Source organism: Streptomyces sp. NPDC017890 (assembly GCF_044328675.1).
Lineage (GTDB): Bacteria > Actinomycetota > Actinomycetes > Streptomycetales > Streptomycetaceae > Streptomyces.
This window is the reverse complement of record NZ_JBIRHU010000002.1, coordinates 1-56,120: the sequence shown is the minus strand read 5'-3', so window position 1 is coordinate 56,120 and position 56,120 is coordinate 1. Positions and strand designations below refer to the sequence as shown.

At 71.2% G+C, this 56,120-nt stretch carries 52 protein-coding genes and 4 pseudogenes (1 of these 56 running past the window's edge); 21 read left to right on the top strand and 35 right to left on the bottom strand.

The genetic code is table 11. The features are described from left to right. On the bottom strand, window positions 1-528 hold the beginning of the coding sequence (locus tag ACH4F2_RS03100; RefSeq protein WP_398130947.1) for an AMP-dependent synthetase/ligase. Its footprint begins 1,443 nt before the window's first position; only the first 528 of its 1,971 coding nucleotides appear in the window; its start codon is at window positions 526-528; the stop codon falls past the left edge of the window. Window positions 529-1,081: 553 nt separating this feature from the next. Between ACH4F2_RS03100 and ACH4F2_RS03095 the strand changes: the two genes are divergently transcribed. Both ACH4F2_RS03095 and ACH4F2_RS03090 read left to right on the top strand, forming a co-directional pair. After that, complete coding sequence (locus ACH4F2_RS03095) at window positions 1,082-2,380, top strand: 3-oxoacyl-ACP reductase (protein WP_398130946.1); 1,299 nt, start codon at window positions 1,082-1,084, stop codon at window positions 2,378-2,380. Next, window positions 2,380-3,249, top strand: a complete 870-nt coding sequence (locus ACH4F2_RS03090; RefSeq protein WP_398130945.1) for a MaoC family dehydratase — start codon at window positions 2,380-2,382, stop codon at window positions 3,247-3,249. Before ACH4F2_RS03095 ends, ACH4F2_RS03090 begins: the two co-directional genes overlap by 1 nt. On the opposite strand, the gene ACH4F2_RS03085 is transcribed toward ACH4F2_RS03090, so the two are convergent. The 11 genes from ACH4F2_RS03085 to ACH4F2_RS03035 all read right to left on the bottom strand — a co-directional run bounded on the left by ACH4F2_RS03085 (window position 3,237) and on the right by ACH4F2_RS03035 (window position 12,527). Beyond that, on the bottom strand, window positions 3,237-3,911 hold the full coding sequence (locus tag ACH4F2_RS03085) for a TetR/AcrR family transcriptional regulator (RefSeq protein ID WP_398130944.1): 675 nt from the start codon (window positions 3,909-3,911) through the stop codon (window positions 3,237-3,239). The two genes, ACH4F2_RS03090 and ACH4F2_RS03085, sit on opposite strands and share 13 nt — an antisense overlap. A gap of 97 nt (window positions 3,912-4,008) precedes the next feature. Beyond that, complete coding sequence (locus ACH4F2_RS03080) at window positions 4,009-5,322, bottom strand: dicarboxylate/amino acid:cation symporter (RefSeq protein ID WP_398131260.1); 1,314 nt, start codon at window positions 5,320-5,322, stop codon at window positions 4,009-4,011. Window positions 5,323-5,395: 73 nt separating this feature from the next. Further along, the gene (locus ACH4F2_RS03075; RefSeq protein ID WP_328287003.1) at window positions 5,396-5,497 is read right to left on the bottom strand and encodes a putative leader peptide; all 102 of its coding nucleotides are present in this window, start codon (window positions 5,495-5,497) and stop codon (window positions 5,396-5,398) included. 140 nt (window positions 5,498-5,637) lie between these two features. Continuing rightward, window positions 5,638-5,937, bottom strand: coding sequence for a DUF4229 domain-containing protein (locus ACH4F2_RS03070; protein WP_398130943.1), 300 nt, complete (start codon window positions 5,935-5,937; stop codon window positions 5,638-5,640). A 114-nt stretch (window positions 5,938-6,051) separates the two neighbouring features. Beyond that, the gene (locus tag ACH4F2_RS03065; protein WP_398130942.1) at window positions 6,052-6,576 is read right to left on the bottom strand and encodes a GNAT family N-acetyltransferase; all 525 of its coding nucleotides are present in this window, start codon (window positions 6,574-6,576) and stop codon (window positions 6,052-6,054) included. A 34-nt stretch (window positions 6,577-6,610) separates the two neighbouring features. Further along, complete coding sequence (locus tag ACH4F2_RS03060) at window positions 6,611-7,261, bottom strand: UdgX family uracil-DNA binding protein (protein ID WP_398130941.1); 651 nt, start codon at window positions 7,259-7,261, stop codon at window positions 6,611-6,613. 220 nt (window positions 7,262-7,481) lie between these two features. Further along, window positions 7,482-8,645 (bottom strand): aminofutalosine synthase MqnE, encoded by a 1,164-nt coding sequence (mqnE, locus tag ACH4F2_RS03055; RefSeq protein WP_398130940.1) that lies wholly within the window; start codon window positions 8,643-8,645, stop codon window positions 7,482-7,484. A 48-nt stretch (window positions 8,646-8,693) separates the two neighbouring features. Then, window positions 8,694-9,149 carry an Lrp/AsnC family transcriptional regulator gene (locus ACH4F2_RS03050; protein ID WP_073725428.1) on the bottom strand — a complete coding sequence of 152 codons (456 nt, stop codon included), beginning with the start codon at window positions 9,147-9,149 and terminating at the stop codon, window positions 8,694-8,696. A 115-nt stretch (window positions 9,150-9,264) separates the two neighbouring features. Continuing rightward, window positions 9,265-9,954 carry a UbiX family flavin prenyltransferase gene (locus tag ACH4F2_RS03045; protein ID WP_398130939.1) on the bottom strand — a complete coding sequence of 230 codons (690 nt, stop codon included), beginning with the start codon at window positions 9,952-9,954 and terminating at the stop codon, window positions 9,265-9,267. A 213-nt stretch (window positions 9,955-10,167) separates the two neighbouring features. After that, window positions 10,168-11,073, bottom strand: coding sequence for a menaquinone biosynthesis prenyltransferase MqnP (mqnP, locus tag ACH4F2_RS03040; protein WP_398130938.1), 906 nt, complete (start codon window positions 11,071-11,073; stop codon window positions 10,168-10,170). Further along, window positions 11,070-12,527, bottom strand: a complete 1,458-nt coding sequence (locus ACH4F2_RS03035) for a menaquinone biosynthesis decarboxylase (RefSeq protein ID WP_398130937.1) — start codon at window positions 12,525-12,527, stop codon at window positions 11,070-11,072. The genes mqnP and ACH4F2_RS03035 overlap by 4 nt, the downstream gene beginning before the upstream one ends. 90 nt (window positions 12,528-12,617) lie before the next feature. Between ACH4F2_RS03035 and ACH4F2_RS03030 the strand changes: the two genes are divergently transcribed. Beyond that, on the top strand, window positions 12,618-12,998 hold the full coding sequence (locus ACH4F2_RS03030) for a PLD nuclease N-terminal domain-containing protein (protein ID WP_398130936.1): 381 nt from the start codon (window positions 12,618-12,620) through the stop codon (window positions 12,996-12,998). Between the two features lie 35 nt (window positions 12,999-13,033). On the opposite strand, the gene ACH4F2_RS03025 is transcribed toward ACH4F2_RS03030, so the two are convergent. The 3 genes from ACH4F2_RS03025 to ACH4F2_RS03015 form a co-directional block, all read right to left on the bottom strand. Beyond that, a complete protein-coding gene (locus tag ACH4F2_RS03025; RefSeq protein ID WP_398130935.1) occupies window positions 13,034-14,920 on the bottom strand; it encodes a protein kinase in 1,887 nt (628 codons plus the stop codon). A gap of 122 nt (window positions 14,921-15,042) precedes the next feature. Next, on the bottom strand, window positions 15,043-15,168 hold the full coding sequence (locus ACH4F2_RS03020; protein WP_398130934.1) for a hypothetical protein: 126 nt from the start codon (window positions 15,166-15,168) through the stop codon (window positions 15,043-15,045). A 16-nt stretch (window positions 15,169-15,184) separates the two neighbouring features. Beyond that, the gene (locus ACH4F2_RS03015) at window positions 15,185-15,592 is read right to left on the bottom strand and encodes a VOC family protein (RefSeq protein ID WP_398131259.1); all 408 of its coding nucleotides are present in this window, start codon (window positions 15,590-15,592) and stop codon (window positions 15,185-15,187) included. A 117-nt stretch (window positions 15,593-15,709) separates the two neighbouring features. On the opposite strand from ACH4F2_RS03015, the gene ACH4F2_RS03010 reads away from it, so the two are divergent. Beyond that, complete coding sequence (locus ACH4F2_RS03010; protein ID WP_398130933.1) at window positions 15,710-16,753, top strand: helix-turn-helix transcriptional regulator; 1,044 nt, start codon at window positions 15,710-15,712, stop codon at window positions 16,751-16,753. Between the two features lie 75 nt (window positions 16,754-16,828). Here ACH4F2_RS03010 and ACH4F2_RS03005 read toward each other — a convergent pair. Next, a pseudogene (locus tag ACH4F2_RS03005) lies at window positions 16,829-17,407 on the bottom strand (hypothetical protein); the annotation flags it as partial. Here ACH4F2_RS03005 and ACH4F2_RS03000 point away from each other — a divergent pair. Beyond that, window positions 17,366-17,560 (top strand): hypothetical protein, encoded by a 195-nt coding sequence (locus ACH4F2_RS03000; protein WP_398130932.1) that lies wholly within the window; start codon window positions 17,366-17,368, stop codon window positions 17,558-17,560. The pseudogene ACH4F2_RS03005 and the gene ACH4F2_RS03000 overlap by 42 nt on opposite strands. 205 nt (window positions 17,561-17,765) lie before the next feature. Here ACH4F2_RS03000 and ACH4F2_RS02995 read toward each other — a convergent pair whose 3' ends face one another. Further along, window positions 17,766-17,867, bottom strand: coding sequence for a DUF397 domain-containing protein (locus ACH4F2_RS02995; RefSeq protein WP_398131258.1), 102 nt, complete (start codon window positions 17,865-17,867; stop codon window positions 17,766-17,768). Beyond that, a pseudogene (locus ACH4F2_RS02990) lies at window positions 17,827-18,787 on the bottom strand (Scr1 family TA system antitoxin-like transcriptional regulator). The gene ACH4F2_RS02995 and the pseudogene ACH4F2_RS02990 overlap by 41 nt, the downstream one beginning before the upstream one ends. 107 nt (window positions 18,788-18,894) lie before the next feature. On the opposite strand from ACH4F2_RS02990, the gene ACH4F2_RS02985 reads away from it, so the two are divergent. Both ACH4F2_RS02985 and ACH4F2_RS02980 read left to right on the top strand, forming a co-directional pair. Continuing rightward, complete coding sequence (locus ACH4F2_RS02985) at window positions 18,895-19,503, top strand: hypothetical protein (RefSeq protein ID WP_398130931.1); 609 nt, start codon at window positions 18,895-18,897, stop codon at window positions 19,501-19,503. Window positions 19,504-19,762: 259 nt separating this feature from the next. Then, complete coding sequence (locus ACH4F2_RS02980) at window positions 19,763-21,307, top strand: MFS transporter (protein WP_398130930.1); 1,545 nt, start codon at window positions 19,763-19,765, stop codon at window positions 21,305-21,307. A gap of 73 nt (window positions 21,308-21,380) precedes the next feature. Here the strand turns inward: ACH4F2_RS02980 and ACH4F2_RS02975 are convergent, their stop codons facing one another. From ACH4F2_RS02975 to ACH4F2_RS02955, 5 genes are all read right to left on the bottom strand, one after another. Then, the gene (locus ACH4F2_RS02975; RefSeq protein WP_398130929.1) at window positions 21,381-22,430 is read right to left on the bottom strand and encodes a terpene synthase family protein; all 1,050 of its coding nucleotides are present in this window, start codon (window positions 22,428-22,430) and stop codon (window positions 21,381-21,383) included. 118 nt (window positions 22,431-22,548) lie between these two features. Then, window positions 22,549-23,367: a methyltransferase domain-containing protein gene (locus ACH4F2_RS02970; RefSeq protein WP_398130928.1), complete on the bottom strand. Its 819-nt coding sequence runs from the start codon at window positions 23,365-23,367 to the stop codon at window positions 22,549-22,551. 165 nt (window positions 23,368-23,532) lie between these two features. After that, entirely contained in the window at window positions 23,533-24,351 is an 819-nt protein-coding gene (locus ACH4F2_RS02965; protein ID WP_398130927.1) for an SAM-dependent methyltransferase, read from the bottom strand. Window positions 24,352-24,497: 146 nt separating this feature from the next. Then, entirely contained in the window at window positions 24,498-27,917 is a 3,420-nt protein-coding gene (locus tag ACH4F2_RS02960) for a ferritin-like domain-containing protein (protein WP_398130926.1), read from the bottom strand. Next, window positions 27,914-29,401: a flavin monoamine oxidase family protein gene (locus tag ACH4F2_RS02955; RefSeq protein WP_398130925.1), complete on the bottom strand. Its 1,488-nt coding sequence runs from the start codon at window positions 29,399-29,401 to the stop codon at window positions 27,914-27,916. Before ACH4F2_RS02955 ends, ACH4F2_RS02960 begins: the two co-directional genes overlap by 4 nt. On the opposite strand from ACH4F2_RS02955, the gene ACH4F2_RS02950 reads away from it, so the two are divergent. From ACH4F2_RS02950 to ACH4F2_RS02940, 3 genes are all read left to right on the top strand, one after another. After that, window positions 29,392-30,453, top strand: coding sequence for a class I SAM-dependent methyltransferase (locus tag ACH4F2_RS02950; RefSeq protein ID WP_398130924.1), 1,062 nt, complete (start codon window positions 29,392-29,394; stop codon window positions 30,451-30,453). The genes ACH4F2_RS02955 and ACH4F2_RS02950 overlap by 10 nt on opposite strands. Window positions 30,454-30,506: 53 nt before the next feature. Beyond that, on the top strand, window positions 30,507-31,235 hold the full coding sequence (locus ACH4F2_RS02945) for a TioE family transcriptional regulator (RefSeq protein WP_398130923.1): 729 nt from the start codon (window positions 30,507-30,509) through the stop codon (window positions 31,233-31,235). 175 nt (window positions 31,236-31,410) lie between these two features. Further along, complete coding sequence (locus ACH4F2_RS02940) at window positions 31,411-32,811, top strand: condensation domain-containing protein (protein WP_398130922.1); 1,401 nt, start codon at window positions 31,411-31,413, stop codon at window positions 32,809-32,811. Between the two features lie 389 nt (window positions 32,812-33,200). Here ACH4F2_RS02940 and ccsB read toward each other — a convergent pair whose 3' ends face one another. The 7 genes from ccsB to hemL form a co-directional block, all read right to left on the bottom strand. Beyond that, window positions 33,201-34,334 (bottom strand): c-type cytochrome biogenesis protein CcsB, encoded by a 1,134-nt coding sequence (gene ccsB / locus ACH4F2_RS02935; RefSeq protein ID WP_398130921.1) that lies wholly within the window; start codon window positions 34,332-34,334, stop codon window positions 33,201-33,203. Continuing rightward, entirely contained in the window at window positions 34,331-36,103 is a 1,773-nt protein-coding gene (locus tag ACH4F2_RS02930) for a cytochrome c biogenesis protein ResB (protein WP_398130920.1), read from the bottom strand. The genes ccsB and ACH4F2_RS02930 overlap by 4 nt, the downstream gene beginning before the upstream one ends. 3 nt (window positions 36,104-36,106) lie before the next feature. Further along, window positions 36,107-36,877: a cytochrome c biogenesis CcdA family protein gene (locus ACH4F2_RS02925; protein ID WP_398130919.1), complete on the bottom strand. Its 771-nt coding sequence runs from the start codon at window positions 36,875-36,877 to the stop codon at window positions 36,107-36,109. A 1-nt stretch (window position 36,878) separates the two neighbouring features. Then, window positions 36,879-37,553, bottom strand: a complete 675-nt coding sequence (locus ACH4F2_RS02920; RefSeq protein ID WP_398130918.1) for a TlpA family protein disulfide reductase — start codon at window positions 37,551-37,553, stop codon at window positions 36,879-36,881. A 66-nt stretch (window positions 37,554-37,619) separates the two neighbouring features. Next, a complete protein-coding gene (locus ACH4F2_RS02915) occupies window positions 37,620-38,918 on the bottom strand; it encodes a hypothetical protein (protein ID WP_398130917.1) in 1,299 nt (432 codons plus the stop codon). 241 nt (window positions 38,919-39,159) lie between these two features. Continuing rightward, entirely contained in the window at window positions 39,160-39,849 is a 690-nt protein-coding gene (locus ACH4F2_RS02910; RefSeq protein WP_398131257.1) for a histidine phosphatase family protein, read from the bottom strand. 23 nt (window positions 39,850-39,872) lie between these two features. Next, window positions 39,873-41,189 carry a glutamate-1-semialdehyde 2,1-aminomutase gene (gene hemL, locus ACH4F2_RS02905; protein ID WP_398130916.1) on the bottom strand — a complete coding sequence of 439 codons (1,317 nt, stop codon included), beginning with the start codon at window positions 41,187-41,189 and terminating at the stop codon, window positions 39,873-39,875. 570 nt (window positions 41,190-41,759) lie between these two features. Between hemL and ACH4F2_RS02900 the strand changes: the two genes are divergently transcribed. The 11 genes from ACH4F2_RS02900 to ACH4F2_RS02850 all read left to right on the top strand — a co-directional run bounded on the left by ACH4F2_RS02900 (window position 41,760) and on the right by ACH4F2_RS02850 (window position 52,803). Next, window positions 41,760-42,197, top strand: a complete 438-nt coding sequence (locus ACH4F2_RS02900) for a hypothetical protein (RefSeq protein WP_003974483.1) — start codon at window positions 41,760-41,762, stop codon at window positions 42,195-42,197. Between the two features lie 366 nt (window positions 42,198-42,563). Then, window positions 42,564-43,763, top strand: coding sequence for a hypothetical protein (locus tag ACH4F2_RS02895; protein ID WP_398130915.1), 1,200 nt, complete (start codon window positions 42,564-42,566; stop codon window positions 43,761-43,763). A gap of 10 nt (window positions 43,764-43,773) precedes the next feature. Continuing rightward, window positions 43,774-44,364, top strand: a complete 591-nt coding sequence (locus ACH4F2_RS02890) for a hemerythrin domain-containing protein (protein ID WP_398130914.1) — start codon at window positions 43,774-43,776, stop codon at window positions 44,362-44,364. Window positions 44,365-44,474: 110 nt separating this feature from the next. Further along, a complete protein-coding gene (locus ACH4F2_RS02885; protein ID WP_398130913.1) occupies window positions 44,475-45,383 on the top strand; it encodes a Rieske 2Fe-2S domain-containing protein in 909 nt (302 codons plus the stop codon). 270 nt (window positions 45,384-45,653) lie between these two features. Continuing rightward, a complete protein-coding gene (locus ACH4F2_RS02880; RefSeq protein WP_398130912.1) occupies window positions 45,654-46,316 on the top strand; it encodes an urease subunit gamma in 663 nt (220 codons plus the stop codon). Further along, entirely contained in the window at window positions 46,300-48,138 is a 1,839-nt protein-coding gene (locus ACH4F2_RS02875; RefSeq protein ID WP_398130911.1) for an urease subunit alpha, read from the top strand. The genes ACH4F2_RS02880 and ACH4F2_RS02875 overlap by 17 nt, the downstream gene beginning before the upstream one ends. 105 nt (window positions 48,139-48,243) lie before the next feature. Then, window positions 48,244-48,918: an urease accessory protein UreF gene (locus ACH4F2_RS02870; protein ID WP_398130910.1), complete on the top strand. Its 675-nt coding sequence runs from the start codon at window positions 48,244-48,246 to the stop codon at window positions 48,916-48,918. A 51-nt stretch (window positions 48,919-48,969) separates the two neighbouring features. Continuing rightward, the gene (gene ureG, locus ACH4F2_RS02865; protein ID WP_398130909.1) at window positions 48,970-49,668 is read left to right on the top strand and encodes an urease accessory protein UreG; all 699 of its coding nucleotides are present in this window, start codon (window positions 48,970-48,972) and stop codon (window positions 49,666-49,668) included. Continuing rightward, window positions 49,665-50,573 carry an urease accessory protein UreD gene (locus ACH4F2_RS02860; protein WP_398130908.1) on the top strand — a complete coding sequence of 303 codons (909 nt, stop codon included), beginning with the start codon at window positions 49,665-49,667 and terminating at the stop codon, window positions 50,571-50,573. Before ureG ends, ACH4F2_RS02860 begins: the two co-directional genes overlap by 4 nt. Before the next feature lie 253 nt (window positions 50,574-50,826). Continuing rightward, window positions 50,827-52,020, top strand: a complete 1,194-nt coding sequence (locus ACH4F2_RS02855; RefSeq protein WP_398131256.1) for a PP2C family protein-serine/threonine phosphatase — start codon at window positions 50,827-50,829, stop codon at window positions 52,018-52,020. A gap of 228 nt (window positions 52,021-52,248) precedes the next feature. After that, window positions 52,249-52,803 carry a DUF4396 domain-containing protein gene (locus tag ACH4F2_RS02850; protein ID WP_398130907.1) on the top strand — a complete coding sequence of 185 codons (555 nt, stop codon included), beginning with the start codon at window positions 52,249-52,251 and terminating at the stop codon, window positions 52,801-52,803. Between the two features lie 85 nt (window positions 52,804-52,888). Here the strand turns inward: ACH4F2_RS02850 and ACH4F2_RS02845 are convergent, their stop codons facing one another. From ACH4F2_RS02845 to ACH4F2_RS02825, 5 genes and pseudogenes are all read right to left on the bottom strand, one after another. Continuing rightward, the gene (locus tag ACH4F2_RS02845) at window positions 52,889-53,905 is read right to left on the bottom strand and encodes an NADPH:quinone oxidoreductase family protein (RefSeq protein ID WP_398130906.1); all 1,017 of its coding nucleotides are present in this window, start codon (window positions 53,903-53,905) and stop codon (window positions 52,889-52,891) included. 47 nt (window positions 53,906-53,952) lie between these two features. Next, window positions 53,953-54,324 carry a MerR family transcriptional regulator gene (locus tag ACH4F2_RS02840; protein ID WP_398130905.1) on the bottom strand — a complete coding sequence of 124 codons (372 nt, stop codon included), beginning with the start codon at window positions 54,322-54,324 and terminating at the stop codon, window positions 53,953-53,955. Between the two features lie 154 nt (window positions 54,325-54,478). Beyond that, window positions 54,479-54,955 (bottom strand): annotated as a pseudogene (locus ACH4F2_RS02835) (GtrA family protein); the annotation flags it as partial. Window positions 54,956-55,175: 220 nt separating this feature from the next. Further along, a complete protein-coding gene (locus tag ACH4F2_RS02830) occupies window positions 55,176-56,009 on the bottom strand; it encodes an ABC transporter permease (protein WP_398130904.1) in 834 nt (277 codons plus the stop codon). Next, window positions 56,006-56,120 (bottom strand): annotated as a pseudogene (locus ACH4F2_RS02825) (ABC transporter); the annotation flags it as partial. The gene ACH4F2_RS02830 and the pseudogene ACH4F2_RS02825, both read right to left, overlap by 4 nt.

Below are 56,120 nucleotides of genomic sequence, written 5' to 3'. Positions count from 1 at the left end.
GAGGTCGGGCATGCGGTCCAGCTCGGGGCCGAGGGCGGCGGCCTGCGCGGTGGTCTCGGTGACCAGAGTGACCGCGCCGCAGTCCTGGAGGATCCAGCGGGTCTGGACGAGGGAGGAGGTCGGGTAGACGGGGACGGTGACCAGGCCGGCCGCCCACGCCGCGAAGTCCAGCAGCGTCCACTCGTACGTCGTCCTGGCCATGATCGCGATGCGGTCGCCCGGCGTCAGGCCCTCGGCGATCATGCCCTTGGCCACCGCCAGTACCTGTCCGGCGAACTCCGCCGCCGTCACGTCGGACCAGTCGCCGTCCGGTGACCTGCGGCTGAGGACCACCTGGTCCGGCACCGCGGCCGCGTTGTCGAAGGGCAGGTCGGCGAGGGAGCCGCGCCGCACCGGCGGGGCGAACGGTGGTACGTACGCCTCCCGCACGGCCCCGTCCAGCCGCCGCGTCTCGGGCACCACCAGGGTGGGGCCGGGCGAGTCGGCGTAGGCGGCGGATGCGGCGAAGGAGGGAAGCGGGGTGGACACGGGCGGCTCCTGGGACGTGCAGCGGCGACACTGCTTCTGCTGTCGCTGCTCTGCTGTCACTTCTGTCACTTCGGTACTGCTACGACTGCTACGACTGCTACGACTGTTGCGACTGCTGCTGCCATTGCCGGCTGCTGCTGTTGCCGACTGCTGCTGTTGCCGGCTGCTGCTGTTGCTGCTGCTTCACATGCTGCGAACGCTCTGCTGCATGACGTACGTGCCTCGCGCGCCGAGGGGTTCATCGCCGGGCGCCGAGGCGTTCATCGCCGGGTTCCGCGGACATGGGTCACCGGCGGTCGGTCCGGGGATCGTACGGGCCACTCGTGGGGAGTTGGTGCGGGTTCCGGGACGGTCCCGCGTCGGAGGTGTGCAGCCTCGGGGGTTACCTGCCAGTAGGTCACGTTCGTTCCGGTATGCCCGCGCCACCTCGACCGACCGGCCGCCACCGAGGACCTCACTTCGACCCGCCCGCCATCCGCGACCTAGACTTACCATCGGTAACCTTACTTTAGGGTAAGGAATCCGGAGCATGTCACGGAGCTGGGAGTCACCCATGGCAGACCGCTATCTGAGCTTCACCGGCACCGCGCCCGGCCGTTTCCTCACCCGCCGCCTCGGCCTGCCGCAGCCCACGGCACTCGAACGCAGCTCATTCGGCGGCGGCGGCCTGCTGCACCTCACGGCGGGCAGGACGGACCTCGGCCTCGCCCCCGTACTGGCCCGTACGGGTCTCGGCCCGGACGGCACCGGCCACCCCGCCGCCGTCGTCCTCGACGCCACCGGTGTCCGGGACGTCGACTCGCTCGCCGAGGTGCACGCCGCGCTCCACCCCGTCGTACGGTCCGTCGCCGCGAGCGGCCGGGTGGTGGTGCTCGGTGCCCCGCTCGACCCCGCCGACCACCACCAGGCCGCCGCCCAGCAGGCGCTGGAGGGCTTCACCCGCTCGCTCGGCAAGGAGATCGGACGGGGCAGAACGGTCAACCTCGTCCGGCTCACCGACGCCGGTGCCGCCGAGTCCACCCTCCGCTTCCTCCTCTCCCCCGCATCCGCCTACGTCAGCGGCCAGGTGATCGAGGTCGCCCCCGCGCACTCCCCGGTCACCGCCCCCGACGACTGGGAACTGCCCCTCGCCGGGCGCACCGCCCTCGTCACCGGCGCCGCCCGGGGCATCGGCGCGGCGGTCGCCGAGACGCTCGCCGGGCACGGCGCCCACGTCGTCGTCCTCGACGTGCCGCGGGCCGAGGAGGAGGCACGCGGGGTCGCCGAGCGCATCGGCGGCCGGCCCCTCGCCCTCGACGTCACAGCCGCCGACGCGGGCGACCGCATCGCCGCCGCGCTGCCCGGCGGCCTCGACGTCCTGGTCCACAACGCGGGCGTCACCCGCGACCGGCGCCTGGTCAACATGCCCGCCGAACGCTGGAGTTCCGTCCTCGACGTCAACCTCGCGAGCGTCCTGCGCACCACGGACGCGCTGCTCGCGTCGGGCACGCTGCACCGGGGCGGCCGGATCGTCGCGACGGCCTCCATCGCGGGGATCGCGGGCAACGCGGGCCAGACCAACTACGCTGCCGGCAAGGCGGGCATCGTCGGCCTGGTCCGCTCCCTCGCGCCGCGCGCGCTCGCCGGGCACGGGGTGACGGTGAACGCGGTCGCACCCGGGTTCATCGAGACGCGGATGACCGCGGCGGTCCCGCTGTTCATCCGCGAGGCCGGCCGCCGTATGAACTCACTCGCGCAGGGCGGCCTGCCGGCCGACGTCGCCGAGACCACCGCCTGGCTCGCGCACCCGGCCTCGGGTGCCGTCAACGGCCAGGTCGTACGGGTCTGCGGCCAGAGCCTGCTGGGGGCCTGATGACCACCGCGTCCCCCACGACGTACACGCTGACCGTTGTTCCCGCCCTGCCGCCGCTCCTCGCGCGCGGTGCCCTGCTGTCGCCCCTCAGGCGGCCCCGCCCGGACGCGGACTTCCCCCGCACCCGGCTGGTGCTGCCCGGCCTGCGCGTGGACCTCGCGCGGCTGGCGGCGTACGAGAGGGTGTGCGGGTTCCCGACCGGGGCGGACGCGCTTCCGGTGACGTATCCGCACGTGCTGGCCTTCCCGATGGCCATGCGGCTGATGAGCGGCCGGGGCTTCCCGCTGCCCCTGCTCGGGCTGGTCCACACGTCGGTCGGCATCACCCGGCGGGCCGTCATGCCCGCGACCGCCGAGTACGAACTCACCACGTACGTCGAGGGCCTGGCCCCGCACCGCCGCGGCACCGAGGCCTCGGTCGTGACGGAGGTACGGGCCGGCGCGGAACCGGTGTGGGAGTCCCGCAGCACGTACCTGGCACGCCACCGGACGGACGGGCGGCCCGCCCCCGACGGCACGCCCGCCAAGAACCCGGAGCCCCTCCCCGCCCGCGCCGAATGGCACCTCCCCGGCGACACCGGACGGCGCTACGGTGCCGCCTCCGGTGACCGCAACCCGATCCACCTGCACCCGCTCACCGCCCGCCCGTTCGGCTTCCCGCGGGCCATCGCGCACGGCATGTGGACCGTGGCCCGCTGCCTCGCCGAGCACGGGACGCCGGACGCGGCGGTGGTGCGGGCGGAGTTCCGGGCGCCGGTGGCGCTGCCGGGGGCGGTGACGTACGGGGCCGGGGGCGGACGGTTCGAGCTGCGCGGCGGTGGGGGGCGGCGGCTGCACCTGTCCGGCGAGGTCGGGCCCTACCCGGCCTGAACCACCGGTGCCGGTTCGGCGTCCTCCGGCGGGGACCAGGGCCGTCCCGTCATCAGGTCGCCCAGGCCCGCCCAGGCGAAGTTCATCAGGGTCGCCGCCGCCTGCTTCGCGGTGACGCCCTCGGTGGCGCCCGCCCAGTCGGCGAGCGACTCGGCGGCGCCGACCAGCGCCTCGGCCAGCCCGGCGACCTCACCCGCCGGCAGATGCGGGTCCCGGTGCGCGTCCCGCGCCGCCGCGGCGATCAGCTGCGTCACGAACGCGACGATCTCCTCACGCATCACCGCCACCTCGGCCGCGAACCGCTCGCCGTGGGTACGGGCATGGAGGTGCAGCACCCGCCAGGCTTCGGGGTTGTGCGCGGTGTGGGTGAAGAACGCCCGCAGCCCCGACCAGAGTTGCCCGTCGGCGGGCAGACCCGGACGCACACCGGCCCGGACCGCCTCGGCGAGGGCCCGGGCCTCGCGCCGGATGCAGGCGATGAAAAGGTCGTCCTTGGAGTTCAGGTACAGATACACCAGCGGCTTCGAGACACCCGCCAGTTCGGCGATCTCGTCCATCGACGCCGCCATGTACCCGCGCTGCCCGAAGACGCGCACGGCTGCGTCCAGCATCTGCTGCTCACGGACCGCACGCGGCATCCGCTTGGTTTTCCCGGCACCCATGCGGATCAGCGTACGGTCCGTGCGGCGGTGTTCAGGACGTCGGCGCCGTCCGGACGCGAGGGTCGGGACGGCGCGGACGTGACGGACGGTACGACGGTCAGGCGGCGACCGGGACCGGCTCCGAGGCCTGCTTCTCCTGCTCCGGCTCGTCGATCGGCGAGCTGTGCGCCGAGTCGTAGGCCTTGCGGTCGAGCAGTCCCTCGCGGGCCGAGACGATCACCGGAACCAGCGCCTGACCTGCGACGTTCGTCGCCGTGCGCATCATATCCAGGATCGGGTCGATCGCGAGGAGGAGGCCGACGCCCTCCATGGGCAGGCCCAGCGTGGACAGGGTCAGCGTCAGCATGACCGTGGCGCCGGTGAGGCCGGCCGTGGCGGCGGAGCCGACCACCGAGACGAAGGCGATGAGCAGGTAGTCGCCGACGCCGAGCTGGATGTCGAAGATCTGCGCGACGAAGATCGCGGCGATCGCCGGGTAGATCGCGGCGCAGCCGTCCATCTTGGTCGTCGCGCCGAACGGCACGGCGAAGGACGCGTACTCCTTCGGCACGCCGAGGCGCTCGGTGACCTTCTGGGTCAGCGGCATGGTGCCGACGGAGGAGCGGGAGACGAAGGCGAGCTGGATCGCGGGCCAGGCACCCTTGAAGAACTGCAGCGGGCTGGCCTTGGCGACGGTGGCGAGCAGCACCGGGTAGACCACGAACATCACGATCGCGCAGCCGACGTAGATGTCGGCGGTGAAGGTGGCGTACTTGCCGATGAGGTCCCAGCCGTAGGTGGCGATGGCGTTGCCGATGAGGCCGACGGTGCCGAGCGGGGCGAGCCGGATGACCCACCACAGGGCCTTCTGGAGGAGTTCGAGGATCGACTCGCTCAGGTTCAGGATCGGCTGGGCCTTCTCGCCGAGCTGGAGGGCGGCGATTCCTGCGACGGCGGCCATGAAGACGATCTGGAGCACGTTCAGCTCGGTGAACGGCGTGATGACGTCGGTCGGCACGATGCCGGTCAGGAAGTCGATCCAGGAGCCGGTGTTCTCGGGCTTCGCGCCGTCGGCCGGCGTGAGGCCGGTACCGGCGCCGGGGTTGGTGACCAGGCCGATGACGAGGCCGATGGCCACCGCGATCAGCGACGTGATCATGAACCAGAGAAGGGTGCGGGACGCCAGGCGGGCCGCGTTGTTGACCTTCCGCAGGTTGGTGATCGAGACGAGGATCGCGAAGAAGACGAGCGGTGCGACGGCCAGCTTCAGCAGGCCGATGAAGGTGTCACCGACCTTCTCGAGGGTGGTGACCAGCCAGGATATGTCCTGGCTGCGGGCCAGCCAGCCCAGCAGGACACCGAGGACGAGGCCGGCGAGTATCTGGGCCCAGAAGGGCACCTTGAAGTACTTCGTGACGGAAGACACGGACAGGCTCCGTAAGGGGACGGGACGCGGGGACGGGCGCGCTGGGCTGACGTGGAGAACGGCGGGTGAGGGGGGAACGTCAGGGGCGACAGTTCGCGGACGCGCACCGACAGAGGTCCACGTGCAGGCGCGCCACGAGCGCGAGGCTCGGTGGTGTGTGGGGCGCGGCTGCGTGCTTCATGCACACGACTTTAACACCTGCGCTTTGAGACGCCCAAAGCCTCGCTTTGAGAGGTAGGGGGCGCGTACTGCCCGTAAAACGCAGAGCGCCCCGGTTTCCTGTGCATTGGGAAACCGGGGCGCGCGAGTGCGTGACGTACGTTACGAGGTCTGGCCCTGCGCCCGGGCCGTGTCGTCGGCGGTGTCCTCCTGGCCGCGGTTGGCCTCAAGGTTGGCCTTCATGCGCTCCACGCGGCCGGCGACCTGGACCGAGGCCCGGTCCCGTTCCTTGCGCAGCGCGATGTAGCTGATCGGGGCCGAGAGCAGCAGGGAGAGCAGGAGGATCCACATGCCGTTGGAGTCGCCGAGGCCGCGCGGGAACACGCCGGCGTAGACGAGCCCCCAGACGGCCACGAGGCAGCCCACGAAGATCCCGAGGCGCATCAGCGTGTAGCGGAGCATCTCAATCCACTCTTCCGTTTCTGGCACAAAGAGGCACTGTCCAGTGAAACATGCCGGGATGCCGCCCTTGCAGTGGGGTCGGGTCCTGTCCGGCGTCCGGCAGGCGTGCCGGGCTCAGGTCAGCGGGAGCAGCAGGAAGACGTCGTCGCGGTCGTCGCCCGCCGCCACCCGGATCGCGCCGGGCACCCGGCCGACCTCCTTGTAGCCGCAGGACTCGTAGAACCGCTCCAGGCCGAGGCCGCCCCGGCAGGTGAGCCGGATGGCCTCGATGCCGTCGACGGTGCGGGCCGCGTCCGCGGCGGCGGCCATCAGGTCCCGGCCGTAGCCCCGGCCCTGGTGGCGCGGGTGGACCATCACCGTGTAGAGCCACAGCCAGTGGGTCATCAGCCGGTGCGTGTTGAGGGTGAGGAACGCGGTGGCGGCCACCCTCCCCTCCTCGTCGTGGCCGACGAGGAGGCGGGTACGGCCCTCGGCCATGCCCACCATGTGTCTGACCAGTTCGGGGCGGATGTCCTCCCGCGTCACCGGCGGTACGAAGCCCACGGAGCCGCCCGCGCCGGAGACGTCGGTCCACAGGTCGAGTACGCCGTCGCGCAGGTCGGCGGTGACGGGCGGATCGAAAGTGAAAGTAAGGGGCACAGCACCATAGTAGCCCTTACGTGCACTGTAACCGTCAGGCGAGGGCCTGTGCCGCCACCCTCAGGTCCGAGACCAGCCCCCGGTACGCCCCGTCCCGGTCCTCGGCCCGCAGCACGGCCGACGGGTGCACGGTCGGCACGAGCCGTTCCGGGCGCCCGTGGATCTCCTCCTCCAGGACTGCGCCGCGCACCCGTGTGACGCGGAACGAGGAGCCGAGGAGTGCCTTGCCGGCCGTGGCGCCGAGCACCACGATCAGTTCGGGTTCCACGCGGGCCAGCTCGGCGGCCAGCCAGGGACCGCAGGCGGTCATCTCGCGCAGGGTGGGCGCCTTGTGGATACGGCGCTTGCGGGGCTCGGCCCGCGTGAACTTGAAGTGCTTCACGGCGTTGGTGACGTAGGCGTCCGCCGGGTCGATGCCGGCGTCCGCCAGGGCCCGGTCGAGCAGGCCCCCGGCGGGACCGACGAAGGGCTTGCCCTGCCGGTCCTCCTGGTCCCCGGGCTGCTCGCCGACCAGCATCACGCGGGCGGTCGCCTTGCCGGCGCCGAACACGGTCCGGGTGGCGTCCCTGTGCAGGGGGCAGCCGCGGCAGTCGGCGGCGGCGCGGCGGAGGGCGGTGAGACCGCCGCGGGCGGGGACGAAGGGCTCCGCCGTGTAGGCGTCCTCTGAAGTCACGCTGCCGGTCATGTGATCCGACTACCCGCCGTGGGGGCCCGGACCCCTGTCGGTGCGGGTTGTGTGCGGCTGGTCGCGCCCACGTCGCGGAGCCGCGCGTCGATCAGCCCCGCGCCCCTGGGTCGGCACAGTCCCCGGCACCTGCCCGGCAGGCGTGGGTGCGTGCCTTGAGGGGCGCGGGGAACTGCGCGAACGGCCCTCACCGGCCGCGGCCGAAGAACAACCGCGGACGTCAGACTCGCATCGGCTGCGGCGAGTCCCTGCGTGCCGCGTCGGGACCCTCGAACTCCCGGATGATCTCGTACCGCGTGTTCCGCTCGACCGGCCGGAACCCGGCGTCGCGGATCAGGTCGAGCAGATCCTCGCGGGTCAGCTTGTTCGGCGTGCCGAAGTCGTCCGCGTCGTGCGTGATCTTGTACTCGACGACCGAGCCGTCCATGTCGTCGGCGCCGTGCTGAAGGGCCAGCTGGGCGGTCTGCACGCCGTGCATGACCCAGAAGACCTTCACGTGCGGGACGTTGTCGAACAGCAGTCGCGACACCGCGAAGGTCTTCAGCGCCTCCGCGCCGGTCGCCATCTGCGTCCGGGCCTGGAGCCGGTTGCGGACCTTGCCGTCCTTCATGTCCACGAAGTCGTGCTGGTAGCGCAGCGGGATGAAGACCTGGAAGCCGTTCGTCTCGTCCTGGAGCTCGCGCAGGCGCAGCACGTGGTCCACGCGGTGGCGCGGCTCCTCGATGTGGCCGTAGAGCATGGTGCACGGGGTCTTGAGCCCCTTCTCGTGCGCCAGGCGGTGGATGCGCGACCAGTCCTCCCAGTGGGTGCGGTGGTCGACGATGTGCCGCCGCACCTCCCAGTCGAAGATCTCGGCGCCGCCGCCGGTCAGGGACTCCAGACCGGCGTCGATCAGCTCGTCGAGGATGTCGGAGGCGGACATCCCGGAGATGGTCTCGAAGTGGTGGATCTCGGTGGCCGTGAAGGCCTTCAGCGAGACGTCGGGCAGCGCGGCCTTCAACTCCCGCAGCGAGCGCGGGTAGTAGCGCCACGGCAGGTTCGGGTGCAGGCCGTTGACGATGTGCAGCTCGGTGAGGTTCTCGCCCTCCATCGCCTTGGCGAGCTTCACGGCCTCCTCGATGCGCATCGTGTACGCGTCCTTCTCCCCCGGCTTGCGCTGGAAGGAGCAGTACGCGCAGGAGGCGGTGCACACGTTGGTCATGTTGAGGTGGCGGTTGACGTTGAAGTGGACGACGTCGCCGTTCTTCCGCGTCCGCACCTCGTGCGCGAGGCCGCCGAGCCAGGCCAGATCGTCCGACTCGTACAGCGCGATGCCGTCCTCGCGGGTCAGCCGCTCCCCGGAGCGGACCTTCTGCTCCAGCTCCCGCTTGAGCCCGGCGTCCATGCGATACCTCTTTCTGAGACAGACTCCGTAAACCGTACGCCCCGGCGGCTACACCTCTTCGGGCAGCTCGCCCACCCGGTTCTCCCACTTGGTGGACAGCACGATGGTCGTGCGGGTCCGGGACACGCCCTTCGTGCCCGACAGCCGGCGGATGATGCTCTCCAGGCCGTCCACGTCGGCCGCGCGCACCTTGAGCATGTAGGAGTCGTCGCCTGCGATGAACCAGCAGTCCTCGATCTCCCGCAGCTCCCGCAGGCGCTGCGCCACGTCCTCGTGGTCGGCGGCGTCGGAGAGCGAAACGCCGATCAGGGCGGTGACGCCGAGGCCGAGCGAGGCGGCGTCGACGGTGGCCCGGTAACCGGTGATGACGCCGGCCGCCTCCAGCCGGTTGATGCGGTCGGTGACGCTGGGTCCGGAGAGCCCGACGAGGCGCCCCAGCTCCGCGTAGGAGGCCCGGCCGTTCTCCCTCAGGGCCTGGATGAGCTGCCTGTCCACCGCGTCCATGCGATCGAAGCCTTCCGCTGAAGAGTTCTGAAGATGTGGGTAACAAACGTGTGGGGGGAGGTGGTGCGGTCCTCGGGTGGTGCTCGGGGGGTGCTCGGTGATCCTCGGACGGTGCTCAGCCGGTGGGGCGCGCCCCGCCGAGGTCGCCGCGCCAGCGGCGGTAGAGGCCGTGTCCGACACCCGCCGCGTCGAGGACGCGTCCGGCGACGAAGTCCACCAGGTCCTGGATGTGCGTCGCCCCCGCGTAGAAGGCCGGCGAGGCGGGCACCACGGTCGCGCCCGCGTCGTCCAGTGTCACCAGGTGCCGCAGCGTCCGGCCGTCCAGCGGGGTCTCCCGTACGGCCACGACCAGCTTGCGGCGCTCCTTCAGGGTCACGCTCGCCGACCGCTGCAGCAGGTCCTTCGACAGCCCGAGCGCGACGCCCGCGACGCACGCCGTCGACGCGGGCACGATCAGCATGCCCTTGACGGGGTACGACCCCGAGGACGGCCCGGCGGCGAGGTCGCCCGCGCTCCAGTGCCGTACCCGGTCGTCACCCTCGTCACCGAGGTCGACGTCGAAGGTGCCGGGTTTGCCGTCGGCCCCCCGGGACAGCCATGCGTGCAGGTCGGTCTGCCAGTGGGCGTCCCGGAAGGAGATGCCGGTCTCGTCGAGCAGGGTGAGCCGCGAGGCCCGGCTGACCACCAGGTCGACGCTCTCACCGGCGGCGAGCAGTGCGCGCAGCACGGCGGCGGCGTAGGGGGTGCCGGATGCTCCGGAGACCCCCACGATCCAAGGCGCGCGCTGCGTTTCTCCTGGGTTCACGTCTTGAGCCTATCCGGCCGCCCTCCGTGTGTGTCGGGCGGCCGGACAGCGATCCCCGCAGGTGCGGGGAGCACCTTGACCGTCAACCGATTCATCGGCACAGCCCTGGGGCCATCCCCGCTGGTGCGGGGAGCAGAACCGATCAGGGTCCGGTCAACGTACGTGCCCTCGGGCGGGCGGACACGGTGGATCCACCGACGCCACCTGAAGGAGCTACACCGTGAGCCCACGCACCAGCAGGTCGATCAGCGCGCAGACGAAGAGGCTGATACCGAGGAAGCCATTGACCGAAAAGAACGCCCTGTTGAGGCGGGAAAGGTCGGTAGGGCGGACGATGGTGTGCTCGTAGACGAAGGCGCCGGCGACGATCAGCAGGCCGAGCCAGAAGAAGGCGCCGGCGTCGGTGGCGACGGCGTACCAGGCGAACAGGGCCGTGGTGACGGTGTGGCAGGCGCGGGCGCCCCAGATCGCGGCCGGGATGCCGAAGCGGGCCGGGACGGACTTCACGCCGACCTGCCGGTCGGTCTCGACGTCCTGGCAGGCGTAGATCAGGTCGAAGCCGCCGATCCAGATGCCGACCGCGAGGCCCAGGATCACCGCCTCCCAGGACCACTCGCCGCTGATCGCCAGCCAGCCGCCGATGGGGCCCATCGCCTGGGCGAGACCGAGGATGGCCTGCGGGAAGTTCGTGAACCGCTTGCCGTACGGGTAGACCACCATCGGGATCACCGCGACGGGGGCGAGGGCGAGGCAGAGCGGGTTGAGCAGGGCGGCCGCGCCCAGGAAGACGACGAGGGCGACCAGCGCACCCGTCCAGGCGTGCCTGACCGACATGGCGCCGGTCACCAGTTCGCGGTGGGCGGTGCGGGGGTTGCGGGCGTCGATCTCGCGGTCGATGATCCGGTTGACGGCCATGGCGAAGGTGCGCAGGCCGACCATGGCGACGGTGACCAGGAGCAGCCTGCCCCAGTGGATGTTCTCGTCCCACTCGTACATCGCGGTCAGCGCGGCGATGTAGGCGAAGGGCAGGGCGAAGACCGAGTGCTCGATCATCACCAGGCGCAGGAACGCCTTGGTGCGCCCCGGCTGCTGCGGCAGCGCGGCGGAAGCCGACGTCACAGTCCGTACTCCTTCCAGCGGCGGTCGACCTTCGCCGCCGTCTCCGGGTCGGACAGCACCATGTCCGGCCAGCCCCCGTCCCGCGTGTACCCCTCCTCGGGCAGCTTCTTCGTCGCGTCGATGCCCGCCTTGCCGCCCCAGAACTGCTGGTAGGAGGCGTGGTCGAGGTGGTCGACCGGGCCTTCGACGACGGTGAGGTCGCGGCCGTAGTCGGTGTTTCCCAGGGCCCGCCAGGCGACCTCGTGCAGGTCGTGGACGTCGCAGTCGGAGTCGACGACCACGATCAGCTTGGTCAGGGACATCATGTGCGCGCCCCAGATGGCGTGCATGACCTTCTGGGCGTGCTTGGGGTACTTCTTGTCGATCGAGACGATCGCGCAGTTGTGGAAACCGCCGGCCTCGGGGAGGTGGTAGTCCACGATGTCCGGGACGATGATCTTGAGGAGCGGGAGGAAGAAGCGTTCCGTCGCCCGCCCCAGCGGGCCGTCCTCCGTCGGCGGGCGGCCGACGACGATCGACTGGAGCAGCGGACGCTTCCGCATCGTCACGCAGTCGATCTTCAGGGCGGGGAAGGGCTCCTGCGGCGTGTAGAAGCCGGTGTGGTCGCCGAAGGGGCCCTCGGGGAGCATCTCGCCGGGCTCCAGCCAGCCCTCGATGACGACCTCGGCCTGCGCCGGTACCTGGAGCGGGACCGTCTTGCAGTCGACCATCTCGATCCGCTTGCCCTGCAGGAACCCGGCGAAGAGGTACTCGTCGATGTCACCGGGGAGCGGTGCGGTGGAGGCGTAGGTCACGGCGGGCGGGCAGCCGAAGGCGATCGCGACGGGCAGGCGCTCGCCGCGCCGGGCGGCGACCTGGTAGTGGTTGCGGCTGTCCTTGTGGATCTGCCAGTGCATGCCGATGGTGCGCTTGTCGTGGCGCTGGAGCCGGTACAGACCGAGGTTGCGGATGCCCGTCTCCGGGTCCTTGGTGTGGGTGAGGCCGAGGTTGAAGAAGGAGCCGCCGTCGTCCGGCCACGTGAAGAGCGCGGGGAGCCGGTCGAGGTCCACGTCGTCCCCGGTCAGGACGACCTCCTGGACGGGGGCGCTGTCGCCCTTCACCTTCTTCGGCGGTACGTGCGTCATCGCGCCGAGCTTCCCGAAGGCCTCACGCATGCCGACGAAGCCCTGGGGCAGCTCGGGGCGCAGCAGTCCGCCGATCTTGTCCGAGATGTCGGAGTACGACTTCAGGCCGAGGGCCTTGAGCAGGCGCCGGTCGGTACCGAAGACGTTCATCGCGAGGGGCATGTCGGAGCCCTTCACGTTCTCGAAGAGCAGGGCGGGGCCGCCGGCCTTGTTCACCCGGTCGACGATCTCCCCGATCTCCAGGTGGGGATCCACCTCGGCCTTGATGCGCTTGAGGTCGCCGTCGCGCTCCAGGGCCCTGAGCAGGGAGCGAAGATCGTCGTAAGCCATGCCGTCCAGTATCCCCGAGCGGCTACCCTGGCCCTGTACCTGGGGGCTGTGACGCGTCCCCACCCATCGCTTCCGCTGGAGAGAGGCCCCATGCTCCGGGTGCTGATGTTCGTCGTACCACTGGCGTTGAGCGTCTACGCGTTCATCGACTGCATCAGCACGAAGGACGCCGACATCCGCCACATGCCCAAGCCACTGTGGGCGATCCTCGTGCTGCTGTTCCCGCTGGTCGGCTCGATCTCCTGGCTCATCGCCGGGAAGAAACGACAGCCGGCCGGGGCCCCGGGAGCGGCGCGCGGCGGCCGGCGGCAGTGGGTCGCGCCGGACGACAATCCCGACTTCCTGAAGTCCCTGGGCGACCAGTCCGGTGACGCGGACGGGGGCCGGGGCCAGGGCGGCCCGCAGGACTCCGGCCGAAGCGGCCCCGAGGACGACGAGGACCGCAAGGGCGGCAGGCGGGACGAGACCTGACGCCCCTTGCCGTCAGGATCCTGGTCAGGCCGGGGTCAGATCCTGGTCCAGCGCTGGGAGGCTGAGCCGGTGCACGTCGTGGTCGTCAGGCCGATCATGGACGCCCGGCGGTTGAGGTCGAGGCAGCCACCCGTGGTGAGGTTCCTGAGCGAGCCGTTCGCCCCCTCCCGCCACTCTCCTCCCGCCTGACCGCAGGCGGCCCTGACGAGCCATGCGTTCGCGCTCCTGGAGTGGATGCACTGGGCTGTTCCCACGTTGAGGATCCTGAAGGCGCCGCCGGAGGTGCTCTGGAAGCGGAAGACGGCCATGTCGCCCGAGCAGTTGCCGTCGTCGATGGGGTAACCGACGTACATGCACTTTCCGCTCGACCCGTTCTTCAGCATGAAGCTGCCCGACGCGGACCCGCCGCCCTCCGGACCGTCACCGCCGCCCCCACTCGCCCCGGACCCGCTTCCGGAGCCGGAGGACCCGTCCGAGCCGGACGATCCCGCTGAACCGGATGCCCCTTCCCCACTGGAGGAGTCACCCGCTCCGGAGGATGCGCCGGAGCCCGAGCCGCCGCCGGACGCCTCCCCCGCGGCTGCCGCGTCCCCGGCACCGCCGGACGCGGTGCCGTTGCCGTCCTGCCCGCCGTCCTCCTCCCCTGCCTTTTCCTTGCTCTTGTCCTCCGCGTCCTTCTTCCCGTCGTCAGGGCTGCCGGAAGCGGAGGCGCTCGGGCCGGTCGAGCCGGTGGCGGAGTCCGCGGGACCCGGGGTGGCGGTTCCGGTGGCCGCGGGCGGCGTGCCCGCGGCCCGGTCCTTGTCCGATTCGCTCATCACGTACGGCAGCAGCGTGACACTGAGCGTCGCCCCCGTCACGACGACCGGGACCACGAGCGCCAGCACCTTCGTACGACGCCGCCGCTCACGCTTCTCCCGCTGTCCGCCCAGGGCCACGGGGGCGGACGGCAGTGAGGGTGCCGCCTCGTCCGGCTCGGGCATGTCCACGGGCCCCGGAACCTTCGAGGCGAAGGCCGCCCGCTCGGCCAGCGGACCGCTCACCACCTCGGGCCACAGGGGCGGGGTGAACGGCCCGTGCCGCTCCGCGGTCGCCACCAGCTCGGCCGCCGTCGGCCGTCCCTCGTGGTCCTTGTCCAGGCAGGACGCGACAACGTCGGCGAGCTCGGCGTCCAGCTCCCGCAGCGGCTGGAGGTCGGGTTCCTCGTGCACGATGCGGTACAGCACGGCGTGCCCGGACTCGTCGCCGAACGGCGGCCGGCCGGAGGCCGCGTACGCGATCACCGAGCCGAGCGCGAAGACGTCGACGACGCCGCTCGACGCCCGTTTCCCGGAGGCCTGTTCGGGCGACATGTAGGCGGGCGTGCCCACCACCATGCCGGTCCTCGTCAGCTGGCTCTGGTCGGCGGCCCGGGCGACACCGAAGTCGATGAGGGTGAGACCGTCGAGGGTCAGCATCACGTTGGACGGTTTGAGGTCGCGGTGGACCATGTCCAGCGCGTGCACCGACGCCAGGGCGGTGGCGGCCTCCCGCAGGATGAGCCACAGCGCCTCGGCGGGCAGGGGCCCATGCAGGTCGACGGCCTCACGCAGGGTGATGCCGGGCACGTAGGCGGTGGCGAACCACGGCGGCCGGGCGTCCCGGTCACCCACGAGCAGCGGTGCGGTGGCCTCCTCGGGCAGGCGCGCGAGGTTGTCCAGCTCGTGTCCGAAGCGGCGCAGGAAGTCCTCGTCCTCGCCGGCCACCGAGGGCAGCACCTGCTTGACGGCCGCGTACCGGCCCTCGTGGACGCCGAGATAGACGCGTCCCATTCCGCCGACCCCTAGCCGCCCCAGCAGCGGGATCGGTCCGATCCGGCGTGGGTCGTCGCTCCCCAGCGGCTCGGCGCCACTGCCCGTGAGGCCGAATCCGGCTTCCCCGCTCAACTCTCTCCCCGTTCACCGGCTGCCGCGAGCTCCAGTGTGGGCCGTCACGGCCACAGATCGAAAGCTACATGTTTAGCATGGCCGCCCCAAGTAAAGCTCTGGGGAGACTTGGTGACTGAGTGTCAGGCCTGTCGGGCCAGCGACTTGATCCGGGCGGCGGCGAGTGCCCGGTCGAAGGCCCGTACGTCCCGGATGGCACCGGGGAAGAAGTCGGCGGACTGCCCGTCGTAGGACGCCCGGCCGATCAAATGTCGGGCCGCCGGATCAGCGGGCGTACGCGGCGAACTTCTCGACGGCGGCCGGCGTGACCGGGGTGAAGAAGTTGACCAGATTGCCGTCGGGGTCGCGGACCAGGAGCGCACGGTTGCCCCAGGGCATCGTCGTGGGTTCCCTGACGAAGTCCGCCACGAACCCGGTCAGCTGCCGGTGCACGCTGTCCACGTCGTCGACGAGGAACTCGATGATGACGCTGCGGTTGTCGGCCGGGGCGGCGGAACCGGGCGCGAACAGCGGAACGGTCCGGGTACTGCCGATCGCGAGGGTGCCCGAGGCGGTGCGGAGTTCGGCGAAGTCCTCGGTGGGCCGGCTCGCCCGCACTCCGGTGGCGCGCTCGTAGAAGTCGACGAGGCGGGTGACGTCGTCCGTGATGACGCGGATCGAGACGAGGTTCATGGGGGTTCGCTCCTGGTTGGCCGTGCGCTTGTCCGTGCGGTGGGTCGTCACCGACGACCGCACGCTACGAGCGATACAGGACAGAAACCGACCGGTATCCGAGGCAGACTTCCAGACATGTCCCGTCCCGTGTCCCGCGTGCTCACCCTGCTGGAACTCCTCCAGGCGGGAGGCACCCGCACCGTGGCCGAACTCGCCGACCGGCTCGGCGTCGGCGAGCGCACGGTGCGCCGGTACGTCGACCATCTCGTCGACCTCGACATCCCCGTGGAGTCGGTGCGCGGCCGCTACGGCGGCTACCGGCTCGGTCCGGGCCACCGCGTGCCCCCGCTCATGCTGACCGACGACGAGGCGCTGGCCGTGCTGCTCGGCCTGGTCGCCGGCCGGCGGACCGGGACCACGGCGGCGGCGGGCACGGCGGGTGAGACAGCCGCGGCCAAGATCCGGAGAGTCCTGCCGGAGCGGCTCCGCCGCCGCCTGGACTCCGTGCTCGACTCACTCACCTTCACCGCCCCGCCCGGCGGGACGGCCCCTCCCGAGACCGCCGTCCTGCTCCCCGTCGCCGACGCGGTACACCATCACCGGCCGGTTTCGATCCGGTACACCGCCTCCGGCGGCCGGCGCAGCGAACGCACGCTGTACCCGTACGGGCTCGTGGCGCACTCGGGCAGGTGGTACGTGACGGGAAGGGACCTCTCGGTCGGCGAGGAGCGGACGTTCCGGCTGGACCGCGTCACCGACGCCCGAGTCCTGCCGGGCTCGTTCGAACCGCCGGCCTGCCACGACCCGGCGGAGCGCCTCCTCAAGGCGCTCGCCACCGCACCGTACCGGCATGAGGTGACTCTGCGGGTCCGGGGAACCGCCGAGCAGATCCGCACCCGCCTCCCGTGCAGCGTCGCGACCGTGACGGAGGCGCCACCCGCGAGCGGCACGGATCCGGAGACCGAGACGGGGGCGGGGGCAGGGGCAGGAACGGGAGCGGACGCCGGGCGCTGGTCGCGGGTCGAGATCCGCGCCGAGCGCCTCGACTGGCTGCCCGGCGTACTCGCGTCGCTGGACCTCCCGTTCGTCGTCGAGCGGCCGGACGAGCTGCGCGACCTCGTCGCGGCCCTCGCCGGCCGGCTCATGGACGCGGCCCGGCACAACCCGCCCGCCGGCTGACGAATGCGGCCCGGCACCACGAGACCCTGCGCTGCCTTCCGGTACCAGGCCCTCGACCGGGACGCCGGGGCACCCGTCCTGGAAGACCGCTTCGGCCGTTGACGCGGTGACCGCGCGGGCGAGCCAGCACCGCAGGACTTCGGGGTCACCGCATTCCGTGATGCGCGTGCGCGCATCGTCGGAGACGCCGAGACCGCGCTGCTCCAGGACCAGCAGGACATCCAGGGCGCCCTGCTGGGCGCGGCCCTGTTCACGGCCTTCGTCGCGGATCTCTTCGGAGATGTAGGACTTGTAGAAGGAGAGGTCCACGGCCACCAGGTTCCTCCAGAGGTGCTTGGCCGGACGCTTGCCCATGCCTTGAGCGGTGAATTCGAGATTGGGGGACGCGACGTCTTCGGGCGCGTCCCGCAAAGCGGTGAACAGGGCCTTCAGTACTGGTTCAGGACTCGGCTGCGGCCGGAGATCGGCAGTCACGGCAGCGAGGTTCCGTCTCGGAGGCTCGGAAGCCCCGGTCGCAGTCGGGGCGGTGAGGCTCTTGATGTCCACGCGGGTGCCGACGCGCACCGACTGGATGTACAGGCCCAGGCCTCTCGCCAGCAGGGAGAGGTCCGGGTGCTGGGCGAGGTGGTTGCCGACCACGGTGAAGTTGGCGATGTGTCGGACGTTGTCGTGGATGACGCCCGAACGGGGCTGGTTGTCGCCAAGGACGGACTGGGCGCGCGGGGGCACGCTAAGGTTCTGGGTACCCATCAGGAAGCTCTTCTCTTCCTCGGTGGTCAGGCCCTCGTCGGTGACGCTACTCACTGACGGGGGCTGACATATGTCAGCGGTTAGTGCGCTGAGCGTAAGGGAGTTGAGGGTCCCGAAAGCCGGCCGAACCGGTGATGTTCACCCGGGCGAGTGAGCCGACGCCGTGGGCGGGAGGGGTGGGGCTTGGTGGGGTTATTTTCTCCAAGTGGTTCTTATTGGAGAGCGACCGAATCTCCGTAACGCGGGAACCCGAGTTCCGGTGTCAGCGCAGAGCTGCGGTGAACGCGGACCACGCCGCGCGACCGACGAGCAGGGCGGGGCCGTCAGGGTTCTTGCTGTCCCGGACGGGGACGACGGCGGGGATACCGAGGGCTATTTCGATGCAGTCCCCGCCGTTGGCGCCGCTGTAACTGCTCTTGATCCAGATGGCCGCGCTCAGATCCTGGCTGTTCATGAGGCTCGTACCCTTCCATCACGTCGCTGATCAGAGCGGCGGACTCGGGGGCTGACAGCGCATCCGCCCGCAGCACATCATAGGTCGCGTTGTGGCCGGTGAAGACGGTCGGATCGGCGCTGAAATGACCCCCGGTCCAGCGACTCCGAGTACACCCACCGCTCACCACCGGGCAGTTCGATGAGGGACAGCGAAGTGTCCGGGCGATCGACGTCCGGACGACTGAACGGCACTACTTGAACACGGATGTTGGGGAGCCGGCCAACGGTCAGAAGGTGCGCACACTGGTCTCGCATTACCGCCGGTCCGCCCACCACATGCCGCAGACACGTCTCGTCCAGGACGACGACGTAGAGCGGGCCCCCCTCCCTGTAGAAGCGTCGCTGTCGGCTCAGCCGGGCTCGCACCCGCTCCTCCACCTCGGTGGCGTCCGTCAGGCGTCGCGCGAACAAGGCCGTCGCATAGCCAGCGGTCTGCAACAAGCCCGGCACAACCTGTATCCGATAGGCCCGGACAGCGACCGCCTCGGCGTCCATGCGCGCCCTGCGCCGGAACCAGTCCGGATGCTCCACCTCCGGATACCAGTCGATCCGCCCCCACAACCGCGCCAGCACCCCACCCGTACCCAGCAACTCGTCGCACGTCTTCGCGAAGGTGTCCTGCGGCACCCGCGTCCCCGCCTCCACCCGGGCGATGTGCGACCGGTCGCAGGGAATGCGGACCGCCAGTCCCTCCTGCGTGAGCCCCGCGGCCTCCCGGAAGTGCCGCAGCACCTCGCCGAAGACAGCGGCCGTACTCGCACCCGAGCCACCGGCGTTGCGTCGGCCCACGGCTTCCTCCCCCTGCGTGACAGTGCGCGAGTGTCACGCGTCGCGCGTTGATACCGACGATTCCCCTGAGCAACCCTCGGCACACCCACAGTCACGGAGGTTGAGCGATGGAACCGGGAACGCTCGTCTACGACCCGCGCACGCGCAAGGTCGGTGAGTACGAAGGGCAGTCGGGCCCCTGCGCCGTGCTGCGCCCCGTCGGTGGTGGCCGGAAATGGCGGGCGCACCCGGCGCTGATCCGGGTGGCGACGCCCGCAGAGCGGTTGAGCGCCGGGGTGCGGGCCGTCAACGACCGTTCGCTCGCCGCGCTGTTGACGGGACCGCCGTTGGTCGAGGTGGGCCCGCCGCCCGAGCCCGTCCCCGGCTGCGCGGGCTGCGCGGAACTGGCCCGGCGACGCGACCGCGCGCGTGCCGCCGGTGACGGCAGCGCGGAGACCGACGCCGACGTGCTGCTGGCCCGGCACCAGCGCCATGAACACCGTGGGCGTCGGCTCTTCCGCTACGTACCGTTCACGATCGTCCAGGACCCGTCGGCGCTCCCCGAGTACCAGGCGCACTGCGTGTCCGGCGACGAGGCCGACTGCGGTGCCACGTCCGGGCCCCGCACCGCCCCGGCGGACGTCGAGGAGTGGCAGCGCGGGCACACACAGGAGACCCGGCACACCCGCTACCGGCGCTGCTTCGCCGACTACGCGGTACTGGAGTGCCGTTCCTGAGCCGGACGGCGTGGAGGTCAAGCCGCCCGTGCCCTGTGGAAGGCCGCGCGCGCCCTGAGCCGCAGGCCACCCGCGGACCTGGCGGATCGCGCGTTCACGCGGCTCGTCCCGGTGTTCGCGGGGTGCGCCATGGTGCCGGCGGTTCTCCTTCGCCACGACCGGTGACTCGATGGAATGAATTGGTTCGTCCCTCAGCACTCTGTTTTATGGCCTCTTGGGATGATTTGCTGCTCCAGTTCTCCCAGGAAGGCAGAACCGCATGACGTCTGACGCACCCACGGCGGACCCCCGGCGGTGGAAGGCTCTGGTCGTCATCTGCCTGGCCGAGCTGATGGTCGTCCTCGACGGCACGGTCATGAACATCGCCCTCCCCACCGCCCAGCGTGACCTCGGCTTCTCCGACGCCGGCCGACAGTGGGTGGTCACCGCCTACGCCCTGCCCTTCGGAGGACTCCTTCTGCTGGGTGGCCGCGTCGCCGACCTCTGGAACCGCAGAAGTGCCTTCGTCATGGGGGCGATCGGCTTCGCCGCCGCCTCCGCCCTGGGGGGATGCGCGGTGAACACGCCCATGCTCATGGCCGCCCGGGCGTTCCAGGGCGTCTTCGGCGCGCTGCTCGCTCCGGCGGCGCTGTCCCTGCTCGCCGTGACGTTTCCCGGGGGGAAGGAGCGTGCCAAGGCGTTCGGCATCTACGCGGCGATCGCCGGCGCCGGTTCCGCGATCGGGCTGCTCCTCGGTGGCGTACTGACCGAGTACCTGAACTGGCGCTGGACCCTGCTGGTCAACATCGTCTTCTCGGCCGCCGCCGCACTCGGCGCCCTCTGCTTCGTCGGCAGCCGAACGGCGGAGCGGCGGCACGGCCGTCACCTGGACGTCCGCGGTGCCCTGCTCGCCACCAGCGGGCTGATGTCCCTCGTGTACGGCTTCACCCGGGCCGAGTCGGACGGCTGGTCCGCGCCCATGACCCTCGGCCTGCTGGCCGGAGGAGTGCTGCTCCTGGCGGTGTTCGTCGCGGTGGAGAGCCGGGCGGGCGATCCCCTTCTGCCGCCGCGCGTCCTCCTGGAGCGCAACCGAGGGGGCGCCTACCTGTGTATCGGGATCACCTTCCTCAGCATGTTCGGCCTCTTCCTCTTCCTGGCCTACTACCTGCAGACCGTCCTCGGGTTCAGGCCCTTGGCATGCGGCCTGGCGTTCCTGCCGCTGACGGCCGCGATCGGAATCGGGGCCACCCAGCTGGGCCCCCGCCTGACGCCCTGCGTGCCGACCCGCGCAGTGATGGTGCCGGGCTTCCTGGTCGCCTGCGCGGGGCTGGTGCTCCTGACCCGGATCGCTCCCGACAGTTCGTACGCCGCGAACGTCCTGCCGGGGCTGCTCGTCCTGGGCCTCGGCCTGGGCACGGTTCTGACGCCCGCGGTCAGCCTCGCCACCCACCGGATCGAACAACGGGACGCAGGAGTCGCCTCCGCCATGATCACGACTTCGCAGCAGATCGGCGGCGCCATCGGTACCGCTCTGCTCAACACCATCGCCGCGACGGCGACCGCCGGCTACCTGCGCGGTCACACCGCTGTCAGCCCCGGCGCGGCCGCGGAACTCCGGGTGAGGGCGGCGGTTCACGGCTATTCGACCGCGATCTGGGCGGCGGCCGGATTCATGACCCTCGCCGCGGTCCTCGCCGCGATCCTCGTGGATCACCGCCCGGGCACTGCCGGCACCGACGGCACCGCCGTACGCCCTGGTGAGGCCGTCCCGGAAAAGGCGGACGGGTCCGCCCTTCATCCGTCCTCGGCGGCCGAGGACGGATGAAGGGACCCGGCGGAGGCCACCGGCGACGGAGCCGCCGGCGATCCCCGCCCGGGCCGGCCGGCGGCACCAGCCGTCACCAGAGGTACACGGTGCGGTCTCGACGGACGGCCATCGCCCTCGGCATGCGCTCGGGAACTGCCGTGCCGGGCCCGTGATAGCGAGGCGTCGACAGGGAACAGACGAGGTTCCCGGAGAGCATGTCCCGCCAGCCGTTCACATAGGCGCGGACCTGGTCCGTGTGTACCCCCGCCGCCGCGACGAGACTGCGTCCATGGGCGGCGAACGCCCTCTCGGCCCGATTGACGCGTTCGCACACCGCGTCGACCACCGCCTGCAGTCCGACGCCCTGGGCCTTCGGCAACACCATCAGCGCATTGGCGTCCTCGCCGGCCAGCCACTCCTTACGGTAGGAGAAGAGGTCGTTGACCAGAACGGTGTGCTCGTAGCAAGCGGTGTGCAGGCCACTCAGCGCCGCCGAGGGAGTGAGAACCGTTCCGGCGATCGCACCGGAACCGTGCTCGACGAAGACGTGCGAGGTGCTCAGGCCGAAATCGCCGTACCGCAACCGCAGGTACTCGTCGAGGTCGCGGGGCGGCCTCGTCCAGCCCTGCCACGGGCCACCGCTGAGCCAGGCGGTGAACTCCTCGAGCCAACGGCCGTACAGGGCGGGTCCCAGGGCATCGCGGACATGGGCCGTCGCCGACCGGAAGACCTCCGCGAAGCCGGTGTACGCCCGCTCCTCCCCCCGGGCCGCGGAGAGGACTTCACCGGCGTCGAACCGCTCGTCGTTCATGACGTCGTCCAGTGCCAGACTCACGGAGAGCATGAGGGCCGCCTCGAGCACGCACTCCGCGGGCATACGGGGCATGATCATGAGGGCGAAGTCCAGCCCGGGACCGGCGAGCAGCCGGTCCGCGTGGTCCGCCAGTCCAGGGCGCTCCCTCAGCCGATCGATCCAGGCGCCGTATCCCGCGCGTACCCGTGCCTGGCTGTCCGCGGGCATCCGCGGATGGTCGAGCAGGTCGGTCCGCAGGGAGAGCGAGAGCAGGACGTCGCCGTCGCGGTGGTTCTCCAGCACCGCGCCGTCCACCGCGCCGTCCACCGCGCCGTCGTTCGTGTTCACGGAGTCCTCCAGGTCTGTCGTCGCGGATCTCTCGTCCCGGACGGTCCGGGCACGGCGACCCGACCGGGCGACGCCTGTGGCGCCGGCCCGGGCAGACGGCCGGGTCCCTGCGGTGCCGTCACGCCGGCGCGTTCCGGCGGGCCACGGCGAAGATCCTGCGGAACGGGAAGACCGTGCCGTACGGAGCGGCGGGGTAGACACCCCGGAGCCGGGCGCGGTAGTCGGCGAGGAACTCGTCCGCCGCCCCCGGTTCGTCCGCGAGCGCGTTCAGCACCGGACGCATCCCGGTCCCACCCACCCAGCCGCCGAACGGGTCGTCGGCCGGCAGGACGTGCGCGTACGTCGACTCCCAGGCGTCCACGGTGAAACCCAGCCCGGCCAGCCGGTCGAGGTACTCCTGCACGTCGCACACCTCGGGGGAGGGCAGGACCCCTGGTGCCAGCCGGTCGTGCCACCGAGAACTCGCGCACAGCTCACGGAGTACGGCGTGGCTGAGCGCCGCGGCGTTGTCGGGCACCTGGAAGGCGAAGATGCCGCCGCCGGTCAGGGTCCGCGTCCACGTGCCGAAGAGAGACAGGTGGTCGGGCACCCACTGGATGGCGGCACTGGAGATGATCAGGTCGAAGGGATCGGCCGGGACCCAGCGCCCGATGTCGGCGTGACGGAACTCCAGGCGTCCGCCCTCCGAGGTCTCTCCCGCCAGCTTCTCGGCCTCGTTCAGGCTTTCGCCGGAGTTGTCGAACCCGGTGATGTGCGCGTCCGGCCATCGTCCGGCGAGCAGCGAGGTGACGTTCCCGGTGCCGCAGCCGAGGTCGGCGATGCGGGCGGGGCGGCCCGGCGGGTCCGGGACGCGGGCGAGAAGGTCGTGGAAGGGGCGTGTTCTCGGGTCGGGATCCGCGAGAGCCGTCCGCGGGTGTTGGTCCAGGCCGACGAACATGGAGTGAGACCTCCGGGTCGGGAGTGGAACGGGGCAGCCCCGCGCAGGAAGAGGCAGGGCTCGGAGAAAGGGCGGGCTCGGGGAAAGGGCGGGGTCGAGGAAAGGGCGGGGTCGAGGAAAGGGCGGGGTCGGGGAAAGGCCGGGCGACGCGCCCGGAATCACGGGTCAGGGCTTGCGGCCGATCCCGCCCACCACGTCGGCCGCGAGATCCGCCGGCTCGGCGCGGGGAACCCGGTGCGGGGCCCGGAGCCAGTCGGTCACCGGAACCACGCCCGGCGCGAGGACGTCCAGCCCGTCGAAGTACTCGGCGATCTCCCCGGGGGTGCGCAGCCGGTAGGGGAAGGACGTGGTGGCGTTGCGACGGGCCTGGACGGCACGCCAGTTCCCGTCCGTATCGCTGACGTCGACCGCCACGAGGTGGCTGCCGCGGGGCAGGGCGGACATGAGCCGCCGGACGATGTCGCAGGCCTCCTCATGGGTGGGCACATGACCGAGGACGCCCCCGAGCACCAGGCCGACGGGACACGACAGGTCCAGTGTCCGGGCAGCAGCGGCAAGGACGGCTCCGGGCTCCCGGAGGTCGCCCAGCAGGCAGGTGACCGATTCCGAGGCGGGGGTCAGGATGGTGCCCGCGTGGTGCACGGTCCGTGGGTCGTTGTCGACGTAGACCACACGTGTCCCGGGCGCCGTCCGCCGGGCGATCTCGTGGGTGCTGCCTGCGGTGGGCAGGCCGGAACCGATGTCGAGGAACTGGCGGATGCCCTCGTCCGCGACGAGACGGCTCACGGCACGGCGCACGAACTCCCGGGTGCCGCGCACTCGTTCCACGAGCCCGGGGTGTTCCGCGGCCAGTCGGTCGCCCTTGCCGCGATCGACGGCGAGGTTGTGCCCGCCGCCCAGCCAGTGGTCCCAGATACGGGCCGAGCTCGGTGACGTGCCGGCTTCGGCCTCGGACCCGGAGCCCTGGCAGGGGGATGTTTGCATGGAATCGCCCGTCACGTCTTATATGTAAACAATCGGACCTGTCGCGGCAAGGACATCGGTCCTGCCTGCGTGTTCGGGTGGCGCTTCGGCGCCCTTCGGGCCGGCCCCGGCGTCGGCGGCCGTCGCCCCGGGTGGGACCACCGTGCTCACGGTCCGGCCGGGCCGGACCTCTCGAACCGTTCCGCGTAACCGCGCATGAGTTCCGGCACGTGGGACGGGAGCCCCGGCAGCTCGGTGGCCATGCGGGCCAGGTGTGCGAACCGGCGGCTGAAGACGCGTGCCGCGACATCCGGCCGGGGGACGACCCCGGGCTCCTCCTCCCACTCGAACGAGGGCCCCGCGGTGCGGCCGGGCAGGCCGGACGGCAGCGTCACCAGATGCTCGGCGAGCGGCCGCATCACCCCGGTCATGACATCGATCGCCGCGTTCATCAGCCGGGACCGCCGCAGACTGGCGTCGGCCGCCGTGCCGAAGTGCTGGACCATCAGGTGGCACATCAGGAAGTACGCGCGGTTGAAGACGAGCATGACGCTGCGGGCGCGGGGATCGGTGACCTGCTGCACGGCCGGGTTCCCCTCGTACAGGGAGGGGTTGCGCAGCACCGGATAGGAAGGGCTCCACGGTGGGCGGCGCCGCCCACCGTCCGTCCCGGGGCCTTGCGCCCGGTGTTCGTCGATCAGCAGATCCGAGAGGCGCAGGAAGGTCTCGTAGTGGGAGTCCTCACCGTAGTCGGCACCGTGCAGGACATGGCCCTCGCCGTGTTCCGTGATGAAGTCGATCGCGAACAGGGCGCTCGGGACGTCGTCCACCTCCAGCTGGTAGTCGGGGTGGACGGCGTTGACCGACTCGCGCATGAAGAGATGGTGTTCGCCGCCGCCCCGGCCCCGGTCCACCGGGAAGAGGTCCGGCAGCGTGGCGACGGCCTCCCTGATCGCCGCGTAGAGGTCGCTCGCCGACTGGTACGGGCCGGGCCGTCCGGCGGCCGGTGCGGGCGGGTCGTCCGCGGCGAAGCCGGCCGTGGCGTCCCGTGGCCGCTCCAGCGCGATGAACCGCTGCAGGCTGCCCAGCCCGAACCCCTCCAGGCTCAGGTCGAGCGGCACTCGCAGCCGGCTGTTCACGGTCCCGAAATCGATGGGGGGCAGATGGAAGGGCATTCCCATCGCGGTGATGATGTTGTTGATGGCCAGGAAGTGGATCATCTCTTCCCGGGCCACACTCATCACGGTCTCGCGCATGCCCCGGCCGATGGTCTCCCCGCCGTCGCCGCAGGCGAGGTGAAGCTGCCGCGGGGTCCACTCCCCGCGCCGCACCAGTTCCCGGCCCGCGCCGTACCGGGGGATGGACCAGCCTGCGTACAGGTACTGCAGCATGACCGCCAGCTCGAGGGTGGCGGCCTCCCGAAGCGCGTCGTGGAGCTGGGCACGTGTGGTGATGACGCCGTCAGGGGGACGGCGGGAGGCCGTCCGGGGCGGAAGCCTCCGGCCGGCTTCGTCCTTCCGCAGGAAGGCGAGGAGAAGCCGTGCCTGCGGGCCGGTCATGTCGCGGGTGGGCGGCATGTAGTACGTCTTGTCCCGGTTGGCCGGGTCGCACATCAGCCAGATGAGCCGGGAATAGGTGGCGACCCGGCTTCTGTCGGCCAGGCTGAAGACCTCGTCGTCCATGAACGAGTACAGGAGCTCGTAGGGGGCGAACACCTCGCGGTAGAGCACCTCGAAGGTGACCTGGTCGCGAGGGATTCGGTCGAGGTGGCGGGTGTCGGGGAGGGTGCGTACGTCGACGGCGCAGACGGCGGGCCAGTAGCCGAGGCGGTCGTCGTTGTCGTACGCCCGGACCGCGGATCCCGGTTCCTTCGGGTCGCACGGCAACGCGTCGCCGGGGGGCAGGAGCAGCAGCCGGGCGGCGCCGGGGGACGCCCAGCGGACGTCGAGGGTGCCGCGGCCCTCCGCGTCGGTGGAGAGCAGGCACTCCTGCGCCCATCCGCCGTCCTGCTCCCGACCGGCGCCCTGCTCCCGACCGGCGCCCTGCTCCCGACCGGCGCCCTGCTCCCGACCGGCGCCCTGCTCCCGTTCACCGTCGTCCGCTCCGGAGCGGAGGTCGACGATCCGTACGTCGCCGCAGCGGGCCTTGTCGCCCGCGCGTGGGTCGCCCGGCAGGGCGCGTGGGTTGAAGAACTGCACGACGCGCACACCCGGCACGGGCGCCGGTCTGCCCAGGCGGTAGGTGCGGACCACGACCTTCGCGGCGCCCGGTCCGTCCGCGGTGGCCCCGTCCGCCGGCCCCGGTGGCTCCAGGAAGAGGGCCGAACCGTCGACGACCACGACGGTCTCCTCCTCCGACAGGAGCACCGCGGGCCGCTGCCCCTCGGCAGCGCCGACCAGTACCAGCGGCTCGTCGAGTTCCTCCCCCCGGGCCAGCGCGGCCGCGACGGCGCGCTCGGTGGCGACGGTGACGAGTCCGCCGCCGCGCCCGGGGTCCGCCCGGTAGGCACTCGCCGGCACGCGGGCCACCAGCCGTCCGGTGTCACGCGTGCACAACCGCAGTTCCCCGACATCGACTCGGGGGCCCAGCGGGTGGTGCCCGGCCGAGGGTTCCGGGTCGCGGCACACGACGGGCACCGAGGTCAGGAGGTCCAGGGTGGTGTGGTCGGCGCTCACGCTCACCGCCGCGTTGTGGAGGGGTGTGGCGGCGCCCGCCCGGCGCGGTCCTCGGGCGGTGAGCAGGCGGCCGGCGGGGCAGGTGCGTTCCTCGTCGCGCCGCCAGGGTGCGACGGTGCCGTGCAGGTCCCAGACGTCGGGGGCGTCGTGGTCCCGCGGGGTGGCCATGTTGGTGAGTGCGAAGCGCACCACGAGTCCGCCGAATCCGGCCTCGTTCGCCCGTGCGCGCAGCAGGCCGGCCGTCGCGGAGGACTCCGCCTCCGCGAACCATTTCAGGTCCTGCGCGGCGTCGACGACGAACTGGTGCACCACCGACCGCCGGAACCAAGCGGCCAGGGGGTGGTCACCCACATCGAGCACGTGCCGGGAGTGCTGCCGGCGGGGCGGCTGCAGCCCGCTCACCCCGCCGGTGGCCATGTAGCCGACCTCGTGCGAACGGCCCTGCCTGCCGAAGCCGAACCGGCCCACCATCAGGGTGGTCGTCCAGTTGGACGCCGGGTCGACATCGAGGACGCGCGCCCTGTTGTGCGTGGTCGCCAGATAGTCGTTGTAGTGGCCCCACATGTCGACGCTGCGACCGACGGCGGCGTCCGAGGTGTCGATGGTGCCCGGGGCGCGCTCGCAGCCGGTGATCCGGGCGTCCACCCAGAAGTGGCCGTTGCCGCCGAAGTTCCAGCCCTTCACACGACCGAAGCGCCCGCCGGGCGAGACACGGCCGTCCGGGTCGAAGCGTTCTCCCAGTGTGTCGAGGTAGTCGCGGAACTTCCGCGGTTCGTCCACCGGGAAGGCCCGGCCGTCGGCGGCCACGGCCCGCCCGTGGGCGAGGTCGTAGAGGCCGCTGCGCGGCCCGGTGGGAAGGCGGGTGACGGCGGTGCCGGCGAAGTGCAGGCGGGGCAGGTCGAAGACGCTCATCGTGTGATCCTCAGGCGGGTTCTGATGGCCTCCACCGCGGCGAGCGCCGACTCGATGGCGCCGTTGATCCAGGCCGGGTCGTCCGAGCAGTGCTCCCCGGCGAAGAACAACAGTCCCTGCGGACAGGCGGCACGCTTCCGTTCCTGGACGCACCGGGCGATGTCTCCGCCCCAACGCCAGCGGATCGTCGCGCAGCCCTTGCTCCACGGATGGTCGGCCCAGGCAATGCTCACGGCATCGAGGACCGTGTCCGGTTCCTTCAGCTCGGGCCAGAGCGCGGTGAGTTCGTCGACGGCGGCGACGTGCCGCTCCTCGGCGGGAAGCCGGCCGAGCAGGTGGGCGTCCGAGGCGATCGCGTACGAGGCGAGCAGCGCCGCCCCCGCGGCCGGGTCGCCCTCCGGCAGGGGGTAGTAGGTCTGCCGGATACGCCCGCCCGTCGCCGAGGCTCCGCCGAGGATGCCGTCCCTGATCCAGAAGGCGTCCCGACAGTGCAGCGCGATCTTCGTCGCCGCGCCGTACTCCGTACTCCTGACGACCTCGCGCTTGTCCTCGTCCAGCCCGGTCAGGTCGAGCCCGCGGAGCACCGAGAAGGGCAGCGTGCACAACGCGGCGGGGCAGCGGAGCGTCAGGACGGTTCCCCCGGTCCCGCCACAGCGCAGCCGGACGTCGACGTGATCCCGTACGGCGTGCACGCCGACCACTTCCCTGCCCAGCAGGATCGGCCCGCGGACCCGGGCTGCCAGGCGCTCGGTGATCTGGCTCATGCCCCCGCTGAGGCACAGCAGATCGGTGTCGGTCTCCAGCAGCAGATCGTCGAGGAAGCCGTGCAGCCGCGGACCGCAGCCCGCCCGCAGTTCTGGATGCTCCCGGAACACGGTGGCCACGTGGATACGGTCCCCCCGGCTGCCGCGGACGTAGGGGGTGAGGTCGATGTCGTCGACGAGGCGGAGCAGCCTGGCGAGGTCGCTTCCGAAGCGGTCGCGCATTTCCGCGGGCGCGACCGCGCGGACAAAGGCTGTGAGCCAGGCGCCGAACAGCAGGGTCGTCCTCCTGTGCGTGGCTTCCGGGATCAGCCGACGCACATCCTTCATCAAGGGGCCCGCGGCCTCCTTCACCCGGACAAACCCCTGCCCCGTCAGAAGATGATTGTTCTCGTCACTGAGGACGGTACGGAACGGGCGCAGAGACGACTCCAGGCCGAGTTTCCTCACATACCGCAAAGTGAATTCATGGGAGGACGGGATGCGTATGGCGCCGAGTTCCGCGTACGGGGCATCGGAGGCCGTACCGAAACGGTGCGTGTGGATCCGGCCGCCGATCCGCTCGCTGCCTTCCAGGACGGTCACCCGATAACCAATCGACTCCAGTTCGTAGGCCGCCACCAGACCGGCCACTCCCGCACCGAGAATCACGAGATCCTCGCAGTGGCCCACTGCCGTTGTGCCGGGGGTGATGACGCGGCCCATCTGCGCTGATGCCATCATGGCCTGTACTGTGCCCGATCGGCCGGGTACCGGATATGCGGCGTTGCGCACGGTGCGCGCCATCTCACCCGTTCGGATATTCGCCCGGTGGTACCGAAACCGCGCCGGAAGCCGACTTCGCCGGAGGAACGTTACTGCGCGTGTGGGTCCGCAGTTGGCCGGTTCGCTCGAGTTTCCCGGATATGGCCTTGACTCCGGGGAAGCCTTCCGACTGCTACAGTCGGCTCACCAGCTGGAATAGCGGCATCAGGAGATGCGGTATGACCGACCGGACGAGCGAATCCACCTCTCCCGACTCCGGGGAAAACGACGGAGAATTCATCTCTGATTCGGCTTACAGCGGTGGCCTGTACGCCGGAGATCGCAGGCTTCCGATCGAAAGAATGCCTTGGGACATCGGAGCGGCTCAGCCTCACGTCGTGGCCCTCGAACGAGGCGGCGGGTTCAGCGGGAACGTCCTGGACGTCGGTTGCGGGCTTGGTGAGAACGCCGTCTTCCTGGCCGGAGCGGGACACGATGTCACCGCCGTCGACAGCTCACCACTGGCCGTCGAGAAAGCCAGGAGACGTGCGGCGGAGATGGGCGTCGAGGTCGACTTCCTCGTGGGCGACGCCACCCGCCTGGACAAGATCACGAAGCGGTTCGACACCGTACTGAGCAGCGCCCTCTATCACTGCCTTCCCGAGGAGGCGCGCGATGGCTTCGCGGCCGCCGTGCACCGGGTGTGCAATCCGGGGGCAGAGCTCCATCTGCTCACCTTCGGCGACGACCTGGAGGGCGGCTGCGCCTTCCCCGTGCACGTGACGGAGGGGGAGATCCGTGACCGTTTCGCTCAGTACTGGGACATCACCCGCCTGGAAAGGGCCCACTTCGCCACGTCCTTCACCGAGGACAGTCTCCGGACACTGCGGGCCCTCGCGGTGAACGGTGCGCGAGCCGGTGACATCGGCACCGCGGCACCGGATCGCGACGGACACGGCCGCATCCGGTTGGCCATGTGGTACGTCCACGCCACGCGGGCTGTTCAGCGCTCCGCTGCCGCCGACGAGTGATACAGGGCCGAACGTCTTCCGTCCCTGCACCGTCGCAGTACTAGGCTGCGGCCGTGACGCCAGACGACCGCCGTCTCCGCACCGTCGACCTGGCCCGGTCGGCCGGTCTCTCGACGCAGCAGATCCGCAACTACGAGGACGCCGGTGTCCTGCCCCCGGCCGGGCGGACCGAGTCCGGCTACCGCGTCTTCGGCGAGCGGCACCGGCACGCGCTGCTGACCTACCGCACGCTGCGGAAGGGCTACGAGCCGCTGACGGCGACGCGGACCATGCGGACCGTGCACGAGGGGGACATACCCGGCGCGCTCGCCCTGGTCGACGCCGCGCACGCCGCCCTGCACGAGGAGCGGGTCTCGCTGCGGGCCGCGAGCGAGGCGCTGGAGGCACTGGCACGGGAGGAGCCCGCGCCGTCGGCGGAGCGCTCGGGCGGGGGCACGCTGCGTATCGGCGAGGTGGCCGGGCTGCTGGGCGTACGGACGTCCGCGCTGCGGGTGTGGGAGGCGGCGGCACTGCTCACGCCGGGGCGGGAACGCGGCACCGGTTACCGCGTGTACGGACCCGCCGACGTCCGCGACGCCCGGGTCGTGCGCGCGCTGCGCCGCAGCCACCACCTCTTCGACCAGATCCGCCCCGTACTGGACGACCTGCGGCGCGAGGGTGGCAGTGAGGCCCTGCGGGCGGCGATCGAGGCGCGGGGGCGGGCGCTCACCGCGCGGACGCGGGCGATGCTCGCGGGGGCGGGCGCGCTGCACGCCTATCTGGAGGCAACGGCAACCCCGTAGCGGGAGGGAACGGCGGCTCCCTGCCCGGAGGGAACGACGACCCGGTAGCGATGTCGCACCGTCGTTCGAGAAGCCATCCGTTCCGTTGAACCGTGCCGACACACCAGGTGCGCGGTCGCGGACACGGCATTCCCTTGGTCGGGTCTGTCTACATCTGCGAACGGAGACCCCCCTCGTGCGAATGACCGACATCCAGCGCTGCGAGATCCGGCCCGGGCGCCTCGTCGAATGGACGCTCAGTCCCAGGACACTCGACATCGCGGCGTCGCTGCCCGAGGACACGAGGCCGCCGGCGTACATCCAGGAGTCGCACATCCGGACCGCCCGGTCGATCCGCGAGCAGGGCCTGTTCGTGCCGACCTGGCTCGGCGCGGCCTTCGACATCCCGGGCCCGGTCGACCTCGCCGTACTCCAGGAGGCGCTGCGGGCCTGGACGCTGCGGCACGAGACACTGCGCAGCGGCTTCCGCTGGAGTGGTGAGGCCGGTGACGCGGTGCGGCGGTTCACCGTCGACGCGGACGCGGTGTCCCTGCACCGTGCGGACGTCGGCGACTTCCCGGACGCCACCGACCTGGCCCGCCACCTCCGGGACCGCTTCGACCACGTCGCGGACGCGCTGCGCTGGCCCAACCTCATCTACACGGCGGTCGTCCGCGACGACGGCGTCAGTGTCTACATGGCCTTCGACCACAGCAATGTCGACGCCTACTCCATCTACCGCATCCCCGCCGAGATCCACGAGTTGTACGCGGCCGGTGTCGAGGGCCGGACCGTGCCGCAGCCGCGAGTCGGCAGCTACGTCGACTTCTGCGAGGCCGAGCGGGCGGACGCGGACCGGATCGACGGCGCCCACGACGTCGTCGCCCGCTGGCGGGAGTTCATCCAGCGGTGCGACGGGCGGCTGCCGTCCTTCCCGGTCGACCTCGGCGTGCGGCCCGGTGACCCGCTGCCCGAACAACGGCTGCTGCGCGAACCGCTGGTGGACGCGGCGGACGCCGCAGCCTTCGAGGCGTACTGCCGTCCCTACGGCGGCAGCCTGGTCGGTGTCCTGGCCGCCACCGCGCTCGTCGTCCACGAGATCGGCGGGGAACCCGTCTACCGCACGGTCGTGCCGTTCCACACCAGGTCGCGGTCCCAGTGGTCGCAGTCCGTGGGCTGGTACGTCGGTGGGGCGCCGATCGAGGTCCCGGTGACGCGTACGCACGACTTCCCGAGCGCCCTGCGGGCCGTCCGCGCCGAACTCCAGGCCAACCGGCGGCTGGCACGCATGCCGATCGACCGGGTGCTGCGCCTGCTCGGCACGGACTTCCGCCCGACCTCGCCCGACCTCTACTCGATCGTGTCGTACGTCGACGCCCGAGACGTCCCCGGCGCCGGCCACTGGCCGGACCGGACTGCGTACGCGCTGCTCAGGGTGTCGTACGGCGACCAGGTGTGCGCGTGGGTCACCCGGCTCCCGGAGGGCCTGTGGTTCGCGAGCCGTTACCCGGACACCGACATCGCGCACAAGAACCTGCGGCTGTACGTCGAGCGGTTGCGGGACATCGTCACGAGCGTCGCCCGTCCGCGTCTCTAGGAATTGCCGTCCGTCCCACTTCCTTTCGCCTCCCTCGCCCGTCGGCCGTCGGTCGTCGGTCGGAGTTCGCGAATCGCAGCAGCCGTGCAACGTTCCGACGTGTCGGAGTCCGCGACGTTTTCGTTCGAGTCACCGGCGGAGAAGTCGAGGACCTGGACCGGCACACGTGCCACAGCGGCCCCCGGACCCGGCGGGAGTCCGACAGCCGCGTACGAACGCGACGCCGTCGAGCGGGTCGCCCCGGTGATGGAGCGGTGGCCAGGGCCGACGAGCATCTCGGCTACGTCCTCGTCACCGCCCGGGCGCGCCCGGGGCCGTCCGGCGGGAAACGGCAGAGGCCGGCTCCCCCGACGTGAGTCGCGGCGGACCGGCCTCGTGGGGCTCCTGGTTCAGAAGCCGACGGACTGGAGGGCGCCCAGGCCCACGTCGGCGTAGGAGTGCTTGCCGGAGACGAAGATGTTGACGCCGTAGTAGTTGAACAGCCAGCACGCGAACGCGGCCAGCGCCAGGTAGGCGGCCTTGCGGCCCTTCCAGCCGGCGGTGGCGCGGGCGTGCAGGTAGCCGGCGTAGGCGACCCAGGTGATGAAGGACCAGGTCTCCTTGGGGTCCCAGCCCCAGTAGCGGCCCCAGGCGTCGCCCGCCCAGATCGCGCCCGCGATGATCGTGAACGTCCACAGCGGGAAGACGGCGGCGTTGACCCGGTAGGCGAACTTGTCGAGGGAGGCGGCGGCGGGCAGCCGGTCCAGTACCGAGTTGGCGAAGCGGCCGGGCTTGCCCCCGGAGGCGAGCTTGTTCTCGAAGCTGTCCTTGAACAGGTACAGGATCGTGGCGACCGCGCCGACGTAGAACACCGCGCCGCAGAAGATCGCGGTCGAGACGTGGATGTACATCCAGTACGAGTCGAGCGCGGGGACCAGCTGGTCACTGGCGGTGTAGAGGACCTTGACGGCGATACCGAGGTCCAGGATGACCGTGGTGATCAGCGGGAGGCCGAGCCAGCGGACGTTCTTCCTCAGGACGAGCAGCAGGAGGTACACGCCGACGGCGACCGTCGTGAACGTGATGTTGAACTCGTACATGTTGCCCCACGGCGCCCGCTTCACCGACAGGGCGCGGGCGAGCACGCCGCCGGCCTCCAGGGCGAAGCCGAGCACGGTGAGCGAGATGGCGATCCGCCCGTAGAGGTCGCCCTTCTCGGTGCCGCCGTGGGCACCCGGCCCGTCGGGCACGTCGCGGGTGCCGGTCGCGGACCGCACGACGACCTCGGGCCGCTCCAGTACGGCGGTGCCGCCGGCCTTGTTCACGGTGACGGCCGGGGCGGTCTTCGCCTTCGCGTCGGTGTCGGCGGTCAGTGCGGCGGCCGTACGGCCCACCTTGCTGCGGCTGCCGAAGGTCCACTCGGCGATGTAGGCCAGGAAGGCCAGCGTGTAGACCGCGATCGCGGAGTAGATCAGCGTGTTGCTGAGGTTCGCGAGGTCCTCGTTGGCCGCGGCGGCCAGCTGGGTTGCGGCGGCGAGAGTCATTTCTCAGCCCCTTCGGCAGGTACGACGTGGGTGTCGGGGGAATCGGGGGTGTCGTCGTCGTTCTTCGGTGCGTCGTGCGCTTCCGGTACGTCGGACGCGTCGGGTGCCTGCTCGTACAGGATCCCGGCGAGATCACCGAGCTCTTCGGGGACCTTCGCGGACTCGCTGCGCCCGAGGCCGGCCATCTCGACGACCGTGACGCCGTCGGCGCCCTTGACGGCCCGCACCCAGACGCGGCGGCGCTGGATGAACAGGGAACCGGCGAGGCCGAGGATGGCGGCGACGGAACCGGCGAGCGCCCAGCCGCTGGCGGGCTGCTCCGTGACCTGGAAGCCGGCCCATTCCTTGACGCCGTCGAAGGTGACGGTCCCGGCGCCGTTCGGAAGGGTCATGGTCTCGCCGATCCCCAGCTGCTTCTTGAACAGCTCGCCGTCGGAGTCCTTGAACTCCTCCAGGTTGGTCTTGTCGAGCTGGTAGATGCTCTTCGCGAAGCCCGCGTCGACGCCGAGGTCGCCGTGGTAGGCGGAGAGCGCGAGCATCGGGTTGGCCAGCGCGGGGAAGGTCGAGAGCATCGTGCTGCCCTCGCCGCCGTAGGTCGGCAGGAAGAAGGCGTTGAAGCCGAGCTGCTCCTTCTCGCCCTTGGCGTTGCGGTAGCCGTCGCGGACCATGACGGCGCCGGAGGAGGTGACGTTGGAGTCCAGCGGCAGCAGGGCGGTCGCCTCCTTGTCCATGACGACGTTGCCCTTGGCGTCCCTCACGGTGAGGACCGGCGCGTAGCCGTGGCTGACGAGGTAGACCTTCGAGCCGTCGATCTCCAGCGGCTGGTTGACCTCGATGGTGGTCGACTTCTCCTCGCCGTAGGCGCCTTCGCTGTAGTCGACGGTGGCCTCGTAGATGCGGGGGGTGCCGCGGTTGGGGCCGCTCGGCTCGTAGGTGCCGTGGAAGTTCTTCAGGGTGAAGCTGAAGGGGGCGAGGTCGTGGTCCGGGTCGAAGAGGTTGCCGGACTTGAAGTCGTCGTACTGGGTGAGCGTGTTGGAGAAGCCGTCACCCTCCACGATCAGTTTGTTGCCCTCGTACTTGAACAGCTGTCCCCAGGCGAAGGCGATCAGCATCACGATCAGCGCGATGTGGAAGACCAGGTTGCCGGCCTCGCGCACATAGCCCTTCTCGGCGGCGACGGCGTCACCGACGGTGTGGGCGCGGAAGCGGCGCTTCTTCAGCAGCGTCAGCGCGGCCTCACGGACCTGCTCGGGCTCGGCCCCGGTGCGCCAGGTGGTGTACGCGGGCAGCCGGTCCAGGCGCCGGGGGGCACCGGGCGGACGGCCGCGCAGCTGACCGACGAACTGCCAGGTGCGCGGGACGATGCAGCCGATGAGGGAGACGAACAGCAGGATGTAGATCGCGGAGAACCACACCGAGCTGTAGACGTGGAAGAGCCCGAGCTTGTCGTAGAGCGGACCGAGGACGTCGTGGCTCTCGCGGAACTCCTCGACCTTCATCTCGTCGACGCCGCTCTGCGGGATCAGCGAGCCGGGGATCGCGCCCAGCGACAGCAGCAGGAGCAGCAGCAGCGCCACCCGCATCGAGGTGAGCTGCCGCCAGAACCAGCGGCCCCAGCCGACGACGCCGAGGGACGGGAGGTTGGGTGCCTCCTCCTTGGGGGCGGTGGAGAGCTGGGAGCCGGCGGCGCCGAGGTCCTGGTCCTCGCCGGCTGCCGGTGCGCCCGCCGGGGTGTCCGTCGGGGTCTTGCCCGTGGTGGTCTTGCTCATCGGTCAGATCCCTACAGTGAAGCCGTTGGACCAGGTCTGCATGTCCTGCACGATGCCGTCCCACGCACCGGTCAGCAGCAGCAGGCCGGTCGCGATCATCATGACGCCGCCGACCCGCATCACCCACACATAGTGGCGCTTGATCCAGCCGAAGGCGCCGAGCGCCTTGCGGAAGGCGACCGCGGCGAGCACGAAGGGCAGGCCGAGGCCGACGCAGTAGGCGACGGTCAGTATCGCGCCGCGACCGGCCGTGCCCTGCTCGGACGAGAGGATCAGCACGGAGGAGAGGGTCGGGCCGATGCAGGGCGTCCAGCCGATGCCGAACAGCGCGCCCAGCACGGGGGCGCCGATCAGGCCGTTCACGGGCTTCTTGTGGAAGCGGAACTCGCGCTGGGTGAGCCAGGGCATCATCCCCATGAAGAAGACGCCCATGAGGATCATGAACGCGCCCAGCACCTTGGTCAGGACGCCCTGGCTCTCCTGGAGCGTCTGGCCGAAGAAGCCGAACAGCGCACCGCTGGAGACGAACACGGCGGTGAAGCCGAGGACGAAGAGAGACGCGCCCGCGACCATCCGCCCGCGCCGGGCCTCGGCCAGGTCGGTGCCGGTGACCCCGGTCACGTAGGAGAGGTAGCCGGGGACGAGCGGCAGGACGCAGGGCGAGAAGAAGGAGACGAGGCCGCCGAGCAACGCGATGGGCAGGGCCACCAGCAGGGCGCCGTTGAGCACCGTGTCGTTGGTGCCGGCCACGGCGAGCGTGGACAGTGCGCTCACGTCACTTCTCCGACTCGCCGGACTTGCCGGAGAGGTACGGGTCGAGCATCTTGCGGAGCTTCTCCTCGCTGAGCGCCTGGAGGGTGCGCGCGGCGACCTTCCCCTCCCGGTCGATGATGAGCGTGGAGGGGATGGCCTGCGGGTTGAGGGTGCCCTTCTCGAAACGGAGCATCAGCTTGCCGGCCGGGTCGTAGAGGCTGGGGTAGCTGACCCCGAACTCCTCCTCGAAGGCGCGGGCCGGGCCGGTGGACGTGTCGCGGGTGTTGATGCCGACGAACTGGACGCCCTGGTCCTTGACGTCCTGGTAGACCTTCTCGAAGTTCTTGGCCTCGGCGCGGCAGGGCGGGCACCAGGAGCCCCACACGTTGAGGACGACGACCTTGCCCTTGTAGTCGCCGACGTCCACCTGCCCCCCGTCGACCGTCTCGCCGGACAGGTCGGGGGCGTCGGCCCGCTCACCCTCCTTGACGGTGGAGATGCCGTCCGAGCCGGTGACGAAGCCGGTCTGGCCGCCGCCGCCCGAGGTGCCGCCGGAGCCGCACGCGGACACGAGCAGCGCGACCGCGGCGGCGCCGGTGGTCAGGGCGACGCGGCGACGGCCGCGGGCGGTGGTGCTGGCACGGTTCGAGCGGTTCGAGCGGTTCGAGCGCAGGGGGGCGCGGCTGGCGGCACTCATGTGAAAAGTTTCGCATGTCCGTTCCGGGGATCTTGCGCACCCCCCTCACGGGCGGGAACCCGCATTTCAGGAGGCGTTCACGGGGCCCGTCGAGGTGCTCGCGCGGGTCTCCCCGAGGAAGGCGTTCCAGCCGCCGGCCGGCCGCTGCCCCACCTCGACCGTCCGGAGCGCCGCCAGCACCTCCGGCTTCTGCACGTCCAGCCAGTCGGTGAACTGGCGGAAGGAGACGAGCCGGATGTCCCCGCCCCTCTCCTTCTCCCGCGCGACGTGCTCGAGGGTGTTCTCGACGGCGTCCATGTAGATGCCGCCGTTCCACTCCTCGAAGTGGTTGCCGATGAAGAAGGGCGCCCTGTTCGTCTCGTACGCCCGCTTGAAGCCCGATATGTAGGCGTTGGTGGCCTGTTCGCGCCAGCCCGGGTAGTTGTGCGCGGGCGCCTTGGTCGAGTTGACCGACTGGTTGGCGAGGATGTTGTAGTCCATGGACAGTACTTCGAACGAGTGTCCGGGGAAAGGTATCTGCTGCAACGGCAGGTCCCAGATCCCGTCCTTCTTCGCCGGCCACACCTGACGGCCGCCGGGCGAGGAGGCGTCGTAGCGCCAGCCGAGCTCGCGGGCGGTGGGCAGCAGGTTGTCCTGGCCGAGCAGGCAGGGCGTGCGGCCTCCGACGAGCTCCTTGTCGTAGTCGAAGGGCAGGGACGGCAGGTCGGTCCAGCCGGTGTTGGTCCGCCACTCCTTGACGAAGGACTTCGCCTGGTCGATCTCGCTGCGCCACTGCGCCGGCGTCCAGTCGCCGACCGTGCCGCTGCCGCCGCAGAAGTGGCCGTTGAAGTGGGTGCCGATCTCGTGGCCGTCCAGCCAGGCCCGGCGCACGTTGGTGAGGGTGTCCTTGATGTGCGCGTCGGTGAGGTAGCCGATGTCGGAGGCGCCGCGCCGGTTGTTCGGCGGGTCGTAGAGGCGCTTCTTCGATTCGGGCAGCAGGTACAGGCCCGAGAGGAAGAAGGTCATGTGCGCGCCGTGCTCCCGGGCGAGGTCGAGGAAGCGCGGGAAGAGCCCGTTGCCGACCTCCCCCGCCCCGTCCCAGGAGAAGACGACGAACTGCGGCGGGGTCTGCCCGGGCTCCAGCGGCACGGGCGCGTCCGGCTGGTGCGGCTGCTTGCCGGTGTACGACGTGGAGCCGTCGCCGATGGGCTTCGCGGGCGCCCCGCCGCCGGAGGGGGAGGGCCCGCCGGAAGCGCCGGCCCGGTGGGAGCCGTCCGACGATGTGTGGGTGCCGGAACCGCAGCCCGCGAGCCCGGCCGCGGCCGCGGCGCCCGCGCCGAGTCCGAGCATCCCCCTGCGGGTGAGAGTGCGGGTGGAAGTGCGCATCGCAACCTCGTTCGTCACGTCCTCTGGTGGTCAATCGGTCAGAGGACGCGACGAACGTGCGGGTTCCGGAAATTTGTGCGGGTTCCGTAACGAGTGTCCCGTACGGGCGGTCGCATGGCCGTACGGGCCGGGCATGGCCGGCCGGGCCGGGCGTCGCGTGGGCCGCAGGTGTCCGTACGGGGACGGGCCCCGTCAGCCGCGGGTGCCCTTACGAACGAGCCCCGTCGGCCGCGGGTGGCCGTCAGGCCCCGTAGGCCTTGCCCTTCCCCTTGACCGGCTTGGCCCCCGCGAGGAGGTGGGCCGGGACGAGGTCACGGGCAGGCTCGGTGTAGCCGACGGAGACGATCCGGTCACCCTGGTACGTGAACGTCGTCAGCGACGCCAGCGTGCACTGCCGCCTGCGCGGGTCGTGCCACAGCCGCCGCCGCTCGACGTACGACCGCAGGGTCCAGATCGGCAGCTGGTGGCTGACGACCACGGCCTCGTGCCCGCGGGCCCGGTCCCTGGCCGCGTCCAGCGCGCCCATCATGCGCACGACCTGGTCGACGTACGGCTCGCCCCAGGACGGCTTGAAGGGGTTGACCACGTGCTTCCAGTTGCCGGGCCGGCGCAGCGCGCCGTCGCCGATGCCGAAGGTCTTGCCCTGGAAGACGTTGCCCGCCTCGATGAGCCGCACGTCGGTGCCGAGGTCGAGTCCGTGCGCCTTGGCGATCGGCGTCGCCGTCTCCTGCGCCCGCTCCAGCGGGGAGGCCACGACGTACGTCACGTCGCGGGGGGCGAGGTGCTCGGCGACCCGGTCGGCCATGCGCCGGCCCAGCTCGGAGAGGTGGTAGCCGGGCAGCCGGCCGTAGAGGACACCGGTCGGGTTCTCCACCTCGCCGTGCCGCATCACGTGGACGACGGTGATGTCGTCCCTCACCCCGTCCCTCATGCCGTCCTGCTTCTCCCCGGCGCTCACGCGGTCGCCTCCGCCGCCGCGCGGGCCGCCGCCGGGAGGGCGTCGGCGACGCGCTGGACGGCGCGCTCGTCGTGCGCGGTGGACACGAACCAGGACTCGAAGGAGGACGGCGGCAGGTAGACGCCGTTCTCCAGCAGCGCGTGGAAGAAGGCGGTGAAGCGGAAGGACTCCTGCGCCTTGGCGTCCTCGTAGTTCCGCACGGGCCGGTCCGTGAAGAAGACGGAGAACATGTTGGAGGCGGTCTGCAGCGTGTGCGCGACGCCCTCCTTGTTCAGCGCCTCGGTGACGAGACCCTGGATCTGCGCGGACACGGCGTCGACGGTCCCGTACGCGGCGTCGTCGAGGAGCCGCAGCTGGGCGAGCCCGGCGGCGGTGGCGACCGGGTTACCGGAGAGGGTGCCGGCCTGGTAGACGGGCCCGGCCGGGGCGAGATGCGCCATGACGTCGGCGCGCCCGCCGAACGCGGCGGCGGGGAACCCGCCACCCATGACCTTCCCGAAGGTCATCAGGTCGGGGACGACGCCCTCGACCCCGTACCACCCGGCGCGGCTGGTCCGGAACCCGGTCATGACCTCGTCGGAGACGAACAGCGCGCCGTCGGCGGCACACGCGTCCTTCAGCCCCTGGTTGAACCCGGGCAGCGGCGGCACGACGCCCATGTTGCCGGGCGAGGCCTCCGTGATCACGCAGGCGATCTCGCCGGGGTGGGCGGCGAAGGCGGCGTGCACGGCGTCGAGGTCGTTGTACGGCAGGACGATCGTGTCGCTCGCCTGCGCGCCGGTGACACCGGGGGTGTCGGGCAGCGCGAAGGTGGCGACGCCGGACCCCGCGGCGGCGAGCAGCGAGTCGACGTGACCGTGGTAACACCCGGCGAACTTGATCACCTTGGTGCGCTGCGTGAACCCGCGGGCCAGCCGGATGGCCGACATGGTGGCCTCGGTCCCGCTGGACACCAGCCGCACCTGCTCCAGCGGGGCGACCCGCTCGACCATCGCCTCCGCGAGCGCGACCTCGCCCTCGGCGGGCGTACCGAACGACGTCCCGCGCGCGACCGCGTCCTGCACGGCGGCGATCACCTCGGGGTGGGCGTGCCCGAGGATCATCGGCCCCCAGGAGCAGACGAGGTCGACGTACTCCCGGCCGTCGGCGTCGGTCAGGTACGGCCCGGTGCCCGACACCATGAACCGGGGCGTGCCGCCCACGGCCCGGAAGGCCCGCACCGGGGAGTTCACGCCGCCCGGCGTGACGGCCGCCGCACGGTCGAACAGAGCCTGCGAGGCCGGTGCTTCGTATGGATATGCCAGTTCGCTCATGACCTGCGACTTCTCCGACCTTCTCGACCTTCTCCGACGTATCGGACCCTTGCTCGGACCCTGCTGGGGCCCACCCGGGCCCCACTCGGGCCTGCCCGGGCCTGCTCGGGCCCCCGCTCGGGCCCTGCTCGGCCTCTGGTTGCCCAGGGTGACCTCATCAGGGTAGACAACCCGCCCGACCGCCGTGCCGTCTGCCAGACTGGAGGCCATCCACGCAGCTCACGCGGCAGCGCGGAGAGGGGCTGCCGGCGTCCTGCGGACATATGACGGACATATGTTTCACCGCACGTTTCGGCGAGCGGCCGTGGGGGAGGTCACTGACACGATGATCGGGTTGCGCGGCGGGGGCCACGCGTCCTAGAAAAGCAGTCGGGTGGAGATATGCATCGCGGTGGCGGACTGGGCGAGGGGACCGACGACCTGGGTCCTCGACGTGCCCGGCGGGGAAGGCACCGACGCGAGGCGGAGGAGACGACCGAAGCACGTCAGACACACGGCACACCGGTCGAGCCCGACGGACTCGACCGACGCGCCGACCGGCTGGGGGCGGGGAGCAGGAATGGTGGTCGGGTGGGGGTGACCTACAAGTACTTCGGCGCGCCCGACGGCGCGACCGCGGCCCGCGTCCCGATCTCGATGCGCCCCGAGGAGCTCGGCGGCGACGAGCTCGGGATGAACGGCATGTTCACCAAGATCAAGCCGGAAACCATGGCCGCCATGGTCCTCACCGGCATCGAGGGCGTGCCCCTGCACAAGGTCCCCCCGCTGGAACTGGTCGTCCTGCACCCCGACTACGCGGTGGTGAAACTCCCGATGACCGTCGTCGACCCCCTGCGCGGCATCGGCGAGGAGGCCGTCGGCGCGGCGGCCTTCATCTGGTCGACGGTCCCGGACCGGGGCGGGCCACGGGACGCGTTCAACGTGTACCAGTTGCTGCACGAGTGGCAGGACTTCAGCCATCGGCTGCATGAGGCGGGGCATCAGCCGTACTGCCTGGTGTGGCCCTGAGCTGGGGTTCGTAGAGGTCGGGCGGGGTCTTCGGGCCTCGCTCTCGTCATGTGCCGAAAGGGTCCTTCAGGCGGCCAGGGCACATTGAGGGCACATCGGTTTCGCTGGGGTGGTGATGTGCCCCGGGTGGGGCGGTCGCGGTCGCCGGCCGCCGTGCCGGGCCGGTGAGGCGAGGACACGCTCGCCGATGGGCGCGGCACGCGCCCGCTCGGTTGCCCCATCCAGGGGAACCATGCGGGCGGCAGGTGTGAGCGGTGGCTGGAAAGTGCCCGTCGTGAACAGACTGAGGACCGTGTCTGTGCTCGTCGCCTGAAGCGGGGTTCCCCAGCGGCGCGCGAGTCCCCCTCGTCCTCAGGAGGCACCCCCATGACCTTCAATCCGCTGGAGCAGCGGGGCATCCCGCTGGACCGTCAGCTGCGCAGCTGGCGTGAGCTGAACGTGGACCCGATCGATCCGGACCACTGCGACCCGTACACCCGGTGCCGGATCATCACGATGAACGGGATCGAGGTGGAGGCGATCCTCTTCAGCCACCAGCTCGCCCGCCACACCGTGGACCCGGAGATCAAGCGGCAGCTGGCGCGGGTGCGCTACATCGAGGCGCAGCAGCAGAAGGTCGTGAACTGGCTGCTCCCCGGTGTCTCCTCGGTCCTGGAGACGACCATCGCCTACGAGCAGGTCGCGGTGGACCTGACGGCGTGGGTGGCACGCATGGAGCCGGACCCGTACCTGAAGCAGGCGTACCAGTTCGGGGTGCTGGAGGACTTCGACCACCTGTACCGGTACGCCAACCTGTACGAGATGATCGAGCACCGCAAGGCCGAGTCGATCGTCGACAACCTGACCGAGGTCATGCCCGGCCGGCCCACCAGGTACCACCACCGCAATCCGGTCGACAACGTCCGCGACCCGTACGCCAAGGACGAGACGAACCCGCTGTCGAAGCTGCACGCGCTGACGATCATGTCGGCGGAGCAGCAGACCATGAACTTCTACATGAACACCGGCCCCACCTACATGGAGCCGATCGCCCGCCAGCTCTACCAGGAGATCGGGCTGATCGAGGAGGAGCACGTCACCCACTACGAGTCCCTCGTGGACCCGGGCGAGACGTGGTGGGAGCAGCTCGTCAACCACGAGTACAACGAGTGCTACCTGTACCACTCCTTCATGGAGCAGGAGAGCGACCCCAAGGTCAAGGCGATCTGGGAACTGCACCTGAACATGGAGCTGGAGCACCTGCACGCCGCCTGCGACCTGATGCGCCGCCACGACGGCCGCGACCCCGCCTCCGTGCTGGCCCCCGAGCTGCCCAACGTGCTCACCTTCGAGCCGAACAAGGGCTACCTGCGCGAGCTGCTGGACACCCAGATGGACCTCACCACGCTCGGGGCCGGCTACGTGCGTGAGGCGCACGAGCGGTTCGAGCAGATGCAGGAGCAGATCCACGGCGGCGAGGCGCCCCCCAGCGACCGGGTGATCCACGAGCACCAGGACATGTTCGGCCGCGAGTACCGCGTCCAGACCGAGGGCGAGCACCCCGACCCCTCCCAGCGCGAGAAGTAGGGAGGCCGCGATGTCCGAGCTGAAGACCCCGCACGCCGGGGACGACCTGGCCAAGGACGACGACGTCGTCTCCCTGCTGATGCGCCAGCACGGCGACATCCGCAACCTCTTCGACGAGGTCGAGGCCACCACGGGCGAGGAACGCCGCGACGCCTTCCGCCGTCTGGTGCGCCTGCTGGCCGTGCACGAGACGGCCGAGGAGGAGGTCGTCCACCCCTTCGCCCGCAAGGGCTTCCCCGGCGGCGAGCAGGTCGTGAAGGACCGTCTCGCCGAGGAGAAGGCGGCCAAGGAGACCCTGTCCGCGCTCGACGACATGGACACCGACGACCCGAAGTTCATGCCCCAGCTGCTCAAGCTGCGCCAGGACGTCCAGGAGCACGCGCGGGCCGAGGAACGCTACGAGTTCACCCACATCCGCCGCAGCACCGACGTCACCAACCTGGCCGCGATGGCCAAGGCGATCAAGGCCGCCGAGGCGATGGCGCCCACCCGGCCCCACCCGGGCGTCGAGTCCGGGGCGAAGAACATGGCGCTGGGGCCGGTCGCCGCGCTGATGGACCGCACCAAGGACGCCGTGCGCCAGGCCATGGGCAAGGGCTGACTCCGCGTCCTCCCGGCCGGCCGGGGCACCCGCCCGGTCGGCCAGGAGGCGGAGCCGGCGTCCTGGCCCGGCTGCTGTTTGCCCCATGCCCTGCGGGGGACCCTCCGCCCATGAGCAGAAAGCCAGGTCGTCGCCGTACGGGCCAGAACCGGATGCTGTGGCTGCTCGACGCCCTGGAGCGTGATCCCCGGGCGGACGCGGCGATCGACAAGCTCACCAGGCGTGTGCGAGCGCTCCCTCTGGGCCGGGCTCGGGACGCGCTGCACGGCAGGTGGCTCGGTCATCCTGTGCACCCCTTGATGGTCCAGGTGCCCATCGGCAGCTGGATGTCCGCCGCCGTCCTCGACCTGTGGCCCGGCCGCGCCCGGGAGGCCGGCCTCCTCGTGGGCGTCGGGCTGGCGGCGGCCGGTCCGGCCGCGTTGGCGGGCGCGGTCGACTGGGCCGAGCTGCACCGGCAGCAGACCCGGGTGGGGCTGGTGCACGCCGTGGCCAACACAGCGGCCGTGGGACTGTACGGCGCGTCGCTCCTGTGCCGCCTCACCGGACGGTCCGCCGCGGGCCGCGCGTACGGCTTCCTCGGGCTGACGGCGGTCGGCCTGGGCGGCATGCTCGGCGGTCACCTCGCCTACCGGCAGGCTTCCGGTGCCAACCACGCCGAGGAAGTACCGCACGTCGTCGGCGAAGGCTGGCACCGGATCGGCACCGTGGACGAGTTCCCCGCCGGCCGGCCCGTGCGGCGCGCCGTGGACGACGTGCCGGTCCTGGTGGTGCGCGAGACCGGCGGGACCTTCCACGCACTGGCCGACCGGTGCAGTCATCTGGCGGGCCCGCTGTCCGAGGGCACGGTCGCCGACGGGTGCGTCGAGTGCCCCTGGCACGGCAGCGTCTTCCGGCTCTCGGACGGCTGGAACGTCCGCGGCCCCGCCACCGCGCCCCAGCCCGCCTTCGACACCCGCGTCGTCGGTGCACACGTGGAGATCAGGCTGCGCGGTGAGGGCGGGACGCAGACCTGCAACTGACGTACAGCGCGCTGGTGGCCAGGACGACCGGCGAGTGACCACGCTCGGGCGCGGCTCCCCCGGTGACCGCCGTGCGCGGTCGCCGCGCCCCCGTGTGCGCGCTGTGACTCCGGTTCACTCCATCAGGGCCGACCAGGCCCTTTCGCCGCCCATCGGTTCCTTCCCTCTCCCAGGATCGGTCTGTGGCAAGCGCGACGGACGGCTTCTCGATCTCCCCTCGGTCGTGCTCGCCCCGCGGGTGGAACCGACGAACAGGAGAGGGGGACCAGCGTGCATCTGACACCGCACGAGCAGGAACGTCTGTTGATCCACGTGGCGGCCGATGTCGCCCAGCGACGCCGTGAACGCGGTCTGCTGTTGAACTACCCCGAAGTCATGGCGCTGTTGACGGCGCATGTCTTCGAGGAGGCGCGGGCCGGGGCGACGGTCGACGCGGTGATGGAGTCGGGGCGCCATGTGCTGAAGCGCAGCGAGGTCATGGACGGCGTGCCGGAGATGGTCGACAACGTCCAGGTCGAGGCGACGTTCCCGGACGGCACGAAGCTGGTGACCATCAGCAAGCCGTTCGACGAGGCGTCCACCAAGGTGGACGTCCATCCCGGCAAGCCGGAACTGCTGCCGGACGAGGACGAACACCGGGTCGCCTTCAACGACGGCGCGACGCCCGTACCACTGGTCGTGCGCAACCCCAAGGACCGCCCGGTCCAGGTGGGATCCCACTTCCACTTCGCCGAGGCCAACGAGGGACTCAAGTTCCGTCGCGAGGCGGCCCACGGCATGCGGCTGCACATTCCGTCCGGCACGTCCGAACGGTTCGAGCCCGGTGACAGGCGCACCGTGATGCTCGTGCCGATCGCCGGCGAGCGGATCGTCCACGGGCTCCAGGCCGACAAGAGCGAAGAGGAGAGGCACCTCGATGCCGGACAGGACTGAGACGGACAAGCCCTGGGACCCGCTGCTGCGTTCCCGGTACGCCGACCTGTACGGGCCGACCGCCGGCGACCGGGTCCGGCTGGCCGACACCAATCTCGTCCTGCGCATCGAAGCGGACTGGTGCGGTGGGCCGGGGCGCAGCGGCGACGAGATGGTCTTCGGCGGCGGCAAGGTGATCCGTGAGTCGATGGGCCAGTCGCACATCCCCCGCGACGACCCCCGCGAGCCGGTGGACACCGTGATCACCGGTGCGCTGGTCCTGGACCACTGGGGCGTCGTCAAGGCCGACGTCGGGCTGCGCGACGGCCGTATCCGGGCCATCGGCAAGGCGTACAACCCGGAGACCATGACGCCCCGTCCCAACGACGACCCGCGGGCCTCGGACTTCGTCGTGGGCCCCGAGACGGAGGTGATCTCCGGCAAGGGCCGCATCCTGACCGCGGGCGGCGTCGACACCCACGTGCACTTCCTCTGCCCGAACCAGATCCACGAGGCGGTGGCGTCGGGCGTGACGACGCTGATCGGCGGCGGCACCGGCCCGGCCGAGGGCAGTACGGCCACCACCGTGACGCCGGGCAAGTGGCACATCCAGCGGACGTTCGAGGCGCTGGACGCCTTCCCGGTGAACATCGGCCTGCTGGCCAAGGGCAGCACCGTCTCGAAGAAGGCGCTGCACGACCAGGTCGCGGCCGGCGCCCTCGGCTTCAAGATCCACGAGGACTGGGGTGCCACCCCGGCGGTGATCGACGCCGCGCTGACGGTGTGCGAGGAGACCGGTGTCCAGGTCGCGCTGCACGCCGACTCGCTGAACGAGGCCGGCTTCGTGCAGAGCACCTTCGCCGCGACCAAGAAGGACCGCAAGGCCAAGAAGGCCAAGTACCGCAGCCTGCACATCTTCCACATCGAGGGCGCCGGCGGCGGCCACGCACCCGACATGATCAGCCTCGCCGGCAAAGCCAACGTGCTGCCCGCGTCCACGAACCCGACCCGGCCCTTCACGGTCAACACCGTCAAGGAGCACGTCGACATGATGATCGTGTGCCATCACCTCAATCCGGAGGTCGAGGCGGACATGGCGTTCGCCGACTCCCGGATCCGGCCCTCCACCATGGCCGCCGAGGACCTGCTGCACGACATGGGCGCCATCTCGATGATGTCCTCCGACGCCCAGGCCATGGGCCGCATCGGCGAGATGATCATGCGGACCTGGCAGACCGCGCACGTCATGAAGTCCCGCTACGGCCACCTGCGCGAGGACGACGCGCACGCGGACAACTTCCGTGCCCGCCGCTACGTCGCCAAGTACACGATCAACCCGGCCATCACCCACGGCATCGACCACGAGGTCGGCTCCGTCGAGACCGGCAAACTCGCCGACCTGGTGCTGTGGGAGCCGAAGTTCTTCGGCGTCAAGCCGCACATGGTCATCAAGGGCGGCCAGATCTCCTACGCCCAGATCGGCGACGCCAACGCCTCCATCCCCACCCCGCAGCCCTACCTCCCGCGCCCCGTCTGGGGCTTCGAGGGCCGCGCCCCGGCGGCGAACTCCTTCAACTTCGTGGCCGAAGGCGCCCTCGACGGCGAACTCCCCACGATCGGGCTGCTCAAGCCCCTGCGCGCGATCCGCTCCACCCGGGAGGTCACCAAGGCCGACATGATCCACAACAACGGAGTCCCGGAGATCGACATCGACCCCGACACCTTCGACGTCACCATCGGCGGCGCCACCACCTCCGACGTCCGCACCACGGTCGACGGGCAGGAAGTCGGACGGAACTACGCGACCGAGCTGCCCCTGGCACAGCGGTACTTCCTCTTCTGACCACCACGGCTTCTGACCACCACGGCCTGATCAGCACGGCAGGGGCCGGTCACGCGCGCGCGACCGACTCCGGCACCTCCCCGCGAAAGGCGGTCCCGCCACCCCATGAGCCGCACTGCCCTGCTCGTCCTGGCCGACGGCCGCTTCCCCGCCGGCGGGCACGCCCATTCCGGCGGAATGGAGGCCGCCGTCGCCTCCGGCCGGGTCCACGACACCGCGAGCCTGGAGGCGTTCTGCCGGGGGCGGCTGCACACCGCCGGACTGGTCGCGGCCGGCCTCGCCGCGGCGGCCGCCGCCGGGTACGACGCCCTCGCCCTGGACGAGGCCGCCGACACCCGCACCCCCGTACCGGCACTGCGCCACATCTCACGCCGCCTGGGCCGGCAACTGATGCGCGCGGCCCGGGCCACCTGGCCCAGCACCGACCTCGACCACCTTGCCCGACACCGGCCCCAGGGCGCCCACCAGCCGGTCGTGCTCGGCGTCACCGCCCGCGCCGCCGGACTCACTCCACTCGACGCCGCACAGGCCGCCGCCTACGAGAGCGTGGGCGGTCCGGCGACCGCCGCGGTGCGCCTGCTGAGCCTCGACCCGTTCGACGCCACCGGCGTACTGGCACGGCTCGCCGACGAACTCGACACCGTCGCCGACACCGCGGCCGGCGCGGCGGGGCGGGCGGCGACCGAGGGGCTCACCGCCCTGCCCGCCGCGTCCGCTCCCCTGCTGGACATCACCGGTGAGCAGCACGCCGCCTGGACCGTCCGGCTCTTCGCCTCCTGACCGGCCCTGACCAGTCCTGAACCAGTCCTGACTGCTGCCTGGAGCATCCCCGTGCATCTCGACCACCCCGTGACCATGCCGCACCGCCACACCCACAGCGCCGAACCGCTGCTCGCCGACGGCAGCCGCCGCGCCCTGCGCATCGGCTTCGGCGGACCCGTCGGCTCGGGCAAGACCGCGACCGTGGCCGCACTGTGCCGCACCCTGCGCGACCGGTTCTCCATCGCCGTGGTCACCAACGACATCTACACCCAGGAGGACGCCGCCTTCCTGCGCCGCGAGGCCGTCCTGCCGCCCGAGCGGATCACCGCCGTGGAGACCGGAGCCTGCCCGCACACCGCCATCCGCGACGACATCTCCGCCAACCTCGAAGCCGTCGAGGACCTCGAGCAGACCCTGCACCCGCTCGACCTGATCCTCATCGAGTCCGGCGGAGACAACCTCACCGCGACCTTCTCCCGCGGACTCGTCGACACCCAGGTCTTCGTCATCGACGTGGCCAGCGGCGACGACATCCCCCGCAAGGGCGGCCCCGGCATCACCACCGCCGACCTCCTCGTCGTCAACAAGACCGACCTGGCCCCCTACGTCGGCGTCGACCTGGACACCATGAGGGCCGACACCCGCAAGCAGCGGGGAGACCTGCCGTACGCCTTCACCAGCCTCACCGGCGCCGACGGCGTCCAGCCGGTCGCCGACTGGGTCACCGGCTGCCTCGCCGCCTGGCACGCCGACGGATCCACCCGGTGAACGTCACCACCGCGCAGACGCCGGCCGCGATCCCGACGCCGGCCGGCGAGCCCCTCCGCGCCGGCGGTGGCCCGCACGGCCGGCGCTCCGCCGGGCCCGCCCCGGCGCACCCGTCCGGAGTCGCCGCGACCGCCCGGATCCGGGCCACCCACAACGGCCGCACCACGACGGTCCCCCTCCTCCACAGCGACGGCCCCTTCCACCTGCGCCGGCTACGGGCCCGCGGAGAGCAGGCACGTGTCTGCGTACTCGGCGCGATGAGCGCGCCGCTCGGCGGAGACCGGCTCGCCATCGACATCACCGCCGAGACACGCGCCCGGCTGGAGGTGACCGGCGCAGCCGCCACCATCGCCCTGCGCGGCCCCACCACCGCACCGGCGACGTACGACGTACGGATCGAGGTGGACGACGACGCGTCCCTGCACTGGCTGCCCGAGCCGCTGATCAGTACCCGGGGCAGCACCCTGCACCAGACGTTCGCCGTCGACCTCGCCCCCACCGCTCGCCTGCTCATGCGGGAGGAACAGCTCCTGGGCCGCTCGGGCGAGGCGCCGGGCCACCTCACCACCCGTCTGACCGTACGGCGCGGCGGACGACCGCTCCTCGACCAGCACTCCGCCTACGGCCACCCGGCGCCGGCGTGGGACGGCCCCGCCGTCCTCGGGGACCACCGGGCGACCGGGCAGCTCCTCCTGGTCGGTCCGGGACTGGACACGCCCCAGGAGCCGCACGTCATCGGCGACGACCCGGCGGAGGGATACGCCGTACTGACCCCTCTCGCCGCCTCCCAGGCCCTCATCGCCACCGCCGTCGCCCCGACACCGGCCCAGCTGCGCCACCTCCTGGACACCGCCCTCGCATACGTCCACGAGTCGCCGCGGCCGGCTGCCGAAGGCGAGCAGTAGATCCGTGACGACGTGAACGCCGAACCGAAGGGCAGCAACACGGAACGAGCGCTGATCGTGGTGGACGCGCGGAACGACAGAACGACTTCTGCGATGGCTGCGTGACTCCTCGCGCGATCCCGTGGGCCGCGCCGACTGCCACGGCCGGGCGTAGCCTGGCAATACCGGTCTTCTCGGGCGGGCGACCACCGCGTCGCCGTTCCCGGCGAGTGGCGGACAGGGCAGCCGGAAGATGCCCGGGACGGGTGAGGCGATGGCGGGCGGACGGCACGCGGACCGCGGCGAGAGCTTCGGTGAAGCTCTGCTGGGAGAGCTCCTCGATCGCGCGCACGAGCTGCCGCCCCACCTGATCGGGCCTCTGGTCGCCGACGTGGTGGAGCGGCTCGGGGGCCGCCGGCCGCAGGTGCTGCTGCAGGACTACGGCCAGCTTCTGCTCGTCCCCCTGCCCGGCGACGGCCTCGCGGACGGCGAACCGCAGCTGATCGACGACTCCGAGGCGGGCCGCTGTTTTCTCGACGCCCGCCCCGTCGAGCTGCCCGAGGACGGCGGCGTGCGGGTCCATCTGCCGCTGCTGGACGGCGGCGACCAGGCCGGGGTCATGGCCGTGACGCTGGACAGCGTCGATGACCAGGACCGCCGCCTGCTGCGCAGGCTCTCCGGTCTGGTGGCCGATCTCCTGGTGACCAAGCACGGCTACTCCGACCTGTTCTTCGGTGTCCGCCGCGGTGAGTCGATGAGCGTCGCCGCCGAGATCCAGTGGACCCTGCTGCCACCGCTGGCGATGGTCATGCCCCGGGTCGCCGTGGCGGGGATCCTGGAGCCCGCCTACGACGTGGCGGGTGACAGCTTCGACTACGCCCTCAACGAGGACGTCCTCCACGTGGTCATGATCGACGCGATGGGCCACGGCCTGGACGCGGCCACGATGGCCACCGTGGCCATCGGTGCCTACCGCCACGCCCGCCGCGCCGGCACCGGGCTGCCGGAGATCTACGCCTTCATGGACCGCGCCGTGGCGGACCAGTTCGGCCCCGAGCACTTCGTCACCGCGCAGATGCTGCAACTGGACACCACGACGGGACACCTCGAGTGGGTCAACGCCGGGCACCCGTCACCGATGCTCATCCGTGATCACCGCGTCGCACTCCGGCTCACCGGCCCGACGACCCTCCCTGTCGGTCTGGGCGGTGCCGAACCGCAGATGAGCGGGATGACCCTGGAACCGGGGGACCGCCTCCTGTGCTTCACCGACGGTCTGATCGAGGAGCACGAGACCGGAGAGGCAGAGTTCGGGGAGGACCAGCTGATCGACTGGGTGAACGGGCTGGAGCGGACCGACCGCGGGATCCGGGCGATGGCGCGCTCCCTCTCCCATACGCTCAAGCGGGCACGGGGCGGGCACACCACGGACGACTCGACGCTCCTTCTGGTGGAGTGGCGCGGCTGACCTCGCTCCTACGGGCGCACCACCCGGCCGTCGACGACGGTCCGCGTCGGCTGCCCTTCCCAGGCAGCGGTGTCCAGCCCGACGCGCGTGATCGCGCACCACCTTCCTCCTGGATGGGATCCGGGGGACCGGATCAGCACTGCGGAATACCCCCGTGGGGTATACCGTTCGGGCAGTGGGGCCACCAAGGGACCGGCCCTTGTGGGACGTCGAACGGGGATGAAGGTCATGGACCACAGCACGCACCACTCCGGTACCGCACACGACCGCGCCACCCCTGGGGGCGGCCACGGCCACGGCCACGGGGCACACGAGGGGCACGGCGGGCACCGCAGCGGTCACGGGCACGGCACCACCTGGGCGACGGCGGTGAAGGCGACGCTGCACTGCCTCACCGGGTGCGCCATCGGCGAGATCCTCGGCATGGTCATCGGCACGGCCCTGATGTGGGGCAACGTGCCGACGATGGCCCTCGCCATCACCCTGGCCTTCGCCTTCGGCTACTCCTTCACCCTTTTCGCGGTCGTGCGCGCGGGGGTGTCCCCGAAGGCCGCGATCAAGGTCGCACTGGCGGCCGACACCGTCTCCATCGCGGTGATGGAGCTGGTCGACAACGGCATCATCGCGCTGACACCGGGAGCGATGGACGCGCACCTGTCGGACGGACTGTTCTGGTACGCGCTGCTCGGCGGCTTCGCCGTCGCGTTCGTGATCACCACGCCGGTCAACAAGTGGATGATCGGCCGCGGCAAGGGCCACGCCGTGGTCCACGCCTTCCACTGACCCGCACGACCGCACCACCACCGCGCCGGGCGGCGGTCCGGGTCGGTTCGCCTCGGGTCGGGTCGGGTCGGGTGGGGTCGTGCTCCTACCGCCAGGGATCGAGCGCGTGCTTGCCGCGGGTCCGGCCGGCCTCCAGTTGCCGCAGCACTGCCGGCCCCTCGGCCAGGGGGTGCACCTGTGGGGTACCGGGTGGGTACACGCCCTGGGCGATGAGTGCCTCCAGCTCGACGAGCAACGACTCGTAGAGGGACGGCGCCGCGGCGGCCAGCGCGCCGATGTGCAGGCCCTTGATCTGGACCGGGTGGGTGAAGATCAGGTCCTGTGCGGTCACGGTGGCGTCGCCGGAAGCGGCGCCGAACACGACGATGCGGCCGGTGAAGGGTCTGGTGACGGAGAGGCTGACGTCGAACGTGGCCCGTCCCACCGATTCCAGGACCAGGTCGACGCCGCCGGTGAGACGGTTGATCTCCTCCGCCAGGTCGGGGCGCGCACGGTCCAGGACCTCGTCGGCGCCGAGCGCTCTGACGGTGTCGTGCTTGGCCGGTGACGCCGTGGCGATCACGCGCCCTCCGTAGTGGCGGGCGAGACGGACGGCGGCCTGCCCCACGCCTCCGGCCGCGGCGTGCACGAGCACCGCGTCACCCGCCTCGATCTCGCCCAGCGGCTTCAGTGCCGCCAAGGCGGTGGCCCAGTTCAGCACCAGACCGAGGGCCTCGGCGTCACTCCAGCCGGAGGGCACCGGAAGCACACCGGCGGCCGGCATCGTCATGTACTGCGCGAAGGCGCCCGGGCCCGTGCCGACGACATGGGTGCCGACCGGGAGGCCGCGCTCCACGCCGGTGCCGACGGCCACGATCTCACCGGCTGCTTCGAAGCCCGCGGCATACGGCGCCCGGGGGCCTCCCCCGTAGGTGCCGCGCGTCTGCATGACGTCGGCGAAGTTGACCCCGGCGGCGCCCACCCGGATCAGGTACTCGCCGGGCCCCGGGGCCGGGCGCCGCCGACCGGTCGTGAGGGTCAGGTCCTCCGGGCCCCGGTACGACCGCTGGACCAGTGCTCGTATCGTCCGCTCCGCGGTGTGCTGCTGCTCGTCGGTCTCCATGCGCCGAACGGTAGAAGCCTCACACTCGTGTCAGGGTCAAGCGGCGCTCACGAGCCGGTGCGACGGACCGCCTCGCGCAGGTAGGCGTCGAGTGCCGCCTGCTGATCACCGAGAGCGGCGACACGGGCGGCGAGCCGGTCCCGGTAGCTCCGCACCTCGTGCAGGAACGCCGCGTCCACCACAACCGCGTCGCCGGCCTCGGAGCCGTCGGTGAGACGGGGCAGGACCTCCCTGATCAACCGCACGGGCAGCCCGGACTCCAGCAACGAGCGGACGACGAGCACCCGGTCGACCGTGGACTGGCAGTAGTCGCGGAACCCGTTGCCGCGGCGCCCCGGGACGATCAGTCCCTCGTCCTCGTAGTGGCGTAACGATCGTGGACTGGCGCCGCTGGCTCTGGAAGCCTCGCTGATCCTCATGCCTGGCGACAACGCCCGGACGCGCCGCTGTCTTCCGGCGTCCGGCACCCGGTGCCCCGCGTCCAGGTGCGCGGCGTGAGTCGTTTCCGCCGCCGTCGCAGCCGTACGGCGACACGTCGGGTCCTGCCGCGTGGCCGTCGCTCATCGGGTACGAGGCCGTGGCCCCGGTCGTCGGTGCTGCGCCGCCACCGTCGGCCACGGTCTGCGAGCGGTTGCGCGCGAAGACGACGAGACGCAGGACAGCGAACCGCGCGACACCGGCGAGTGCGGACGCGGACAGGTAGACGGCCTGCTCGAGGACCGCGCCGGCCGTCGCCACCAGTTGGTGCAGGGCGAGCATCGCCGCGCAGGTCACCGCGTACGCGGCCGCCGCGGATCCGGCCGACTGCACGTGCTGGCGCCAGGTCGCGTGCCTGCCCGCGCCGAAGGTGAAGCGGGCGTGCAGCTCGGTGGCGAGGAGCGTGGAGACCACGGTGATCAGTGCGTTGGCCAGGACCCAGGGGATCCAGGAGGCGAGGGCCACCACGGCGAAGCTGGAGGCGAGCCCCACCCCGCCGCCGCAGAGCACGAAGCGCGCGAAGGCGGTGCGGGCACCGGGCGCCGCCTGCTGCGGGCTCTGTGCTGTGTCCATGGTCCGCCCCCTTTTTCTGTCCGGTTCTTTGTCCGGCTCACTCCTGCGCGACACGCGCCCCTCGGCCCAGTAGCCGAGAGGCGCGCTCCGCGTTGGCACCATGATGGCACACTCGTGGTGTCATTGCGAGCGACTTTGGCGCCATTGGCATCACCGATGGCGCCACGCTCGCCCTCAGGTGGCGCCACCCCCGCCCTGTCGGGGCCGGCGCCGCCGTCGGCTACCTCGGGTCGCGGCTGAAGACCGCCTTCGACCAGAAGTAGCCGAGCGCGGTGAGAGCCAGGCACCAGGCGACCGCGAGCCAGCCGTTGTGGCCGATCCCGGTGCCGAGCAGCAGGCCGCGCAGGGTCTCGATGGCGGGGGTGAACGGCTGGTACTCGGCGATGGGCTGGAACCAGCCCGGCATCGCGTCGACCGGCACGAAGGCGCTGGAGAGGAGCGGCAGCAGGATCAGCGGCATCGCGTTGTTGCTGGCGGCCTCGGCGTTCGGGCTGGTCAGGCCCATGCCGACCGCGATCCAGGTGAGTGCCAGAGTGAAGAGCACCAGCAGTCCGAAGGCCGCGGCCCACTCCAGGGCCGTGGCGTCCGTGGACCGGAAGCCGATGGCCACGGCGACGGCGCCCACGAGGACCACGCTCAGGACCGCCTGCACCAGGCTGCCGATGACATGTCCGATGAGCACGGAGGGCCGGTGGATGGCCATGGTGCGGAAGCGGGCGATGATGCCCTCGGTCATGTCCATGGAGACGGACACCGCGGTACCGATCGTGGTGCTGCCGATCGTCATCAGCAACAGGCCCGGCACGAGATAGGCGACGTACGCGGAGCGGTCCGCGCCGCCGTCCCCGATGCCGGCGCTCATCACGTCGCCGAAGACGTAGACGAAGAGCAGCAGCAGCACGACCGGCGTGAACAGCAGGTTCAGTGTCATGGACGGGTAGCGCCGGGCGTGCAGGAGGTTGCGGCGCAGCATCGTGGACGAGTCGCGCACGGCGAGGGAGATCCGGGCCGGGCGGGCGGGGGCCGGGGAGGCGGGGGCCAGGGGGGTGCTCATCGGACAGCCTCCTTGGGCTGGTCGGTGCCGCCGGTGAGGGCGAAGAAGACGTCGTCGAGGTCGGGGGTGTGGACGGTGAGTTCGTCGGCGTCGATGCCGGCGGAGTCGAGC

Excerpts from the sequence above, each read along its gene's own strand:
- ACH4F2_RS03095 (WP_398130946.1), top strand. The coding sequence starts at position 1,082 with ATGGCAGACCGCTATCTGAGCTTCACCGGCACCGCGCCCGGCCGTTTC.
- ACH4F2_RS03090 (WP_398130945.1), top strand. The coding sequence starts at position 2,380 with ATGACCACCGCGTCCCCCACGACGTACACGCTGACCGTTGTTCCCGCC.
- ACH4F2_RS03085 (WP_398130944.1), bottom strand. The coding sequence starts at position 3,911 with ATGGGTGCCGGGAAAACCAAGCGGATGCCGCGTGCGGTCCGTGAGCAG.
- ACH4F2_RS03075 (WP_328287003.1), bottom strand. The coding sequence starts at position 5,497 with ATGAAGCACGCAGCCGCGCCCCACACACCACCGAGCCTCGCGCTCGTG.
- ACH4F2_RS03070 (WP_398130943.1), bottom strand. The coding sequence starts at position 5,937 with ATGCTCCGCTACACGCTGATGCGCCTCGGGATCTTCGTGGGCTGCCTC.
- ACH4F2_RS03060 (WP_398130941.1), bottom strand. The coding sequence starts at position 7,261 with ATGACCGGCAGCGTGACTTCAGAGGACGCCTACACGGCGGAGCCCTTC.
- mqnE (WP_398130940.1), bottom strand. The coding sequence starts at position 8,645 with ATGGACGCCGGGCTCAAGCGGGAGCTGGAGCAGAAGGTCCGCTCCGGG.
- ACH4F2_RS03050 (WP_073725428.1), bottom strand. The coding sequence starts at position 9,149 with ATGGACGCGGTGGACAGGCAGCTCATCCAGGCCCTGAGGGAGAACGGC.
- ACH4F2_RS03035 (WP_398130937.1), bottom strand. The coding sequence starts at position 12,527 with ATGGCTTACGACGATCTTCGCTCCCTGCTCAGGGCCCTGGAGCGCGAC.
- ACH4F2_RS03030 (WP_398130936.1), top strand. The coding sequence starts at position 12,618 with ATGCTCCGGGTGCTGATGTTCGTCGTACCACTGGCGTTGAGCGTCTAC.
- ACH4F2_RS03015 (WP_398131259.1), bottom strand. The coding sequence starts at position 15,592 with ATGAACCTCGTCTCGATCCGCGTCATCACGGACGACGTCACCCGCCTC.
- ACH4F2_RS03010 (WP_398130933.1), top strand. The coding sequence starts at position 15,710 with ATGTCCCGTCCCGTGTCCCGCGTGCTCACCCTGCTGGAACTCCTCCAG.
- ACH4F2_RS02985 (WP_398130931.1), top strand. The coding sequence starts at position 18,895 with ATGGAACCGGGAACGCTCGTCTACGACCCGCGCACGCGCAAGGTCGGT.
- ACH4F2_RS02980 (WP_398130930.1), top strand. The coding sequence starts at position 19,763 with ATGACGTCTGACGCACCCACGGCGGACCCCCGGCGGTGGAAGGCTCTG.
- ACH4F2_RS02970 (WP_398130928.1), bottom strand. The coding sequence starts at position 23,367 with ATGTTCGTCGGCCTGGACCAACACCCGCGGACGGCTCTCGCGGATCCC.
- ACH4F2_RS02965 (WP_398130927.1), bottom strand. The coding sequence starts at position 24,351 with ATGCAAACATCCCCCTGCCAGGGCTCCGGGTCCGAGGCCGAAGCCGGC.
- ACH4F2_RS02960 (WP_398130926.1), bottom strand. The coding sequence starts at position 27,917 with ATGAGCGTCTTCGACCTGCCCCGCCTGCACTTCGCCGGCACCGCCGTC.
- ACH4F2_RS02950 (WP_398130924.1), top strand. The coding sequence starts at position 29,392 with ATGCCATCATGGCCTGTACTGTGCCCGATCGGCCGGGTACCGGATATG.
- ACH4F2_RS02955 (WP_398130925.1), bottom strand. The coding sequence starts at position 29,401 with ATGATGGCATCAGCGCAGATGGGCCGCGTCATCACCCCCGGCACAACG.
- ccsB (WP_398130921.1), bottom strand. The coding sequence starts at position 34,334 with ATGACTCTCGCCGCCGCAACCCAGCTGGCCGCCGCGGCCAACGAGGAC.
- ACH4F2_RS02930 (WP_398130920.1), bottom strand. The coding sequence starts at position 36,103 with ATGAGCAAGACCACCACGGGCAAGACCCCGACGGACACCCCGGCGGGC.
- ACH4F2_RS02920 (WP_398130918.1), bottom strand. The coding sequence starts at position 37,553 with ATGAGTGCCGCCAGCCGCGCCCCCCTGCGCTCGAACCGCTCGAACCGC.
- ACH4F2_RS02915 (WP_398130917.1), bottom strand. The coding sequence starts at position 38,918 with ATGCGCACTTCCACCCGCACTCTCACCCGCAGGGGGATGCTCGGACTC.
- ACH4F2_RS02910 (WP_398131257.1), bottom strand. The coding sequence starts at position 39,849 with ATGAGGGACGGGGTGAGGGACGACATCACCGTCGTCCACGTGATGCGG.
- hemL (WP_398130916.1), bottom strand. The coding sequence starts at position 41,189 with ATGAGCGAACTGGCATATCCATACGAAGCACCGGCCTCGCAGGCTCTG.
- ACH4F2_RS02895 (WP_398130915.1), top strand. The coding sequence starts at position 42,564 with ATGACCTTCAATCCGCTGGAGCAGCGGGGCATCCCGCTGGACCGTCAG.
- ACH4F2_RS02890 (WP_398130914.1), top strand. The coding sequence starts at position 43,774 with ATGTCCGAGCTGAAGACCCCGCACGCCGGGGACGACCTGGCCAAGGAC.
- ACH4F2_RS02885 (WP_398130913.1), top strand. The coding sequence starts at position 44,475 with ATGAGCAGAAAGCCAGGTCGTCGCCGTACGGGCCAGAACCGGATGCTG.
- ACH4F2_RS02875 (WP_398130911.1), top strand. The coding sequence starts at position 46,300 with ATGCCGGACAGGACTGAGACGGACAAGCCCTGGGACCCGCTGCTGCGT.
- ACH4F2_RS02870 (WP_398130910.1), top strand. The coding sequence starts at position 48,244 with ATGAGCCGCACTGCCCTGCTCGTCCTGGCCGACGGCCGCTTCCCCGCC.
- ACH4F2_RS02855 (WP_398131256.1), top strand. The coding sequence starts at position 50,827 with ATGGCGGGCGGACGGCACGCGGACCGCGGCGAGAGCTTCGGTGAAGCT.
- ACH4F2_RS02850 (WP_398130907.1), top strand. The coding sequence starts at position 52,249 with ATGGACCACAGCACGCACCACTCCGGTACCGCACACGACCGCGCCACC.
- ACH4F2_RS02845 (WP_398130906.1), bottom strand. The coding sequence starts at position 53,905 with ATGGAGACCGACGAGCAGCAGCACACCGCGGAGCGGACGATACGAGCA.
- ACH4F2_RS02840 (WP_398130905.1), bottom strand. The coding sequence starts at position 54,324 with ATGAGGATCAGCGAGGCTTCCAGAGCCAGCGGCGCCAGTCCACGATCG.
- ACH4F2_RS02830 (WP_398130904.1), bottom strand. The coding sequence starts at position 56,009 with ATGAGCACCCCCCTGGCCCCCGCCTCCCCGGCCCCCGCCCGCCCGGCC.